Source organism: Vibrio sp. YT-17 (genome assembly GCF_033337375.1).
Taxonomy (GTDB): Bacteria; Pseudomonadota; Gammaproteobacteria; order Enterobacterales; family Vibrionaceae; genus Vibrio; species Vibrio alginolyticus.
In genome coordinates this window covers 403,701-446,006 of record NZ_JAWOQP010000001.1, presented here as the reverse complement: position 1 = coordinate 446,006, position 42,306 = coordinate 403,701, and the positions used below count along the sequence as shown (strand labels likewise).

Below are 42,306 nucleotides of genomic sequence, written 5' to 3'. Positions count from 1 at the left end.
TTGGCGCTGGACTAAACAAAGGCCCCCTTTTAGGGGGCTCACACAAAGCCACCTTCTTTAGAAGGTGGTAATTTACTTTGGAGAAGAGAACAATGACAATGCTGATTCGTGAAGGCACATTGGAAGAAGCACTTCAAGTTGTGGCGCGTGTTACCGAGTTTTCGAAAGGAGAAACGGTAGACTCCATGACTCAACGTTTAGAAGAGAAAAACAGTTTAATCCTCGTTGCAGAAAAAAATGGCACGATTGTCGGCTTCAAAATAGGTTACGAATTAGAGGATGGTGTTTTCTATAGCTGGTTAGGTGGTGTTGTCCCTGAAGCTCGAAATGAAGGCGTGGCACAGCTGCTTTTGGAAGCTCAAGAGGATTGGGTGGCAGAACAAGGCTACAACACATTAAAAGTGAAATCTCGAAACCAGTTTCCGGCTATGCTTCGCTTGTTATTGAGAAATGGCTATATCATTGAAAAGTTTGAAGAAAAAGTAAATCTTCGAGAGTCTCGAGTGCATTTCATTAAAGCAATGTGAAAATAAATGAGATTTTTTCTCATTTAACTGTTGACTACGAAATGAGAATCATTATTATTAAACCTGTCTTAGGGAATGAGGAAAGTTCACAAGGACGTTGAGTGACTTATTAACAGAAGTTAATTAACTGAAAGTTGAGAAGTGATGAAACATTTTTCCGAGAACTTGCACGAATTCTTTTTGACACGACATTGCTCACATTGCTTCCAGTGTAATTTATAGCTTCTTGGTTAAGCTGCTCTATTTACAGAATTTGCTTTACCACTTCTGCTAGGCGACCCCATTCGGGTCGCTTTTTTCTTTTCTACGATTTCTATTTGACGTCACTATTAATATCTTTTCCACATGCGATGATCATTTTAGGATCGTTGATCTTCTCGCCGTCATGCGAATTTATTATTATAAATCAATAGGTTGAGTTGGTGTTTTCTTGTGTTTTTTGTTATTGGATAACCAGTGGATAATTTCTATAAACAGAGTTATCCACAGGGGTGGTGTTTTCTTGAATAAAGTCGGAAAAATTTACGCGACCTAGATCGAGCGAACAAGATAGATTCAGATCAGCAGTCATGGCATCCTAGGCAGATCTCTCAAGTACTGAATTGGATACAGACAATTATGGCAAGTATTCCTGAAAATCCGTTGATCCTTATCGACGGCTCTTCTTACCTATATCGCGCTTTTCACGCCTACCCGGGCACCATGAGCAATGGTGAAATTCCAACTAATGCCGTTTACGGCGTCGTGAACATGTTACGCAGCATGATGCGTCAGTTTGCGTCTGAGCGCATCGCGGTGGTTTTCGATGCAAAGGGAAAAACCTTTCGTGATGATATGTATGCAGAATACAAAGCGAATCGTCCGCCAATGCCGGATGACCTGCGTTGTCAAATTGAACCATTACACAATGTTATTCGTGCAATGGGTTTGCCGCTGATCTGTGTTCCTGGCGTCGAGGCGGATGACGTCATCGGTACGTTAGCATACCAAGCATCACAAAAGGGCATGCCTGTATTGATCAGTACTGGTGATAAAGACATGGCGCAGCTAGTGGATGATAACATTACCTTGATCAACACCATGACGAACGTCGTAATGGATCGTGAAGGTGTGGTTGAAAAGTTTGGCATTCCACCTGAGTTGATCATCGACTACTTAGCACTGATGGGCGATAAAGTAGATAACATTCCTGGTGTACCGGGTGTCGGTGATAAAACAGCGACCGCACTACTGCAAGGTATTGGTGGTCTGACGAAGTTGTATGAAAACCTCGATGATATTGCAGGGCTTGGTTTCCGTGGTTCTAAAACCATGGCGAAAAAGCTCATCGACAACAAAGAAAATGCCATGCTTTCGTATGAGCTCGCGACCATCAAATTGGATGTTGAGCTTGAGGAAACGCCAGAATCATTGCTGAAAGCGGAACCAAATAAAGACGAATTAGTGAAGCTGTATGGCCAACTGACGTTTAAATCTTGGTTGAATGAACTACTTGAAGGCGGTTCTGGATCTGTGGAGGCCGTAGAGCTTGCAGGATCTTCACAAGCTTCTTCTTCTCAAGCCGAGATGGAAACTTCTGCGGTAACAATCGATCGCAGCCAATATGAAACAATTCTGGATAAAGAAACCTTCAATGCTTGGCTAGATAAACTTCAAACGGCTGAGCTGTTTGCATTTGATACGGAGACCGATAACCTAGATTACATGCTAGCGAATCTAGTTGGTTTGTCATTCGCTGTCGATGAAGGTATTGCGGCTTATGTGCCAGTTGCACATGACTATTTAGATGCGCCTGAACAGCTTGATCGTGATTGGGTACTAGAACAGCTGAAGCCAATTCTTGAAGATGCAGCGAAAGCAAAAGTCGGTCAAAACTTAAAGTATGATGCGTCTGTACTCGCTCGTTACGACATTGAGCTAAAAGGTATCAAGCACGACACGATGTTGGAATCGTATATCTACAACAGTGTCGGCGGTAAACACGATATGGACAGCTTGGCGCTTCGCTTCCTACAGCACAGCTGCATTTCTTTTGAGCAAATTGCAGGTAAAGGCAAAAATCAGCTTACGTTTAACCAAATCGAACTGGAACAAGCATCGCCATACGCGGCAGAAGATGCGGATGTGACCCTTCGTCTGCACAATCGCTTGTTTGCTAATATCGAGCAGGATGAAAGCCTGAAGACAGTTTACGAAGAGATTGAAATGCCGTTGGTGCCAGTTCTTTCGCGCATTGAACGCACTGGGGTCTTTATCGATGAAATGAAGCTGAGTGCGCAGTCGGTCGAGATTACCGCTCGCCTTGATGAGCTTGAAAAGAAAGCGTACGAAATTGCAGAGCAAGAGTTTAACATGAACTCGCCAAAGCAATTACAAGCCATCCTATTTGAAAAAATGGGTTTACCGGTTGTGAAGAAAACGCCATCAGGCACACCATCGACGAATGAAGAAGTTCTGCAAGAACTCGCGCTAGACTACCCACTACCAAAACTGATTTTGGAATACCGTGGTTTGGCGAAGCTAAAATCAACTTACACCGACAAACTGCCGAAGATGATCAACCCATCAACGGGGCGCGTGCATACTTCTTACCACCAAGCAGTGACTGCAACGGGTCGTCTATCTTCTACTGATCCGAACTTACAGAACATTCCAATTCGTAACGAAGCTGGCCGTCGTATTCGTCAAGCGTTTGTCGCGCCATCAGGGCATAAAATCTTAGCGGTCGACTACTCGCAAATCGAACTTCGCATCATGGCGCACCTTTCTGGTGACCAAGCGTTATTGGATGCATTCCGTGATGGCAAAGATATCCACGCGGCAACCGCAGCAGAAATCATGGGTGTTTCTATTGAAGACGTTTCAAGTGAGCAACGTCGTCGTGCGAAAGCGGTTAATTTCGGTCTTATTTACGGCATGAGTGCGTTTGGTTTGGCGAAGCAATTAGGCATTCCTCGTGGTGAGGCTCAAGCGTACATGGATACATACTTTGAACGTTACCCAGGCGTGATGCAGTACATGGAAGACACACGCAGCACGGCAGCAGATAAAGGGTATGTTGAAACGATTTTTGGTCGACGTTTGCATTTACCAGAAATCAAATCGCGCAACGGGATGCGTCGTAAAGCTGCTGAACGTGCGGCAATCAACGCACCAATGCAAGGTACGGCTGCGGACATCATTAAGAAAGCGATGCTGTTGGTTGATCAGTGGATTCAGGAAGAAGGCAATGGTCGTGTGAAGTTATTAATGCAAGTACACGATGAATTGGTCTTTGAAGTTGAAGAGTCATCATTGTCCGAAATTGAAAGTAAAGTACAGAAATTGATGGAATCTGCAGCAGAGCTAAAAGTACCGTTGGTTGCAGAAGCAGGTCACGGTGATAACTGGGATCAAGCTCATTAGTCACTTTTAGACCAAAATAACCAATTAATTATGAGCCAGCGCACAAACGCTGGCTTTTTTTTGAGATTAAAAAAGCTAGCGCAAAGTTAACTTTGATGTTGCTTAATAAAAATTTCATGAAAAAAAACTACAAAAATTCTTTGCAATTCTGACCAATTGTTGTACATTAATACTCGTAGGGTACAGAGGTAAGATGTTCTATCTTTCAGACCTTTTGTTTCACGTTATTGGATTAGGCTGATTCAGCCGCCCCAGTCAGTTTTTGACTGGGGCGTTTTTTATTGGACGAAAGAAAATTATTCTTTTGGATCAGTAGCTTAAAGTAAGCCTTCAGAAACCTTCTTTTTTGACCTTTCTAAATCACTGCAAAATCTCGATTTTTCCTTCAAATTTATCGCGTTATTCATCCTGTAAATTTACGCCAGTCACACTATTATTTTTTCTTGAAGGAAACTAAGTTACATCTTTTTTGAAGCTTTGCTTGGCTTAACTGTCTGAATTGTAAAGCTATTGGGTGTTTTTCGAGTGAATGTTTGGTGATGCACAGGAAACAAGAGCGCTTTTTAACCTATTGAAATCGAATCTCAGTTCAGCAATGCTTCGTCACATAACAATAATTACCAATTTTTCTCTCCCGTTATCCCTGCCAGGAAGGCGGGGATTTTTATTGCCTGTTATTTAGTTCAGATAAACAAAAGCCCCACCAAATGGCAGGGCCGTGTCGAAGAAATTTAACAAATATTGTTAATTATTCTTCATCGCTCGCTGGTATCTCTTGTTCGTCTTCTTCTATCAGGTGCGCTAGTGCTGGTGCAAACCAGGTATCCAGTTTTGCACGTAGCTGATCGACACCTAATCCTTTCAGTGAAGAGAACACATCAACAGAAACGTCACCACCGAAAGTTTCTACTTGCTTACGAACTTTCAGTAGAGTTTGTTTGCGTGCACCACTTTTTAGTTTATCTGCTTTGGTTAGCAAAACCTGCACAGGAATGTGGCTATCGATGGCCCAGAAAATCATTTGTTGGTCGAGATCTTTCATTGGATGACGAATGTCCATTAGAACCACTAAGCCTTTTAGGCACTCGCGTTTCTGTAGGTATTCACCCAAAGATTTCTGCCATTTGTTTTTCATCTCTACCGGTACTTGAGCAAAACCGTATCCAGGTAGATCGACAATGTGACAACCTTCTTCTACTTTGAAAAGGTTGATTAATTGCGTACGACCAGGTGTCTTTGATGTCTTGGCTAAGCTTTTTTGATTAGTTAGACGGTTAAGTGCACTCGATTTACCAGCGTTTGAGCGTCCTGCAAACGCAATTTCGACACCTTCGTCTTCCGGCAGGTGACGAATATCGGGTGCGCTGGTGATGAAATGCGTATTTTGGTAATGAATTTTTACGCTCACTGTTAACTCCATCTCGACTTTGTGTAGTCGATTGATTACTTTTTTGTGAAAATGTGTAAAATAACCGTGCTCGGCATAAGGTCGCCTATTGTACCATGAGTGTACGCGGTATGTTCACATTCCGTGGTACTGGAAGCTTGATAATTATAATGGAATGTCATGAAGAAATTAGCGCTAATTTTGAGTCTTTTAGCCAGTTGCTCAGTATGGGCCCAAGGTAATATTGAGGCTGGTAAAGCAAAATCACAAACCTGTGTCGCCTGTCACGGAGCAGATGGCAACAGTGCAATAACAACGTACCCGAAACTCGCAGGCCAACACGCTAAGTATCTTGAGAAGCAGTTAAAAGAACTTAAGCTAGGCATGACAAGTGGTGGTAAACAAGGTCGTTACGATCCTGTAATGAGTGGTATGGCAATGCCACTGAGCGATGAAGATATCGCAGACCTATCTGCTTACTACGCTTCGCTACCAGTTTCAGAAAACTCAACACCTGAAGATGTAGTAGCAAAAGGCAAAACGCTTTATACCGCTGGTGATGCCGAGCGTGGCCTAACCGCATGTATTGCATGTCATGGTCCTCGTGGCAATGGTACTGAGCTTTCAGGTTTCCCGAAAATTTCTGGTCAGCATGCTGACTACATCAAAGCTCAGCTAGAAAAATTCCGTGATGGCGACCGTGGTAATGATATGAATGCCATGATGCGCGACATCGCGAAGAAAATGACAGACGAAGATATCGAAGTGCTGTCTAAATACGTTGGCGGTCTGCACTAATATACCTAAATCGCTCAAGATCCTGCATCTTGAGCTGGTTGGGTAGATGTCCCTACATCGTTCGAGCAACTTGTACAAAAATGCCCTAGTGAATCCACTAGGGCATTTTTGTTCGTGACAGATATCACAGTCGAGTTTGGATACGAAAGCGATAGTTGGCTCGGCAGTTTGTGAGACATTTGCCATACTTGATGTTGGCTTTTTCTTGTTAGTGTTTTTAAGTTTTTGATTAAATGATAATTTTGATTTTTTAGAAAAATAGGCGGATTATTTTTTCAATCCATTACTTGTGAGCATAACGGGATGGCGTAAAGTAGAAGTCGTTCACAGGGGGTGAATGTAAGGATTTAAGACCACGGTTTAGGTCTCCAAGGATGTAGCTCGGATGCTTGGTGATTTAGAAAGGGATTTAGATAGGTAGGGAGCCTATCAGATAAGGATGGTCATCTCGTCTGACGGTTAAGACAGTGAAACGGATCAGGCACAGGAAGTTGCTCAGTAGACAGGAAGTAAACGGATAGCCAAAACTCATCAGGAAGATGAAAAACAACTCTTTTTGGCAGGGAAAGCTCTAAAAACAAAGGGATCATTGGTGCACCAAATGTGTGCAACACAGTTTCGCCAATTGATGGCACTTAGAAAGCGACAGTCTGACTGTCGCTTTTTTTATATCCGTTGACTTGCTCAGTCGTAACTTGAATTGAGATTACAGCACTTACTTTAGCTTTATAGGTTGTAAACAAAGTTTTTTAATAAAAATTGCTGAAAAAATACTCAACAACACTCCAATCCGAGTTCACTTTCTGGTATGTTTCGCATCCCTGTTTGAGGAAGTCAGCATGCATACCTGTCCTTTATGCCAAAATCAGCGCACTCACCATTATTTTGAAGATAAGCGTCGTGAATATCTTCAATGTGAGCAGTGCAGCTTGGTATTCGTAAATCCAGACCAACGTTTGGATGCGGAAAGCGAAAAAGCTCACTATGATTTGCATGAGAACAACCCCGATGATTTGGGTTACCGACGCTTTTTGTCGCGTATTGCTGACCCGATCACAGAGCGAATTTCTCCACAATCAAATGGTATCGACTTTGGTTGTGGTCCTGGCCCAACGCTCTCCTTGATGCTGGAAGAGGCGGGGCACAACATGGCGTTGTACGATCTCTACTACCACCCTGATACGTCGGTTTTAGAAAAAACGTACGACTTCATGACAGCAACAGAGGTGATAGAGCACCTCTACCACCCAGATTTGGTGTGGAAGCAATGGTTGAATTTAGTTAAGCCAGGGGGCTGGATAGGCCTGATGACGAAAATGGTCATCGACGTGGAGGCTTTCAAATCATGGCATTATAAGAACGATCTCACTCACGTAGTGTTCTTTAGTCGTGACACGTTCCAGTTCCTAGCAGAGCGGGATAAGCTCGAACTCGAATTTATTGGTAATGATGTAATTTTACTGAGGAAACCCCAGTAATGAGCCGTAGTAAAAAATCTAGAAAACCGGGTGCCGCTGGTGCACCTGAGTTTGTTGTAACTCGTAACCGTACAGAATCTGATGTGGAAGGCCGTTTACGCAAGCGTGCTAAAAAGCGTAAAGGTCTGAAAACGGGTAACCGTAACTCAGAAGTTAACGAGCAGAAAAAGCAAGCTGCTGCACAAAATCGCGACCCGCGCTTAGGCAGCAAAAAGAAAATACCTCTGATTGTTGAACCTGCGAAGAAAATGACGAAGCAAGAGCGTCGTTTGTCGGCAGAGCAAGAACTAGAGATGCTAGAAAATGACGCGCAATTGAACGTGTTGCTAGACCGTATTGAAGCGGGTGAAAACCTGGGCACAGGTCTACAGAAATTCGTCGATGAGAAACTCGACCGCATTGAGAAGCTAATGGACCAACTAGGCTTGTTGGAACCTGAAGAAGAGGAAGACTTCACTGCACCTGCTGAGAAAAGCACGCGCAACGATGATGACTTGCTGGCAGATTTCGACGACATTAATTTCGACGACTATAAAGGATAATTAAGCTATGAATGTAACCTTATTAGCTATTGCTGGTGTTGTGATTATCATCGCACTCGCTTCTTATGCAGGTTACCTTCTGCTTCAATTGAAAAAGCAAAAGGAATTGCAGCTGAAGCATCAAAAATTGGCGATAGACAAACGTAACGCCAACATTTTTGAGAATGTGCATACCTTGTGTCAGGCGGGCATTCAAGGGCAGTGCGATTTATCTGAAATCAGTATCCGTGTGTATAACATCATGGATTATGTACAAGGTGAAGACCGCGTTGATTTCGATAAAACGTACCCTGCGATTTCTGAGCTTTACCACATAGTGAAAGATATGGCGCGTGGCGAAGAACGCCAACAACTTGCCAAGAAAGAGCGTATGCAACAGAACTTGACGCGTCATAAAGCGGAAAGCCGCCTCACTGATGCGATTATTGAGGAGCTCAAAGTGTTGCAGAAAAACGTCCAGCCACTGAATAATCAAATCAATATTCAGATGATTTAAGCGCGACCCCCAATAGTCTCCTTATGACTAATGGGGGTATCGTGATCACGCTAGCACTTCTTTAGTTTTATACTTAAAAAGCCAGTCGGCGTTGCCACGCTTGTCATCGTCGTATGGCAAAATAGCGGCTCTGAATATCGGGTGACGGCTTTCGTTGCCCTAGCATTTAACGGAAAGTACCACCATGTCGAATCAACACACTGAATCGAAACAGCAAATCGTCTGGGATCAAGCGGTATTGGATAAGTACAACTATTCCGGGCCTCGTTATACGTCGTACCCAACGGCGCTGGAGTTTCATGAAGCGTTCACCATTTCTGATTATGATATGGCATGCACTCAATACCCAGAACGCCCATTATCGCTGTACGTACACATTCCGTTCTGTCACAAGCTTTGTTACTACTGTGGATGTAATAAAGTCATTACACGCCATTCGCACAAAGCGGATGAATACCTCGACGTGCTTGAACACGAAATTCGTCAACGTGCTGCATTACTTGTTGGTCGCACCGTGACGCAATTGCATTTTGGTGGTGGTACACCGACGTTTCTCTCTGAAAAGCAAATCACGCGTGTAATGAGCCTGCTACGCCAAGAGTTTACTTTTAGTAGCGATGCTGAAATCAGTATCGAGGTTGACCCGCGTGAAATCGAGCTGACCATGCTGGATCATCTGCGTAGTGAAGGCTTCAATCGCTTGAGCATCGGTGTTCAGGACTTCAACAAAGAAGTGCAAAAGCTGGTGAATCGTGAGCAAGATGAAGAGTTCATCGTTGCGATGGTTGCGCGCGCAAAAGAGTTAGGCTTTCGTTCGACGAACCTAGATTTAATTTACGGTTTACCGAAGCAGACCAAAGAATCTTTTGCCAAGACTCTAGAACAAGTGCTAGAGATGCAGCCGGGCCGTCTATCCGTGTTTAACTACGCGCACATGCCACAGCTATTTGCAGCGCAGCGTAAGATTAAAGACGAAGACCTGCCAAAGGCAGAAGAGAAGATGGCGATTCTGCAAGACACCATCGCGACACTGACTGATGCTGGCTACCAATTTATCGGTATGGACCACTTTGCTTTGCCGGACGATGAACTTGCTGTTGCCCAGCGCGAAGGTATTTTGCATCGCAATTTCCAAGGCTACACCACACAAGGTGAATGTGACTTGGTTGGCTTTGGTGTTTCTGCAATCTCGATGATCGGCGATGCGTACGCGCAAAACCAGAAAGAGCTGAAGAAATACTACGCTCAAGTCAACGAACTTCGTCACGCTCTATGGAAAGGGGTCTCTCTGGACTCCGATGATTTGCTCCGTCGCGAAGTGATTAAGCAGCTGATTTGTAACTTCAAGTTAGACAAGAAAGCCATTGAGTCTGAGTTTAAAGTGAGGTTTGAACAGTACTTTAAAGAAGATTTGCAGCTACTTCAGACCTTTATTAACGATGAGCTGGTGGAAGTGGATGACAATGAAATTCGTGTGACGCTGCGAGGTCGTTTGTTGATCCGTAATATTTGTATGAGCTTCGATAAATACCTACGAGCAAAGGCACGTCAGCAACAGTTCTCTCGTGTTATTTAATCAGAGATACAGATTCAAGATATAAAAAATGCCAGCAGATGCTGGCATTTTTTTATGTTTTCGCTGGATTTAAGCGCGATCTTTTACTTTTTCTCTCAGTTCCGATTTTTCTGCTTCTGAAAGGAACGCAATCTCAAGGCCATTGATTTGCGCTTGGCGAATCTGGTCTTGGCTCAGGCCAGCGGCTGGTGCCGCTACTTCGTATTCGTATGGCAGTTCGATACCTTCAACCGCTGGATCGTCAGTGTTCAGACACGCAAGAACGCCATGCTCTAGGAACTGCTTGAGAGGGTGGTTTTCTAGCGTTTCTACCGTACTTGTTTGGTAGTTTGACGTCAGGCAAGATTCAATACCAATGCGGTTTTCTGCTAGGTAATCCATCAGTTTTGGATCGTGAATCGCTTTTACGCCGTGACCGATACGAGTTGCGCCCAGCTCATTGATTGCTTGCCACATGCTCTCTGCACCTGCTGCTTCACCAGCATGGACCGTTACCCCAAGGCCAGCATCGCGTACTTGCTTGAAGTGAGACACAAAGCGATCACCCGGTTGGCCTAGCTCGTCACCCGCAAGGTCGACGGCAACGATGTGATCTTTCTGGCTCAGAATGCCGTCCAGTTCTTGTTGACATGCGTCAGTGCCAAATGTGCGACTCATGATACCGATCAGGTTGGCTTTCACGCCAAAATCGCGCATACCCGCTTGCACACCGTCCACGACGGCTTCAACAACCCCCGTTACTGGTAGTTTGTGTTTCATCGCCATGTAGTAAGGAGAGAAACGCAGCTCTGCGTAATCGATTTGTGCGTTTAGCGCGTCTTCTACGTTTTCGTACGCGACACGACGACACGCATCTAGATCGCCCAGTACAGCAACACCCCAGTCGAGCTTAGAAAGGAAAGCAACAAGAGAGGGTTCCGCTTCGACAATTTGAACGTGAGGAGTGAGAGACTCAATATCGTACGCTGGTAGGGCAATGCCAAACTTTTGGCCTAGCTCAAGAATCGTTTTAGTACGAATGTTACCGTCGAGGTGACGGTGCAAATCAGTAAGAGGAAGGTTCTTCGTTATCATTTTGTCGATCCGGATAGTTATGAACTGGAACAGGGCCCAAACATCATCTGTGACAATACATGGGTAAGATTTGCAGTTAAGTATAAATAACAGTTGGGTAGATTGTCAGTAGAGGATGACTAGGAAATCAACGATTCTCGCTCTTTTCTACTTCATGTTCACCAAATGTGTTGGCCATTCTTCTAGTGGCATAGGGCGGCTGTAGTAGAAGCCTTGCACCTGATTACAGCCTAAAGAGCGCAGTAATTGTGCTTGATTGCTATCCTCGACACCTTCCGCGACGACATTAGTTTTGAGACCTGCTGTGATATTGATGACGGCAGCGACGACTGAACTGTTTAAGTTTTCTTGTGTGAGTTGATTGATGAAGGTGCGATCAATCTTCAAGCAGGTAAACGGCAGAGAGTGGAGGTAACCCAGTGATGAGTAGCCGGTGCCAAAGTCATCTATCGCGATACCAATACCCATTTCACGCAGTTTAGTCATATTTTCTAGTGTGGTCGGTGCGCTATCAATGATACGTGATTCTGTGATCTCTAGTGTGAGGTTACTTGCTGGTAATTTCGTGATATCCAATACGCTTGTCACCGTATCAACAAAACTTGGGCAAGATAGTTGATTAACGGAGATATTCACATGCAGTTGGAAGTCCGACGGCCACTGTTTGCTTTCGATCGCTTGGTAAGTGTCGCGACAAGCTTGTAACAGAATCTGTTGGCCGATGGCTTTGATCATGCCGCTTTCTTCCGCGATTGGGATAAAATCTAATGGTGACACCATACCTGAGTCGCTATGCCAACGCGCCAGTGCTTCGGCGCCACACACTGTGCCACTGACGAGATCCACAATCGGTTGGTAATGAGGAATAAACTCTCGGTTTTCAATGCCAGTTTGGATCTTGGTCAGCATTTGCGTACGAAACTTTGAAGCGCTCGCTAGTTCTGGGCTGTAGTGACAAACACCAGTCAGTGAGTCTTGTTTAGCGTAACTTAATGCGATGCTGGCGTTGCGTAACCATAAAGGCATGGTTTCGTTTGGCTGGGTTTGTACAATACCAAGTGAAATCTTCATCACTACATTCTCGCCTTCCACCATAAATGGGGTGGAAAAGAGTTGCTGTAATCGACGCTCGGTTTGTTTAATTTTGGTTTCCGTGTCGACATTTGAGAGAAACACCGCGAATTCGTCACCACCAATCCGAGCCAATAATGCGTTGTCACGAAACTGCTGTTTTAACCTTTTAGCGATGCTGACCAACAACTGGTCGCCGTTGTGATGACCCACACTGTCGTTGATATCTCTAAATTTGTTGATGCCAAGTAAAAATAAACTGCCGTGACAAAGATGAGACTGATTTTCACAGATTTCGACCAAACCCTGACGACTATATAAGCGTGTCAGAGAGTCATAAACCAACTGTTCACGCAATGCTTTGAATGAAGCTCTTAGATTGTTCGCCATTTCATTAAAAGCATGGACCAGTACGGTTGTCTCATACACATAACCAGGCTTTGGCATGCCGCTATCCCAATCCCCATTTGCCAGGTGCTGAGCGGCGGCGGCCGTCGCGTTAATTGGTCTGGTAACTCGGTTGAAAATGATCCAACTGATGGCGATCCCAAATAGGCTTACAATAATGCCAACGAGCCAACTCTCTTGCTGGCTTTTTGGTAACAGGCCGAGAAGCTCGGACTCCGAAATGGAGGTGCCAATAAACCATGTTAAGCCATCTTGGTCTCGATACGGGGTTAGCCGACTGAAAATACGTTGTCCATCATGTTCAAATGAAAAAGTATAAGGTTGCTTGGTGTTGTTGAGATCGAAAGACCGGACGCGGCTCGCACTGATTTTGATGATCGGGTCTGCGTTTTCAGCGGCAAGCAAACGCTGCCCTTTATCCGAAAATTTTGTGCCCCATGAGATGACGCTTCCCGGGCCTGAGTGAGCGATTAAACGATGATCTGGGTCCATGATGTAGACCGACGCTTTAGTGTTGTATTTTAACTCGCGCAGGAATTCGTTGAATGTATTGATACGAATGTCTGTCACCAAAACACCAGCAAATTGGTCGTGTTTGTACACCGGCGTCATGGCTGATAGCGTAATATCCTGGCGTTCATCAGCATTGGTATAAATTTCAGACCAAGTGGCGTTTTGGCTCTCTGCAACGGGCTTATACCATGGGCGAGTGCGAGGATCGTATTGGGAGATAACCGTTCGAATGTTGTTACTCACATGGTTGGTTCCATAAATAACCAGATCACCATCGGTGTGGCGATCTTGCACCATTAAGGTGTAATCGTCGGAAAGTTCGCGGCGAAAGCCTGCAAAGTCGCCGTTTTCTGAACCAAATGCGATTACATCCAACTGCGGTATCGATTGGTAAAGATTTTTGAATGCACTTAGCAGGTAGTTTTGAATGTCTGAGGTATCGTGAGGGCGATAAAGGTTGTGATAGCTGACGTTGTGCGCGAGAGCCATAACCGCAGTAAAAGGCTTACGTAGATAGCTATTGAGGTGGTCGTGGACACTTTCGGTTAACACGGAAAGTTGCTTGTCACTGATATCCGTGACCACTTCTTCGTAACTTTGTTTTTGGACGTAGACAATGACACCGATCGCCAGCAAGAAGATCATGACAAATGGAATCAGAACAGCAGTACGCAGTGTAATTTGAGTCGTAGCAGTAGACATCGCCTAATCACATAGATGGTGGTGCGCCACAATTGTACTGATGTTTTTATTAATATCGAGTGACAAACGACGCTCGTTGTTAACGCACCACGTAAGTGATTGTCAGTACAATTCTTTTAATTTTCTGGTGAGTGTATTTCGCCCCCAGCCTAATACTTTAGCGGCATCTTGCTTATGACCTTTAGTGTGCTCTAAGGCTGCTTCTAATAAAATGCGTTCAAATTCTGGTAAAGCGTAAGAAAGTAGTTCTTTATCTCCTGCTGCGAGTGAATGCCGTGCCCAATCCGCCAATTGTTCTTGCCAACTACCATGTGCAGAGTCTGAAATGGATTTTTTCTCTTCGAGTAGTTCGCTTGGCAAGTCATTTGGTAACACCTCGCTACCACTGGCCATAACGGTTAACCAACGGCAAATATTCTCTAATTGACGCACGTTGCCAGGCCAATCAAGGCGGTTAAGAATCTCTACAGTCGACGGGTGGAGAGTTTTTGTTTCCACACCAAGCTCATCAGCCGCACGGATAAGAAAATGCTGTGTAAGCTTTTCAATGTCTTGCTTACGCTCACGCAGTGCCGGGATCTGAACGCGAATCACGTTTAAGCGATGAAAGAGGTCCTCACGGAAGTCACCTTCGTGCACCAGCTTTTCTAAGTTCTGGTGTGTTGCCGCGACAATTCGTACATCGACACTGATCGGAGAGTGACCGCCCACTCGATAAAACTGCCCGTCAGCTAGAACGCGTAGTAAACGAGTTTGAATGTCTAATGGCATGTCGCCGATTTCGTCTAAAAATAGAGTGCCGCCATTGGCTTGTTCGAATCGTCCTTGACGAACATTGTTTGCTCCCGTAAACGCGCCTTTTTCGTGGCCAAACAGTTCTGATTCAATCAAGTCTTTGGGAATCGCCGCCATATTGAGCGCAATGAAAGGTTTGTTAGCACGTGGACTGTGACGGTGCAGTGCATGAGCAACGAGTTCTTTACCCGTGCCCGATTCACCGTTAATCAAGACTGAAATAGAGGAGCGAGAAAGACGACCAATGGCGCGAAACACCTCTTGCATCGCTGGTGCTTCACCGATAATTTCAGGCGTTTCTGCTGGAATGTCTTCTGGAGAGAGCTGCTCGCGTTTGTTTTCGTGGCTGTGTGCAATGGCTCGTTCAACCAGAGTTAAAGTTTCATCAATATCAAAAGGTTTTGGTAAATATTCAAAAGCACCTTTTTGGTACGCATTCACTGCCGCATCTAAATCTGAATGCGCGGTCATGATAATCACGGGAAGGTCTGGGTAATCGCGCTGTACTTGCTTTAGTAGCTCCAACCCATCAATACCTGGCATGCGAATGTCTGATACTAGAACATCCGGCACTTCGCGTTCGAGCGCCATTAACACGCTTTCTCCATCGGCATAGGTTTCACATTTGATGTTGGCAGAGGAGAGCGTTTTCTCCATTACCCAGCGAATTGAACTGTCGTCATCAACGACCCAAACATATCCTTTACTCATGTAGTAATCCTTGCAGCAAACCGAAAAACTGACGCGACTTGAAGTCCATTAGCGCAATCAGATCGGCAGATAAATAGTAAATGTTGTGTGACCAGGCCAGCTTTCTACGTCTATTTTTCCATTGTGCTGGTCGATCAAATTTTGCGAAATAGATAGCCCTAATCCAGTTCCTCCCTCGCGGCCACTGACCATGGGATAGAACAGCGTGTCTTGTAGTTCCGGTGGAATACCTGGGCCGTTGTCTGTGATTTCGACACGAGCAGCGAGTTTACAGCGTTTGCCGTGAATATTGGCTTGATGCACCGTTCTGGTGCGAATGGTTATTTTCCCGTGTTCTTGATGGCTAAGAATTTGTGCGGCGTTGCTGACGATATTAAGCATTGCCTGTTCGATTTGGTCTGTATCCATCAAAATCTCTGGCAAGCTTGGGTCATAATCTCGTTCAATGATGATTGAGCGTTGTGACTCTAATTCAACCAGCTGGCGAACCTTTTCAAGAATTTGGTGCAGATTCTCTTGTGTCTTCTTACCTGGCTTCTGCGGTCCTAGTAATCGATCCACGAGCGCCCTTAAACGGTCTGCTTGCTCAATGATGATGTGTGTATATTCGGTGAGAGAGGGCTCTGGCAGCATTTTTTCTAGCAATTGCGCCGCACCGCGTAAGCCGCCAAGCGGATTTTTAATCTCATGTGCAAGCCCTCGGACTAACAGCTTCGCTGCTTGTTGTTGGGCGTGTTGGTTCAGTTCTTGAGAGAGTCGGCGCTGCTGATCAATTTTGCGCATCTCGACCAGAAGCATCAACTGCTTTTGCCAAGTGATAGGGCTAACCGTCACCTCTAGCATTAAAGGGCGGCCATCAACAACGAAAGTGACGTCACTGTCGGTGATGCTTTGGCCACTTTGCAACGGTTGAGTGAGCAGCGCGAGATCCAGCGACGCATGCTGAATCAATTGAGAAAGTGATTGTTCAATAATTCGTTTGGCGCTTTGAGAAAACAGCAATTCGGCAGCCGGATTGGCATAACGGATGGCCAATCCATCATCAAGAATCAGCGTTGCTGTCACCATATTGTTGAGAATGGCACTAGGAAGACTGGTATCCACATTACGTCCTTGTTTTGCTTTAAGATTGTGCGATGCACAATAATGGTGCAATTGAACGTTAAGTATGGCGAATAAATCTTAGAAGAAAAAGTGAAAAGCATCGCTGTGATGTGATTTTTTTCACCAGATATTCTATTTTGCCCCTTTTACGGTCGGCTTAACACTTGCTCTATGTAAATGCACCGTTATAGGGCTAGTAGATGCAATAAGCTTGCCGCTTCTTTTCGCGTGCACAGCAAGTGTGTGAGTGCCTCGGTCAATATTGTTTAACTGCCACACTATATGGTTTTGTGGTGCACCATAAGGTTTTCCATCGAGTAACAATTGCAATTGCTCACCGATACCAAGCTTGCGATTGGTTTCTAATTGAATATTGATGATGCCTCGATTGCTGCGGATGGTCTCGTTGTGCTTGGGGGTCTGCATTGAAAGTTCTAATGGAAGAGGCTTCTCGGTTGTTTTCTCTGGCTTGTTTTGTGATGCAGTAGATGGCGTAGTCTGAGGTGCGAGCGATTCAGTACTTTCTACCTCAGGAGCTGGTGCGCTGGCTTCAAGGTTTGGCAGTGCGATCGCTTTTGCTCCTTTGTTTGGCGTATCACTAAAGTGAACCACGCCATTTTCATCTACCCACGTATACGCGACCTGCGCGAAGGCGATAGAGGCGATTAACAATCCGCTGAGTGCACACAGTGATGGAATAAGCTGAACTTTCATTGCTCACCTTCTCTTGTTCGATGATTTCACGTTTCAATGGCTTAGCTCTTTGACCTGTAAGGAAAAATTCTAAGCGTATTTTTATTATCCCCTCATGTTAAACGTCGAAGCTTGAGTGGCGAATACAAAAAAGGCCCGCCTGCGAGGCGAGCCTAATATTTTATTGCTGTGTTTACATTTTACACAGTGTCGACCTTACACAGAGTAGTAAAGTTCGAACTCAACAGGGTGAGTTGTCATGTTTACACGCTCTACGTCCTGAGACTTAAGGTCGATGTATGAATCGATGAAGTCGTCAGAGAATACGCCGCCCGCTGTTAAGAACTCACGATCAGCATCTAGCTCTGCTAGCGCGTCTTTTAGTGAGTATGCAACAGTTGGGATTTCTGCTGCTTCTTCAGCTGGAAGATCGTAAAGGTCTTTATCCATCGCTTCGCCTGGGTGGATCTTATTCTTGATACCGTCAAGACCAGCCATAAGCATTGCTGCGAAACATAGGTATGGGTTCGCCGCTGGGTCACCGAAACGAACTTCGATACGACGTGCTTTCGGGCTTGGTACCACTGGGATACGGATTGAAGCAGAGCGGTTACGCGCTGAGTAAGCTAGCATTACTGGTGCTTCGAAGCCTGGTACAAGACGTTTGTACGAGTTTGTTGATGGGTTAGCGAATGCGTTGATTGCACGAGCGTGTTTGATGATACCACCGATGTAGTAAAGCGCCATTTCAGATAGACCGCCGTACTTGTCACCAGCAAATAGGTTTACGCCATCTTTTGCTAGAGACTGGTGAACGTGCATACCGCTGCCGTTGTCGCCAACAAGTGGTTTAGGCATAAACGTCGCTGTTTTACCAAACGCGTGAGCAACGTTGTGTACAACGTACTTGTAGATTTGGATTTCGTCAGCTTTGGTTGTTAGCGTGTTGAAACGAGTTGCGATTTCGTTTTGACCCGCCGTTGCCACTTCGTGGTGGTGCGCTTCAACAACAAGACCCATCTCTTCCATTACTAGACACATAGCAGAACGGATGTCTTGAGATGAATCTACTGGAGCTACTGGGAAGTAACCACCTTTAACGCCTGGACGGTGACCTTTGTTACCTTCTTCGTAGTCAGAACCTGTGTTCCATGCTGCTTCTACATCGTCGATCTTGAAGAAAGAGCCTGACATGTCTGTCGAGAACTTCACGTCATCAAATAGGAAGAATTCTGGCTCAGGACCGATAAGTACAGTATCTGCAACACCTGTAGAACGCATGAAGTCTTCAGCGCGTTTTGCGATAGAGCGTGGGTCACGGTCGTAGCCTTGCATTGTTGCAGGCTCTAAGATGTCACAACGGATATTTAGTGTTGCGTCTTCCGTGAATGGGTCAAGCACAGCAGAAGATGCGTCAGGCATCATTACCATGTCTGATTCGTTGATACCTTTCCAGCCAGCAACTGATGAACCATCGAACATTTTACCTTCTTCGAAGAAGTCTGCGTCGATTTGGTGAGCAGGGATCGAAATGTGCTGCTCTTTACCTTTTGTATCAGTGAAGCGTAGGTCAACAAACTTAACTTCGTTTTCTTGGATCAGCGATAGAACGTTTTCTACTGACATCTTGGATAACCTCCAGTGTTAATAAGCGGTAAAAGCTCGATTTATGAATTATTCATGAAACCTGGCATTGATTAATCAATTTGACTTTTCATTAATCGATGCTGTTTTAACTAAAGCCAAAACCGTGCCAAAAAAAATATTCCATTAATTTCAAGCAATTGTGTTTTTGAATGCTAGTTTGGTGCACTTGCTTGCACCAAAATGATCTTTGCTTGCACTATTATGGTGCCAAAAATCATTGTTGCACCATAATGTGACAGGTACATTGCGTATTCAGCCCATTTTTTGAGCAAGAGTCAATTTGAATTATGCATCGATTAGAATAAAGTTGCGTTTAATCAATTCGTTCTGAGGAAGAAAATGGGCATTAAGCGTAAAAATCGCAGAAATGCTCGGGAGTAGATCACATATTTCTAGGCTTTTTGCTAAAATCTGGTACATTATGGCCGTTTTTTTAATCAGCAAATGTCGCCAGAGAGCACCCGTTCTCAGCGTGGGGGCATTTCATCTATCTAAGTGAATCAATATCCATGGCTACTCCACAGATTGATAAATTAAGAAATATCGCGATCATCGCGCACGTTGACCACGGTAAAACGACGTTGGTTGACAAGCTGCTACAACAATCAGGCACGCTTGAGTCTCGCGGTGAAGCTGAAGAGCGAGTCATGGACTCGAACGACATCGAGAAAGAGCGCGGTATTACCATTCTTGCTAAAAACACAGCAATCGACTGGAACGATTACCGTATCAACATCGTAGATACTCCGGGACACGCGGACTTCGGTGGTGAAGTTGAGCGTATCATGTCGATGGTAGACTCTGTACTACTTATCGTTGACGCTGTTGATGGTCCAATGCCTCAAACGCGTTTCGTAACACAAAAAGCGTTTGCTCACGGTCTAAAACCAATCGTTGTAATCAACAAGATTGACCGCCCTGGTGCACGTCCTGATTGGGTTATGGACCAAGTGTTCGATCTATTCGACAACCTAGGTGCAACTGATGACCAGCTAGACTTTAAAGTAGTTTACGCATCAGCACTTAACGGTTGGGCTTCTCTAGAAGAAGGCGAAACTGGCGAGAACATGGAACCATTATTCCAAACTATCGTTGATGTTGTTGACGCGCCAAATGTTGACCTTGATGGTCCACTACAGATGCAAGTTTCTCAGCTAGACTACAGCTCTTACGTTGGTGTTATCGGCGTGGCTCGCGTAACTCGTGGTAGCGTTAAACCAAACCAGCAGGTAACCATTATTGGTGCTGACGGTAAAACTCGCAACGGTAAAGTGGGTACAGTAATGGGCTACCTTGGCCTAGAGCGTCACGAAGTGGAACAAGCTAACGCGGGTGATATCATCGCAATCACTGGTCTTGGCGAGCTGAAAATTTCTGACACTATCTGTGCACAAAACGCAGTAGAAGCATTACCACCATTGTCTGTTGATGAACCAACAGTAACGATGACGTTCCAAGTAAACACGTCTCCATTCGCGGGTAAAGAAGGTAAGTTCGTAACGTCACGTAACATCCTTGAGCGTCTTGAGAAGGAATTGGTACACAACGTTGCACTACGCGTTGAGCAAACAGACGATCCAGATAAATTCCGCGTATCAGGTCGTGGTGAACTTCACCTTTCTATCCTGATCGAAAACATGCGTCGTGAAGGCTTTGAGCTAGCAGTATCTCGTCCAGAAGTAATCATCAAAGAAGAAGATGGTCAGTTGATGGAACCGTTCGAAACGGTAACTATCGACGTAATGGAAGAGCACCAAGGCGGCATCATGGAGAACATCGGCCTACGTAAAGGTGAGCTGAAAGACATGTCTCCAGACGGTAAAGGTCGTGTGCGTATGGACTTCGTTATGCCATCACGTGGTCTGATCGGTTTCCAAACGGAATTCATGACACTGACTTCAGGTTCAGGTCTTCTTTACCATACGTTTGATCACTACGGCCCGCACAAAGGCGGTAACATCGGTCAACGTGTAAACGGTGTACTAATCGCGAACGCGATGGGTAAAGCGCTAACTAACGCACTGTTCAACCTTCAAGAGCGTGGTCGTCTATTTATCGGTCACGGTGTTGAAGTTTACGAAGGTATGGTTATCGGTATTCACAGCCGTGACAACGACCTAACGGTAAACGCACTGAAAGGTAAGCAGCTAACCAACGTTCGTGCATCTGGTACCGATGACGCACAGGTTCTTACTCCGCCAATCAAGATGACTCTTGAGCAAGCACTAGAATTCATCGATGACGATGAGCTAGTAGAAGTAACGCCTGAAAGCATCCGTATCCGTAAGAAGTTCCTAACGGAAAGCGACCGTAAGCGTGCTTCTCGTGGCGCGAAATAATTTTCGTTAAGCGATTCAATTAAGAAGAAGCCTCGAGTTATGCTCGGGGCTTTTTGTTTTCTGGAGTTGAATATGAACCCGATTATTATCACCGGTGGGCCTGGTGCGGGAAAAACAACACTGCTGAATGCGCTAGACGCGTGTGGTTACGCCACGTTTCCTGAAGGATCTCGTGATTTGATTGAGCAGCAAAGCCAGTTAGAAAATGGTATTTTGCCGTGGACGAATTTACCTGAGTTTGCCAAGTTATGCCTTGGGTTGATGGACAAACAAAAGAGTGATGCGCGTTGTCATGATGTTGCGTTTGTTGATCGCGCCATCCCCGACATCATTGCATACCTACAAGTGGGCGGCTGTAAGGTTGACCAAGCTTTCTTAACCGAAAGCGCTGGGTACCATAGTCAGGTGTTTACTTGTCGACCTGAAGCATCCATTTACGTACAAGATGAAGTGCGTCCGCACAGCTTTGAAGAAGCATTGGAGATTCATCAGTCGTTAGTGAGTGTCTATACTGAGTTGGGTTATGAAGTGATAGAAGTACCATGGGGAACTGTGCCAGAGAGAGTAGGCTTTGTTCGAAGAGTCATCGGTTTACTCGGTAAGGTCGCCGACTAAAACCTCCTCACTAGGAGGAGGTCTAAATCATTTACTTTTGATTGAGCTTTTGTAGGAATTTATCGGACTCTGCAATCGCTTCGTTCATTTGTTTGATCGCAAACTGAATGTCTTTCTCTAAGCTAGAGAACTCACCTTGCAAAGAACCAATCGCACTGGCGTTAAGGTTGTGTTTTAAGTACAACGTGTTGTCACGTAGCGTATCCAGTACCGGTGTCATCTTTTTCTCTGCACGCTTCATAGCGCTAAGCATGGTTTTGTACGAGGCTTTGGTTTCACGTAGTTTTTGCTCGCTTGAACGACGCAGTTTCGCACTCGAGTACAGCTCTAGCTCATCTTGCCACTCATCAAACAGTGCGCCGGATACGTCTTCAATCGCAGCAATACGGTCACGTACGTCTTGAGCCGCTTTTTCGCTATCTTCGTATTTGTCATTGATGTTGTTGTAGACATTTTCTAGCTCACCACCATCAAAGTTGGTGATCGCAGACAAGGCTTCAAGTGCACTGGTGAATTCTTCTTGTGCATCTTGTTGAGATTCTTTGGCATCTTCGACGCGGTCGACCATAATATCTCGTTTATGATACCCAACCTGCTCCATTGCTGAGTAATAAGCAGATTGACACCCTGTTAAAGTGAAAATTGATAGTACAATTGCTAATAAATAAGGCATTCTTATGTCCTCGGCGCTAATTATGGGATGAACTATGAACCAGTTATCAGAGAGTTACAAGGCGAGATTAATCAATCTACTGCCAAGTTGCGTCGCGTTTTTTAAGTATCTTCTTAAGCGATTAACGCATGACCGTGTGAATGTGAACGCGGGCTATCTTGCCTACATTACCTTGTTATCCATCGTGCCAATGCTGACGGTATTGTTATCAATATTGTCGAAATTTCCCGTTTTTGCGAACGTTGGTGAGGTGCTGCAAGGCTACATTATTGAGAATTTTGTGCCAGCTTCTGGAGAAGCTGTACATACGGCATTACAGGAATTTGTGGCGAATACGGGCAAAATGAGCGCGGTTGGCGGTGGGTTTTTATTCATCGCAGCGGTCATGCTGATTTCCAACATTGATAAGAACTTAAACTACATTTGGCGAGTTAAAGACAAGCGCCGTTTAGTCTTTTCATTCTCTATGTATTGGATGGTACTCACGTTAGGGCCGATCATGGTCGGTGCGAGTATTGCGGCGACGTCGTACGTGACTTCGCTGCAAATTTTAGAGAATGAGACATTATCTGGTGCGTTTAATCTATTTCTGCGTTGGCTACCGTTGTTGCTGTCCTTTTTTGCTTTTCTTGGCTTGTATATTCTAGTGCCGAATAAAAAAGTACACCTCGCTCATGGTGCCATGGGGGCAGCAGTCGCCGCGATACTGTTCGAGTTGAGTAAAAAAGGCTTTGCACTCTACATCACTCAGTTTCCGTCTTATCAGCTCATCTACGGCGCGTTAGCGGCGATTCCTATCTTATTTGTTTGGGTGTATTTATGCTGGATGATCGTGTTATTGGGGGCGGAAGTTACGGCTGCGCTTGGTGAGCGAGAGCACTGGAGTGAAGATTTAGACATGATACACTCGACCGCTGAATCTCAGTTAACAGATGAAGGAAGCGAGAGTAGTGATAGCGCTAATTCAACGAGTCAGTGAAGCAGCCGTCCGTGTGGATGGTGAAGTCGTAGGAGAAATTGATCGTGGTCTGCTGGTCTTATTGGGCGTAGAGAAGGACGACGATGAAGCTAAAGCAAAGCGTTTAATGGAGCGTGTTACAACCTACCGTGTGTTCGAAGATGACGAAGGCAAGATGAACCTAAACGTTAAACAGGTGGAAGGTAAAGTGCTGGTGGTTTCTCAATTTACGCTGCCTGCGGATACAAAAAAAGGCACGCGAGCTGGCTTTTCTCGCGGTGCGCATCCTGTTGATGCAGAGCGCTTGTATGATTACTTTTCTGACTTGTGTGAAGAAGTCTTACCCACACAGCGTGGCCGCTTCGCTGCCGATATGAAAGTGTCCTTGGTGAATGACGGTCCAGTGACGTTTTGGTTGCAGGTCTAATCTGGTAACACAGGCGCCATAGTCTAAGCTTTAACTCCAAGCTCATGGAATTGGCTTGGAGTAATTTTTCCGACACTGATTAGTGTTGTGCTTTCAAAGGATTGATATGTTCAAACTCATTACTCCCAAAACCGATAATCAGATAAACAAGTATTATCAGTTTCGCTGGCAACTGCTTCGTGAGCCATGGCGTATGCCGGTCGGCTCTGAGCGCGATGAATACGACGAAATGAGCCATCACCGCATGATTGTTGATGGTCGAGGTCGTCCTATGGCGATTGGCCGTTTATACATTACGCCGGACAATGATGGCCAGATCCGCTATATGGCGGTTAAAAATAATCGCCGTAGCAAAGGGATGGGTTCGCTGGTTTTGGTTGCACTAGAGTCGTTAGCGCGCCAAGAAGGAGCGAAACGCTTGGTGTGTAATGCCCGTGAAGATGCCATCGCCTTTTATGAAAAAAATGGCTTTGAGCGTCGAGGCGAACTGACCGATGAGCGTGGCCCTGTGCGCCATCAGCAAATGGTGAAGCAACTGGATCCGATGGCCAATGTGTTACGTCGCCCTGAATGGTGTACTGAGCTTCAACAGCGCTGGGAGCAACAAATCCCAATTAGCGACAAAATGGGGATCAAAATTAACCAGTACACGGGTTACCAGTTTGAATGCTGTGCGCAGCTTAATCCTAACCTTAATCCCCATAACACCATGTTCGCCGGGTCAGCTTTTACCTTAGCAACCCTGACAGGGTGGGGGATGACGTGGCTGCTGCTTAAAGAGCGTGGGCTGCACGGTGATATTGTGTTGGCCGACAGCTCGATTCGTTATCGTCAACCAGTCGAACAAAACCCCGTGGCGAGTACTTCGTTGGATGGGATCAGTGGTGACCTAGACCGATTGGAGTCGGGACGCAAAGCACGCATCGTTATTCACGTAGTGATTTATAGTGGTGACACGCCAGCTGTGGATTTTGTCGGTACCTATATGCTGATACCGAACTACTCGCAGTTACTCAGTTGCTGATGGGTTAAGCGCCGACTGACCTGCTGGGCGCTTATCTGTTTCACCTTCTTGCTCTGTCGGTGAGAGGATTTGTTCTTTTGCTGCGGAATGCGTGTTGGGTACTTCATCTTCTTCGATAATTTCTTCGTAAAGCTCTTCCTCTTGAGTCTCCAAATTGATGTTATCAATCACGATTGGCTGCTTGATGGAAGGATCATTTTTCTGTGGAGTCTCAATATCAGTAGGCTCGGCCAGTTTTGATGCGTTCACGCACTCATTACGGTGGGTTTCACCACTTAGTAGATCGCCTTCAATGTTTCCGCACGACTCTTCCAATTGATAAGTAATGCCACTTAGCGGGTTGTTGGCCATATCAAATGTTCCCCAAACCTTACCACTTATGGCTTTTCCTGAAATTGTGACCGGCTTTATGGCAACTTCCCCTCGTTGCGCGCTTAAACGCAGTGGACTTAAGGTAATGGCTTTGAGCGAATGATCCGCTTGGGACTTCAAGTGGGTATCTCGGAGATTGGCTTCCACTTCACCCGATAAGCTGTAGGCCAGCATGTTGCGATCACCTGATAACCCTTGTAGATCGAGGCTAAGATCGGAAAAACCATCAATAGCCAGTGTGTCGGGTAAAAAATAATCGTGGAAGAGCGATAAGGGAATACCATCAGCATTGACGTTGAGCGCCCAAGGTTGGCTTGGGGTACTCAAATCTATCTGTCCGATGCCTTCTACGTAGCCTTCCTCGAGTGGCGCAAAAAGGCGAGTCAATTGCCAAAAGCCATCTTTGCTTTGCATGGCAAGTGCTGCGTGAGACGTGAGTATTTGGTCATAGCTGGCGTTGACAACGCTGACTTCCAATTCGCCTTGCCAAAGGCCCCAACGTTGAGCCGACTGTTTAATATCAAGCTGTTGTCCTTCGATATTTAAACCGGAAAGTTGCCAATAAGGTTCGTGAGATAGCTGGATAATTTGGCTGCGCTCAATGTCGAGTCGTTCGATTGCAACATGCTCTAACTCGCTGGTGGCGGCGTGCCACCAATTTAGGTTGTCTTCTGGCTGTGTTGCCCACTTGAGGCCTTGAATAGAGGCTTCTTTGAGCTTCCATTGTGTTGGCGTGAACAATCCAGAAACTTGCACTCGACCTTGCTGCCAATCTAAACTGAGCTCGTTGAGCTGGATTACTCCTGGCTCGATAGCGGCACTCAAACGTGGCTCTATTGCGGTTTGCTGCTGGAATCGAACGCTATCCGCCTGCAATGACACTTGAGCTTTTGTCTTCCAGAGAGACAGTGGCAGTGTGGCGTTTTCCACAGAAAGATCCAAGTTCTGCCAGTGCCAGTCGCCCCATTCAATATCGGCGTTAAGCAAATCTAAGCTATTAATATGATTAATGTTAAATGGTAGATCGTGCCAAGGTTTTGCAAGCAGTGATTGGCGCTGCGTATTACTCAGTTTCAGCTTGTTGATGGTCACATTTACTAAAGACCAGCCTTGAGGATACTGCTCCCCTTGCCCAGATATTTGACTGTTACGCCAGTTAAAAGAGGTGCCATAAAGCGTACTGTCTTGCGGTTTGTAGTCTATATCGACTAAGACTTGATTAAAGGCTTCGCCATTCCAATAGAGTTGGTCAGCTGCAAGTTGAACTTCGCCATATGGTATTAATTGACCATTCCATTGTGGTGATTGAATTTGAAGGTCAATGCCATTGGCAGAGAACTGCTCGTCGGCGTAATCAATATTTTTGAGCGCGATTTGATGGAATAAAACGTTATCTAAAGGTGGGAGCTTTGGTGCGCCATACTGCAAGCTCATACCATCAATCAATAAACTATCAACGATCCATTTACCATCGCGATAAACATCGGGATTCATCCATAAATCGACTTGATCGATGTAAGACGCATCGTCTCCGCTGGTGTTTACGCGTTGTAAAGTTAGGTGATAGGGAAAGCCATAACGCACGCTTCCGGCCCGGAAGGGAAGAGAAAAGGTGTTTGACAGCAAGCGCCAGGTTGCGTCCGCGTAAGATGTTGTTAGCAGCGCAATCGTAGCGGCTGGAATGGCAACTAAGATAACCAGTAACAGAAGTAGAACTCGACGCGCTGTTTTCATCTTTGCTAGAACCTACGTGTGTTATGAAATAAAACTAGATAGGCTTTAGCTTGTATCAATATTCTGTGGTATTCAATAAAAAGCCCCTCAAAAGAGGGGCTTGAAGCAATTTTTGTAACTTGGCCTACGTAAAGGTGATAAGTTAATGCCAACTTTTCACTGCGTTTACGCGACGTCGCTGTTACTCGATTTAATCAATCTGAGGACCAGCCGCAACCAGGGATTTACCTTCAGCGTTGTCTGTGTATTTATCAAAGTTATTGATAAAGCGCGCTGCTAAATCTTTCGCTTTGCTTTCCCACTGAAGTGGGTCAACGTACGTGTCGCGAGGGTCTAGAATGCTAGGATCCACACCTGGTAGTGACGTTGGTACTTCAAGGTTGAAGATTGGAATGTGCTTAGTTGGTGCTTCTTCAATCGAACCATCAAGAATGGCATCAATAATTCCGCGTGTATCTTGAATAGAGATACGTTTGCCAGTGCCGTTCCAACCAGTATTCACTAGGTAAGCCTCAGCGCCCGCTGCTTCCATGCGTTTTACCAGTACTTCCGCGTATTTTGTTGGGTGGAGCGTTAGGAACGCCGCGCCGAAACAAGCAGAGAAAGTTGGTGTTGGCTCAGTAATACCGCGCTCTGTTCCCGCTAGTTTGGCGGTAAAGCCAGACAGGAAGTGGTACTTAGTTTGCTCAGGTGTCAATTTAGATACTGGAGGCAGTACGCCAAATGCATCGGCTGATAGGAAGATCACTTTATTCGCGTGACCGCCTTTTGATACTGGCTTAACGATATTATCGATATGGTAGATAGGGTAAGAAACACGTGTGTTTTCTGTTTTCGAACCATCATCAAAGTCGATAGAGCCATCGCCACGTACTGTTACGTTTTCTAGCAGTGCATCACGACGAATTGCGTTGTAGATGTCCGGCTCCGCTTCTTTAGAAAGTTTGATGGTTTTTGCGTAACAACCACCTTCGAAGTTGAAGACACCGTCATCATCCCAGCCGTGCTCATCATCACCAATTAGCGCACGTTTAGGATCAGTCGACAGGGTCGTTTTACCCGTACCAGATAGACCGAAGAATACCGCTACATCGCCATCTTTGCCCATGTTAGCGCTACAGTGCATTGATGCGATGTCTTTTAGTGGAAGGAAGTAGTTCATCATCGCGAACATACCTTTCTTCATTTCACCACCGTACCAAGTACCACCGATAAGTTGCATGCGCTCAGTTAGGTTAAATACGGTGAAGTTTTCTGAGTTCAGGCCTTGCTCTTCCCATTTTGGATTAGTGCATTTTGCGCCATTCATTACCACGAAGTCTGGTTCAAATGTCGCTAACTCTTCTTCCGTCGGGCGAATAAACATGTTTTTAACGAAGTGCGCTTGCCATGCGACTTCTGTGATAACACGAATGCTCAAACGTGTATCTGGGTTTGCACCACAGTAACCGTCAACAACAAACAAGCGTTTGTTAGAAAGCTGGTTTGTGACCAGTTCTTTTAGCTCGTCCCACACTTCAGGAGTGATTGGCTTGTTATCATTTTTCACTTGATCAGACGTCCACCACATATGTTCTTCTGTCGTAGCGTCTTTGACGATGTATTTATCTTTTGGTGAGCGACCAGTAAAGATGCCAGTGTCAACGGCAACCGCACCTAGTTCAGTAACCACGCCGCGCTCATAACCGGTTAGGTCTTCACGCGTTTCTTCCTCAAACAACATTTCGTAGCTTGGGTTGCGAATAACCTCTTTTACGTTATGCAGTCCGTGCTTGGTTAGATCAAGTGTTGCAGCCTTAGTATGTTCCATAACGGTCATAGGTGCTCCTTATAAGGATTTTGTAGGGATTTTGTAAGAATGTTTTAATTTTAATCTGCTCACCATGCTAGCAACGGGGCGGGGAGAAAACAGGGAGATAGCTCAAAATTTGCCCATGATTTCAATAAGGTTTTAGGTAACCCGTCACATATTGGTGGGAATAGTCTATCGTGCACGCAATCCTTTGCGCTAGGGCAAAATCATTATTAATTGTTTAAAATTAAGCAGTTGTTTTATTACGCTTGAGGCTAGTTATTACGAGGGGTTGATCACAAAAAGGTCAGCATTAAGCTGGCCTTTTGTAGGGTAAATTACGTGCTTGATAAGCTATGTAAATTAATGCAGGGTTTTCTTGTCCGTAGAAGCTTGTGCATACAGTTCAGTGACTTCAGATTCGTCGAACGTATAAGTTGTGCCACAGTAATCACAATGTAAAGAAACTGATCCAACTTCTGCCAAAATGTCATAAATTTCAGCTTTCTCAACGGTGATGATTGCTGCACCGCTACGCTCACGAGAACAGCCACAATGGAACTCGACAGGTTGCGGCTCGTACAGACGTACTTTGTCTTGGTTATATAGTCGATACAATAACTCGTTCGCTTCTAAACCAAACAATTCTTCATCTTTTACTGTGTCAGTGAGCTGCTCTAGATGTTCGAAATCATCTGGAGAGCCAGTGCCGTCAGGGATCACTTGAATCAACATACCTGCTGCGTGTGCTTTGCCTTCATGCTCACCAGTGCGGATCCATAGGCGCGTTTTTAACTGCTCTGAGTTTGCAAAGTAGCCTTCTAGCACTTCTGCTAAAGTGTCACCTTCTAATCCAACGACGCCTTGGTAACGCTCGCCGTTTTTCGGTTCGATGGTGATCACAAGGTAGCCCTTACCCATTAGATCGTGAATATTTGCGTCATCGGCAACATCGCCTTCCCAGCGAGCTACGCCACGAACACGTTGGTTATGGTCACCGTTGATAACGGCAAGAGACACAGGACCGTCGCCTTGTAGCTGGATGGTGATCGAACCTTCGAACTTAAGAGTGGCAGTTAAAAGAGTAGTTGAAACGAGTAGCTCACCCAGCAGTTTCTCTATTGCTGCCGGATATTCCTTGCTGGAGATAACACGTTGGTACGCTTCATCCAATTGTACCAACTCGCCACGTACTGAAAGATCTTCGAATAGGTAGCGGTTTAAAACATTATTTGCCATGGAGTGCTTTCCTCGTTGGTAATTCCGGCTTTTATTGGTGTTTGAACTTAATGATGTCTCGGCGCTGCTTTTTATCTGGGCGGCGTTCCGGACTTGGGTTGTGGGCATTAAGCTTACGTTGAGTCGCGTGTTCCTCACGTTTCGCGATACTCTCATTGGTTTCGCGATATAAGGTTTGTGCGATGGGAGCGCCTCGGCGTTGATCTGAGATTTGTTCGATGATCACGATTTTTTCTTCGTTGCCTTGACGAAGTCTGACTTCAGCGCCCACTTCAACGATTTTACTCGGCTTGCTTCGTTGGCCATTATAGTGGACTTTACCGCCATCGACCATGTTACGCGCGATGGAGCGGGTTTTGTAAAATCTTGCGGCCCATAGCCATTTATCTAGCCTAACGGCTTCATTTAGGGAACTCATAGAACACTACGCTATCTAATCACTGCCCGAATACGGCAATGAGTGATGGATTATTCACCTACAGATGGAGTCAAGGCGTATTTTTTTCAAGGGAGTTGGCAAAAACTGCATAAGAAAAAGGTATGAAAGACAACTTGTGATATAGTTCACTGCTCTTTGTTGAGTAACAATTTTATTGCAAAGTTAGCAATTTAAAGTCGATAGCTATCGTTATAGCTTAAATGACGGACGTTAGAATAAAGGAATCCATTCAGTGAAACGTTTAGAGCTAAGTGCAGGATTATCAAGCAGACCGCTACTGGCTCAGATCAAGTCCAATCATTATACCATTCAAGCCAAACTTAGCTTGTTGCTTACCTGTCTGTTTATTGCGATAACCGGATGGATACTTGGCAAAATTGTGTGGTTAGCCATACCTCAATCGTCGGAAGTGCCGCAATGGCGTCCATCGGCGAGTGGCGTTGTCGCGAGCAATAAAGGCGACGCGATAGATTTTAATGCCCTTCAGAATGCCAACCTATTCGGTAAATACACTGAGCAAAAAGTGGCAGTTGTAGAACAGCCTATTGTTAAAGACGCCCCTAAGACGCGCCTTAACCTCACGCTAGTCGGTGCGGTCGCAAGTAGTGATGCCAACACCAGCCTTGCTGTTATTGCTAACCGAGGTAAGCAAGCTACGTACGGTTTGGGTGAAGAAATCGAAGGGACACGTGCGACGCTAAAAGCGGTATTGGTGGATCGCGTCATCATTGATAACCAAGGTCGAGACGAGACCTTAATGATGCAAGGTATAGAATATAAGAAGCTATCTGAATCGCCGCAGGTAGCTAGGGCGCAAGCTCAGCGAGCAGAAGCAGCGACGTCTGACGTTGGAGAGAAATTAGAGCAAATCCGCGAGGAAATTGCGAAAGATCCACAAAGCGTTTTTAAATACATCACCATTTCACCCGTCAAAAAAGACGGAGACATTGTTGGTTATCGAGTATCACCTGGTCGTGATGCCGCATTATTTAATGATGTAGGGCTACAACCTGGTGATATTGCGGTTCAACTGAACGGGATCGATTTAAGTGATCCGTCTTCTTCAGTACAACTGATGCAAGTGATGAGCGATCCGCAAGAATTAAATTTAACTGTTGAGCGAGACGGCCAACAGTACGATATCTATATCCAATTGTAAGACTTAGGCAACCGGCGTAAGTTCAGGGAGACATACGTGAAACATTGGTTCAGCAAAAGTGCTTGGCTACTAGCAGGAAGTTTACTCTGCGTACCAGGTGCAATGGCAAACGAATTTAGTGCGAGCTTTAAAGGCACTGATATTCAAGAATTCATCAACATAGTGGGTCGTAACCTCGAAAAGACCATCATTGTTGATCCTTCAGTACGCGGTAAGATCGATGTCCGCAGCTATGACGTACTTAACGAAGAGCAATATTACAGCTTTTTCCTTAATGTCCTTGAAGTATACGGTTACGCAGTCGTAGAGATGGACAATGGGGTACTTAAGGTTATCAAAGCAAAAGACTCAAAAACCTCAGCAATCCCTGTGTTAGGTGATGGCAGCGCGCAAGGCGATAGTGTTATCACTCGAGTTGTCGCGGTGCGTAATGTGTCGGTCCGTGAGTTGTCTCCTCTACTTCGTCAGCTGATTGATAACGCCGGTGCCGGTAACGTGGTTCATTATGATCCAGCGAATATTATCTTGATTACTGGTCGTGCGGCAGTAGTGAATCGCTTAGCAGAGATCATCAAGCGTGTTGACCAAGCCGGTGATAAAGAAATTGAATTGGTAGAGCTGCGTAATGCATCTGCTGCTGAAATGGTACGCATTGTTGAAGCACTGAATAAAAGTGCGAATCAGAAAAGCACGCCAGAGTTCCTTGAACCTAAAATTGTGGCCGATGAACGTACTAATGCGATTTTAATTTCTGGTGATCCAAAAGTAAGAGCCCGCTTGAAACGTTTGATTCGTCAACTTGATGTTGAAATGGCGACAAAAGGTAACAACCGAGTTGTGTACCTGAAAAATGCGAAAGCTGAAGACTTGGTGGATGTATTGAAAGGTGTTTCCGATAACCTGCAAGCTGAAAAGCAAGCCGGTCAGAAAACATCAGGTGCATCGCGTGGTGAGGTCGTCATTGCTGCTCACGCTGCAACTAACTCGTTAGTTTTAACAGCGCCACCAGATATTATGATGGCATTACAAGACGTCATTTCTCAACTCGATATTCGTCGTGCTCAGGTTCTTATTGAAGCGTTAATTGTCGAAATGTCTGAAGGTGATGGTATTAACCTAGGTGTTCAATGGGGTTCATTAGAAACGGGTGCTGTAATTCAGTACGGTAACTCAGGAGCCCCGATTGGTCAGGTGATGGTTGGGCTAGAAGAAGCAAAAGATCAAACCCGAACTGAATACTATACCAACTCTAATGGCGAACGAACGCCATATGATGTTACTGAATCAGGTGACTACTCTACGCTAGCGTCAGCACTTAGCGGAGTAAATGGTGCGGCAATGAGTATTGTCATGGGTGACTGGACAGCGCTAATTAGTGCTGTTGCTTCTGACTCCAACTCAAACATTCTATCTTCTCCGAGTATTACCGTAATGGATAATGGCGAAGCATCATTTATTGTGGGTGAAGAGGTTCCGGTTATTACGGGCTCTACGGCTGGCTCAAACAACGACAACCCATTCCAAACGGTTGACCGTAAAGAAGTCGGTATCAAACTCAAAGTAGTGCCACAAATTAACGAAGGTGACTCTGTACAGTTAAACATTGAACAAGAAGTTTCCAACGTATTAGGCGCAAACGGTGCGGTTGACGTTCGCTTTGCTAAACGACAGTTAAACACCTCTGTCATGATCCAAGATGGTCAGATGTTGGTTCTTGGTGGTTTGGTCGATGAACGCGCACTTGAAAGTGAGTCTAAAGTGCCGCTATTGGGTGACATTCCGGTACTGGGTCACCTGTTCAAGTCAACTAGCACGCAAACAGAAAAACGTAACTTGATGGTGTTCATCAAGCCGACGATTATTCGCGATGGTGTGACGGCTGACGGTATTACGCAGCGTAAATACAACTTTATTCGCGCAGAACAGCTTTATAAAGCGGATCAAGGGTTGAAGTTGATGGCAGACGAGAAGATCCCGGTTATGCCTGCCTTTGGCCAGGAGCGTCAGCACCCAACAGAGATTCAAGCGTTTATTGATCAAATGGAAAACAACTAATGGTTGATATGTTAGACACTGCGCCAAGTATGCGTCGTCTGCCATTCAGTTTTGCCAACCGCTTTAAACTGGTGCTGGAGACAGAGCATCCTGAGCGTCCACCTATTCTTTACTATGTCGAGCCGCTTAACCCTGCGGCTCTGGTTGAAGTCCGTCGTGTATTAAAGAAAAGCTTCGTACCGCAACCTATCGATAAAGAAGCCTTTGATAAAAAGCTGACCGAAGCATATCAACGCGACTCGTCTGAAGCGCGTCAGTTGATGGAAGATATTGGTGCTGATAGCGATGATTTCTTCTCTTTGGCTGAAGAACTGCCGCACGATGAAGACTTATTAGAATCGGAAGACGATGCGCCAATCATCAAATTGATCAACGCCATGTTGGGCGAAGCGATCAAAGAAGGTGCGTCGGATATTCATATTGAGACGTTCGAGAAAACCCTTTCGATTCGTTTCCGTGTCGATGGCGTATTGCGTGAAGTCCTGACTCCAAGCCGTAAGCTAGCGCCTTTGCTAGTTTCTCGTGTGAAGGTTATGGCTAAACTAGATATCGCAGAAAAGCGTGTGCCTCAAGATGGCCGTATTTCGTTGCGTATCGGTGGTCGTGCGGTGGACGTGCGTGTATCTACGATGCCGTCCTCACATGGTGAGCGCGTGGTAATGCGTTTGTTGGATAAAAATGCGACTCGTCTTGATTTACATAGTTTGGGCATGACACCTTCAGTGCATGACAACTTCCGTCACTTGATTGGCCGCCCTCACGGTATCATCTTGGTGACGGGCCCGACAGGTTCTGGTAAATCCACCACCTTGTACGCTGGCTTGCAAGAGATCAATAGCAACGAACGCAACATTCTAACGGTTGAAGACCCGATCGAATTTGATATTGATGGCATCGGTCAAACTCAGGTGAACCCAAAGGTCGACATGACGTTTGCGCGCGGCTTGCGTGCCATTCTGCGTCAGGACCCGGATGTGGTGATGGTCGGTGAGATCCGTGACTTAGAAACCGCACAAATTGCAGTGCAAGCGTCCTTAACGGGTCACTTGGTAATGTCTACTCTCCACACCAACACCGCAGTGGGTGCGATTACGCGTCTACGTGATATGGGTATTGAGCCATTCCTTATTTCTTCTTCGTTATTAGGGGTGCTAGCGCAGCGCTTAGTTCGAACGCTTTGTCCAAGCTGTAAAGAGCCGTATGAAGCCGATGCGGAACAGAAAAAACTGTTTGGTATGGAAGCGCATGAACCGTTAGAACTGCACCGAGCAAAAGGCTGTGAAGCGTGTAACCAAAAAGGCTACCGAGGTCGAACAGGTATCCACGAGCTCATTATGGTTGATGAGCAAGTGCAAGAGTTGATTCATCGAGAGTCTGGTGAACAAGAAATTGAGAGAGCCGTTCGCGCCCATACGCCAAGTATTCGCAGTGATGGTTTAAGCAAAGTACGTCGTGGCATTACGTCACTTGAAGAAGTGATGCGAGTGACGAAGGAAACCTAATGGCGGCATTTGAGTACAAAGCGCTAGATGCAAAAGGCAAGCATAAAAAAGGCACGATAGAAGGGGACAACGCCCGACAAGTGCGCCAGCGACTCAAAGAGCAAGGGATGATCCCGATTGAAGTGGTCGAGACGAAAGCTAAAACGGCTAAGTCTTCAGGTTCAGTCAGCTTTAAGCGCGGCATCTCGACATCTGAGCTGGCACTCATCACACGGCAATTGTCTACGCTAGTCCAATCAGGAATGCCTTTGGAAGAGTGTTTGCGTGCGGTCTCTGAGCAGGCTGAAAAGCCGAGGATTCGTTCTATGTTGGCTGCGGTTCGCTCGAAAGTAACAGAGGGTTATCCGCTTGCCGACAGTTTTGCCGATTACCCACACGTGTTTGATGAACTGTACCGCTCTATGGTTGCGGCGGGCGAAAAATCAGGTCACCTCGATACCGTATTAGAGCGTTTGGCAGACTATGTCGAAAACCGCCAAAAGATGCGATCTAAATTGCTTCAAGCCATGATTTATCCTGTAGTTTTGGTGGTATTCGCGGTTGTCATCGTTTCGTTCTTATTGGCGACAGTGGTTCCTAAAATCATTGAACCCATCATTCAGATGGGCCAAGAGTTACCTCAATCGACGCAATTTTTACTGGCAGCCAGTGAGTTTGTGCAAGATTGGGGGCTGATTATTTTCGTTGTGCTGGTGGCGCTTTTCTATGGCCTCAAACTGGCGTTGCAAAAGCCAGACTTTCGCTTAGCTTGGGACAGAAAAATCTTGAGCTTACCGCTAATAGGTAAGATCTCTCGAGGTTTGAATACCGCACGATTCGCACGAACACTTTCGATCTGTACTTCCAGTGCGATTCCAATTCTCGAGGGTATGCGCGTTGCGGTAGATGTTATGTCTAACCGTTATGTGAAGCAGCAAGTCTTGCTTGCAGCGGATAACGTCCGAGAGGGCGCTAGTTTGCGTAAGGCGTTGGACCAAACTCGCTTGTTTCCACCAATGATGCTACACATGATCGCCAGTGGTGAGCAAAGTGGTGAATTAGAGAGCATGTTGACGCGGGCAGCCGATAACCAAGATCAAAACTTTGAATCAACAGTCAATATTGCTCTGGGTGTGTTTACTCCTGCGCTGATTGCATTAATGGCTGGATTAGTGTTGTTCATTGTGATGGCGACCTTGATGCCAATGCTAGAAATGAATAACTTGATGAGCGGATAATTTCGAATTAAGACGTGTCTACTAACGGCATGGCTTTAATCTAACTTTCGGAGAAAAAAATGAAGTTTAAGCGTAGTAAACAACAGGGTTTTACACTTTTAGAAGTGATGGTTGTTGTGGTTATCCTGGGTATTTTGGCAAGTTTTGTTGTTCCAAACCTATTGGGTAACAAAGAGAAGGCAGACCAACAAAAAGCGATTACGGACATTGTCGCGTTGGAAAATGCCTTAGATATGTACAAGTTGGACAACAGCGTTTACCCAACAACGGACCAAGGTCTAGAAGCATTGGTTAGCAAGCCATCTAACCCAGAGCCACGCAACTACCGTGATGGTGGTTACATCAAACGTCTTCCTAATGACCCTTGGGGCAACCAGTACCAATACTTAAGCCCAGGTGATAACGGTACAATCGATATCTTCACTCTAGGCGCAGATGGCCAAGAGGGTGGAGAAGGTCCAGCTGCAGATATTGGCAACTGGAACATGCAAGACTTCCAATAATTGAGCCTAAGCCAGCACTAATGAAACAAATGCGAAAACATAACGGTTTTACATTGATAGAAATTCTATTGGTGCTGGTTTTGCTATCTCTTACGGCTGTGGCCGTGATCTCGACGTTACCGACTAGCCAAAAAGATCTTTCCAAACAGTATGCTCAAAGCTTTTTTCAGCGTTTACAGCTGCTCAATGAAGAAGCGGTGCTGAGCGGTAAAGATTTTGGCGTTCGAGTGGATGATGCCAAATCGACCTACGCTCTACTGAGTTTAACCTCAGAAGGTTGGCAGCCTCTGAAATTAAAGCAGATTCCGAGCAAAACCAAGCTAGAAGAAGATATTACGCTACAACTCGAACTCGGCGGTGGTGCTTGGGATAATGATGAGCGCTTATTCAAACCAGGTTCTCTTTTTGATGAAGACATGTTCGAAGAAGAAGAGGACGAAAAGAAAATTGAGCCACCGCAAGTGTTTATCTTTTCCAGCGCTGAAGTCACACCATTCACCCTGTCTTTTTTTCCGCAAAATGGTGATGCCTTTAATGACGGTTGGCGAGTCATTGGCAAAGAAAGTGGACAAATTTTGTTATTAGCTCCGGGCGAAGAAGTGAAAGAGGATGAGAATGCGCAATTTTAAGCAAGCTCGCCCAAATTTGAGTCATCGCCGGACGAGAGGCATGACCTTACTGGAAGTATTGGTCGCACTGGCAATTTTCGCTACCGCTGCCATCAGTGTCATTCGCTCCGTGAGCCAGCATATTAATACAATCAGTTATTTAGAAGAAAAAATGTTTGCAGCCATGGTTGTGGATAATCAGATGGCAAATGTGATGTTGAATACCGGAGAACTCAAAGCGAAAAACGGCACAGAAGAGCTGGCAGGACGCACTTGGTTCTGGAAAGTCACGCCAGTCGCCACGACGCAGCCATTGCTGAAAGCATTTGATGTGAGCGTCTCGGTAGAGAAAAGCGCGAGCCCTGTAGTAACGGTACGAAGCTATGTGGCGCAATAATCATCCCCGCGCAAACACGCGCCAAAGGGTAAAAGGTTTTACACTTATTGAAGTGTTGGTATCGATTGCCATCTTTGCCAGTTTAAGTGTCGCTGCGTACCAAGTGGTATCGCAAGTACAGCGTAGCAATGCGCTATCACAAGAACGAACCCAACGCTTAAACGAAATTCAGCGTGCCATGGTGATGATGGATAACGATTTTCGTCAAATGGCGATGCGTCAAACACGTACTAATGGTGAAGAGCCTGCTAGCCGGCTAATTTTTTGGTCCGATTACCTGTTGGACTCCGATACTAAAGGGCTGATGTTTGCCCGTTTAGGTTGGCACAACCCTCAGCAGCAGTTCCCTCGTGGAGAAGTAACCAAGGTTGGCTATCGCTTAAAAGAAGAAACACTGCAGCGAGTATGGTGGCGCTATCCTGATACGCCGGTTGGGCAACAAGGTACTGTTACTCCATTGCTAACGCAGGTCGAGTCATTTGATATGCGTTTCTATGATGGTAAGCAATGGAAAAAAGAGTGGGCTGAAGAAAAAGCGCTGCCGAAAGCGGTTTCTGTTGTTCTCACTCTCAAAGATTATGGAGAAATTGCCCGCACTTATCTCACTCCTGATGGCACATTGAGTCAGAAAGAGGAAAGTTCAGGAGACAGCAATAATGGTTAACCGTCAGCGCGGTGTTGCTTTGATTATAGTGTTGATGTTGCTGGCGATTATGGCGACGGTTGCTGCCAGTATGTCGGAACGTTTGTTCTTGCAGTTTCAGCGAGGCGCTAATCAAATCAATTACCAGCAAGCGTATTGGTACAGCCTTGGCGTCGAGGCGCTAGCAAAAGTGGGTATCGAGCAAAGTTATAAAGACACCGACACGATTAATATGAGTCAACCGTGGGCGATAAAAGAGCAAGTCTATCCGTTAGATTATGGTCAAGCGGCGGGACGAATTAGAGACAAGCAAGCGTGCTTTAATCTAAATGTATTGAGTCGTGTGCAACCAACGGGTCAGCAAATTACAAGACCATATTTAGTGAATGTATTGCAGCGCCTATTAGAAGAGCTGGATGTCGAGCCATATCAAGCAGAAATCATTGCAGACTCTACTTGGGAATACATTGATGCTGACGACTCTGTCCGTTCGACTACTGGGGTTGAAGACAGCACATATGAAGCGATGAAGCCTTCCTATTTAGCATCAAATGGTTGGATGGCAGATGCTTCCGAGTTACGGGCTGTCTATCAGGTGAGTGGTGAAATTTTCCAAAAATTGGAGCCGCTGGTCTGTGCATTACCAAGTGATGACTGGCGTTTAAACGTGAATACGATTGATGTTGAGCAAACTCCGATTTTGGTGGCAATGTTCTCACCAAACTTAAGCAGTAGTGATGCGATTCAGCTAATTGAAAAACGCCCATTTGATGGGTGGGATAGCATTGATGAATTTTTAGCAGAGTCAGAAATGGCTGGCTTAAGTGAAGATGTAAAGAAAAACGCCAAAGGCTATTTGGGTGTGGATAGCGCCTTTTTTGAATTGGATGCACAAGTGTTGGTGGATGAATCACGTGTACGTATCCGAAGCCTTTTGCAAAGTACAAATAGAGAAACGGTGACCGTAGTTCGCCGTCGTTTTGGAGGGATCAGTGAGCGAGTTTCTGACCGTTCGGCTGAGTAGCGAACAACAAAGTACCATTCCTTGGGTGGTGTGGTCGACAGATCAACAGGAAGTGATTGCTAGCGGTGAAATCGCCGGGTGGGAACACTTAGATGAATTGGTCTCATATGCTGGTCAGCGCCAAGTTGTGGCGCTGTTGGCGAGTAATGATGTAGTCCTGACGCAAGTGGATATACCACCTGGTGCAACACGCCAATTCGAGGCGATGTTACCGTACTTAGTGGAAGACGAAGTTGCTCAGGACGTTGATGGTCTGCACTTTAGCGTGTTGGGTAAACAAGCGGATAAAGCGCAGATTTGCGCAGTTGAACGTGCTTGGATTCAGACTGTACTGCAACGTTTCTCAAGCCAAGGTATCGCCATTAAACGCATTTTACCCGATGTGCTTGCGTTACCGGTTCGTGGAGATCACAGCAGTGCTGCAATGATTGGCGAGCAATGGCTAATTCGTCACTCTGCGACAGAGGGCGCGGTTGTCGACGCTTCTTGGTTAGACCTTTACCTCTCTTCTTATCTACAAAATCATGAAGGTTGGAAGCTCGATTGCTTTAGCTCGGTCCCTGAATCTGCGTTACCTGAAATATGGGATCCGCAACCAGAAGAAATGACGATGGCTTTACTGGCGAAGGGGGTGACAGAAAGCAAAGTCAATTTGCTGACTGGGAGCTTCAAGCCGAAATCTTCTTGGGGTAAATACTGGAAGCTCTGGCAAAAAGCCACTATTGCTGCGGGGGTGCTTATTGTCGTCATGGTTGCGCAGCAGTTGCTCGTGGTCCACAAGTACGAAGCACAAGCTCAAGCGTATCGTGAGGAGAGTGAGCGTATTTTCCGCCAGGTGTTCCCAAATAAACGACGCATTCCTACCGTTAGTTACCTCAAACGACAAATGGATGATGAAGAGCGCCGCTTATCTGGTGGAAGTGGTCAGCAGGCAATGTTGTCATGGTTGGCGGCATTACCCGCGACGCTTGGTCAGGTCAGCGACTTGGAGATCACTAGCTTTAAATACGACGGACAACGTGGCGAAGTACGTATTCAGGCTCGTAGTTCAGACTTCCAACCTTTTGAACAGGCTCGTGTGAAATTGGCAGAGAAGTTTAATGTTGAGCAAGGTCAGTTGAACCGTAGCGATAACGTTGTGGTTGGCAGCTTTGTTTTGAAGCGTTTGTGAGGTGATGATGAAAAATTTAATTTCTCAAGCTCAGGTTTGGTGGAGCAGCATCTCGCAGCGTGAGCAGCGTTTGGTCATGGGATGTGGCGCTATTGCCGTCATCGGTATTATTTATTGGGGTTTATTACAGCCAATGAGCCAACGTGCGGAGCTAGCTCAGTCACGTATTCAAAGTGAAAAGCAGTTGCTAGCTTGGGTACAAGATAAAGCGGATGGCATCACTGCACTGCGAAAAAGCAGCGGTGTGAGCTACTCTAGTCAACCGTTGAATCAGTTGGTTTCTTCTTCAGCTCGTCGTTATAAAGTTGAGTTGATTCGAGTACAACCTCGTAATGAGAGCGTTCAAGTGTGGATCAAACCACTCGCGTTTAATCAACTAGTGGATTGGTTACGTTACTTGAAAGAGCAACAGGGTATTGAAGTCGAATTTTTAGATATCGACCGAACAGAGCAAGCGGGCATGATCGATGTAAACCGCCTTCAGTTTAAGCGAGGTTAAGGTGAAGCGAGCAGTACTTTACGTTGTTATCTTTATCGTCTTTTTTTCAGTCAGTCTTTTAATGGGATTACCAGTCTCTTGGGTGTTACAACAAGCACCAACAGTGAGAGGCCTGGACATTCAAGGAGCCAACGGTTCGGTATGGCAAGGTCAAGCTTCTAGTATTCGTTGGCAGCGCCAGAACCTTGGAGAAGTTAATTGGGATTTCCAATGGTCGAGTCTACTGACAGGTAAAGCTGAGTTTGCTGTGCGCTTTGGTCGTGGTAGTGAAATGGACGTCCGTGGGCGCGGTTTTGTCGGCTATAGCTTAAGTGATGGCCCTTATGCCAAAAACTTAGTTGCCTCGATTCCGGCGGTAAAAGTTGTTGAGCAAGCACGCCTCCCTGTGCCTGTTGGTGTTGATGGGCAGCTTGAGCTGAATATTCGTCATGCGACTTATGCTGCGCCTTGGTGTAAGGACGGTGAAGGCACTTTAGTATGGAATGCCAGTGGTATTCAAAGCCCCGTTGGCAGCTTAGATCTCGGTCCTGTGATTGCCGATATAAACTGTCAGGATAGTGTATTGACGGCAACTGGTGAGCAGAGCAGCAAACAAGTCTCTGCGGCGTTTTCCGCTGAACTGATGCCTAATCAACGGTACTCAACCAAAGCGTGGTTCAAACCTGGTGCAGAGTTCCCATCCAGCATGGGGGAGCAACTGAAATGGTTGGGTAAGCCGAATGCTCAAGGTCAATATGAGTTTAATTACCAAGGGCGCTTCTAACCTATCGTGACAAAATCCAATATCTTAAAAGAGCTGCTATTGTGCAGCTCTTTTTGCTTTTGGATCATCGTAAGCTAAAACCTCTATTCGCTGTACATTGGGAATGAATGGAAATTTAAAACCATGATTTTTAATTGATTTGTTTTCTTTCGTTCAGCTTTACAGGCAATTGGAACATAGTAGGCCAAATACTCCAAGTGCTGTACAGAAGGTCAAAAAGAAAAGG

36 protein-coding genes are annotated in these 42,306 nt (G+C 45.7%); 24 read left to right on the top strand and 12 right to left on the bottom strand.

Translation table 11 applies throughout. The features are described 5' to 3' along the window. Positions 1–92 precede the first annotated feature (92 nt). Positions 93–527 carry a GNAT family N-acetyltransferase gene (locus tag R7F67_RS02035; protein WP_005379245.1) on the top strand — a complete coding sequence of 145 codons (435 nt, stop codon included), beginning with the start codon at positions 93–95 and terminating at the stop codon, positions 525–527. Between the two features lie 618 nt (positions 528–1,145). Continuing rightward, positions 1,146–3,932, top strand: a complete 2,787-nt coding sequence (gene polA, locus R7F67_RS02030; RefSeq protein ID WP_005379246.1) for a DNA polymerase I — start codon at positions 1,146–1,148, stop codon at positions 3,930–3,932. A gap of 748 nt (positions 3,933–4,680) precedes the next feature. On the opposite strand, the gene yihA is transcribed toward polA, so the two are convergent. Further along, positions 4,681–5,340: a ribosome biogenesis GTP-binding protein YihA/YsxC gene (gene yihA, locus R7F67_RS02025; protein ID WP_017635019.1), complete on the bottom strand. Its 660-nt coding sequence runs from the start codon at positions 5,338–5,340 to the stop codon at positions 4,681–4,683. 159 nt (positions 5,341–5,499) lie between these two features. Between yihA and R7F67_RS02020 the strand changes: the two genes are divergently transcribed. From R7F67_RS02020 to hemN, 5 genes are all read left to right on the top strand, one after another. Then, entirely contained in the window at positions 5,500–6,117 is a 618-nt protein-coding gene (locus tag R7F67_RS02020) for a c-type cytochrome (RefSeq protein WP_005379248.1), read from the top strand. An 839-nt stretch (positions 6,118–6,956) separates the two neighbouring features. Then, positions 6,957–7,595, top strand: coding sequence for a class I SAM-dependent methyltransferase (locus R7F67_RS02015; protein WP_005379250.1), 639 nt, complete (start codon positions 6,957–6,959; stop codon positions 7,593–7,595). Then, positions 7,595–8,137 carry a Der GTPase-activating protein YihI gene (gene yihI, locus R7F67_RS02010; RefSeq protein WP_005379252.1) on the top strand — a complete coding sequence of 181 codons (543 nt, stop codon included), beginning with the start codon at positions 7,595–7,597 and terminating at the stop codon, positions 8,135–8,137. The genes R7F67_RS02015 and yihI overlap by 1 nt, the downstream gene beginning before the upstream one ends. Before the next feature lie 7 nt (positions 8,138–8,144). Next, complete coding sequence (locus tag R7F67_RS02005) at positions 8,145–8,633, top strand: DUF2489 domain-containing protein (protein ID WP_005379254.1); 489 nt, start codon at positions 8,145–8,147, stop codon at positions 8,631–8,633. A 184-nt stretch (positions 8,634–8,817) separates the two neighbouring features. Further along, complete coding sequence (gene hemN / locus R7F67_RS02000; protein WP_017821952.1) at positions 8,818–10,209, top strand: oxygen-independent coproporphyrinogen III oxidase; 1,392 nt, start codon at positions 8,818–8,820, stop codon at positions 10,207–10,209. 69 nt (positions 10,210–10,278) lie between these two features. Here hemN and add read toward each other — a convergent pair whose 3' ends face one another. The 6 genes from add to glnA form a co-directional block, all read right to left on the bottom strand. Next, entirely contained in the window at positions 10,279–11,283 is a 1,005-nt protein-coding gene (gene add / locus R7F67_RS01995; RefSeq protein WP_017821942.1) for an adenosine deaminase, read from the bottom strand. Positions 11,284–11,430: 147 nt separating this feature from the next. Continuing rightward, on the bottom strand, positions 11,431–13,977 hold the full coding sequence (locus R7F67_RS01990; RefSeq protein WP_053303413.1) for an EAL domain-containing protein: 2,547 nt from the start codon (positions 13,975–13,977) through the stop codon (positions 11,431–11,433). Between the two features lie 102 nt (positions 13,978–14,079). Beyond that, positions 14,080–15,483, bottom strand: coding sequence for a nitrogen regulation protein NR(I) (gene glnG, locus R7F67_RS01985; protein WP_005379267.1), 1,404 nt, complete (start codon positions 15,481–15,483; stop codon positions 14,080–14,082). A gap of 57 nt (positions 15,484–15,540) precedes the next feature. Continuing rightward, entirely contained in the window at positions 15,541–16,587 is a 1,047-nt protein-coding gene (gene glnL, locus R7F67_RS01980) for a nitrogen regulation protein NR(II) (protein WP_017821940.1), read from the bottom strand. A 132-nt stretch (positions 16,588–16,719) separates the two neighbouring features. After that, on the bottom strand, positions 16,720–17,301 hold the full coding sequence (locus tag R7F67_RS01975; protein WP_136976535.1) for a DUF4124 domain-containing protein: 582 nt from the start codon (positions 17,299–17,301) through the stop codon (positions 16,720–16,722). Positions 17,302–17,496: 195 nt separating this feature from the next. Next, complete coding sequence (gene glnA, locus R7F67_RS01970) at positions 17,497–18,906, bottom strand: glutamate--ammonia ligase (RefSeq protein ID WP_005379275.1); 1,410 nt, start codon at positions 18,904–18,906, stop codon at positions 17,497–17,499. A gap of 530 nt (positions 18,907–19,436) precedes the next feature. Between glnA and typA the strand changes: the two genes are divergently transcribed. Both typA and R7F67_RS01960 read left to right on the top strand, forming a co-directional pair. Further along, positions 19,437–21,266: a translational GTPase TypA gene (typA, locus tag R7F67_RS01965; protein ID WP_005379276.1), complete on the top strand. Its 1,830-nt coding sequence runs from the start codon at positions 19,437–19,439 to the stop codon at positions 21,264–21,266. A 72-nt stretch (positions 21,267–21,338) separates the two neighbouring features. Then, positions 21,339–21,881: an AAA family ATPase gene (locus R7F67_RS01960; protein WP_005382971.1), complete on the top strand. Its 543-nt coding sequence runs from the start codon at positions 21,339–21,341 to the stop codon at positions 21,879–21,881. A gap of 31 nt (positions 21,882–21,912) precedes the next feature. Here the strand turns inward: R7F67_RS01960 and R7F67_RS01955 are convergent, their stop codons facing one another. Then, the gene (locus R7F67_RS01955) at positions 21,913–22,554 is read right to left on the bottom strand and encodes a DUF2959 domain-containing protein (protein WP_005382972.1); all 642 of its coding nucleotides are present in this window, start codon (positions 22,552–22,554) and stop codon (positions 21,913–21,915) included. A gap of 34 nt (positions 22,555–22,588) precedes the next feature. Between R7F67_RS01955 and R7F67_RS01950 the strand changes: the two genes are divergently transcribed. The 3 genes from R7F67_RS01950 to R7F67_RS01940 all read left to right on the top strand — a co-directional run bounded on the left by R7F67_RS01950 (position 22,589) and on the right by R7F67_RS01940 (position 24,963). Further along, positions 22,589–23,533, top strand: coding sequence for a virulence factor BrkB family protein (locus R7F67_RS01950; RefSeq protein ID WP_005379281.1), 945 nt, complete (start codon positions 22,589–22,591; stop codon positions 23,531–23,533). Next, positions 23,505–23,939, top strand: coding sequence for a D-aminoacyl-tRNA deacylase (gene dtd / locus R7F67_RS01945; RefSeq protein WP_005379282.1), 435 nt, complete (start codon positions 23,505–23,507; stop codon positions 23,937–23,939). The genes R7F67_RS01950 and dtd overlap by 29 nt, the downstream gene beginning before the upstream one ends. Before the next feature lie 106 nt (positions 23,940–24,045). After that, entirely contained in the window at positions 24,046–24,963 is a 918-nt protein-coding gene (locus R7F67_RS01940) for a bifunctional GNAT family N-acetyltransferase/hotdog fold thioesterase (RefSeq protein WP_053307276.1), read from the top strand. Here the strand turns inward: R7F67_RS01940 and R7F67_RS01935 are convergent. From R7F67_RS01935 to hslR, 4 genes are all read right to left on the bottom strand, one after another. After that, positions 24,949–27,069 (bottom strand): AsmA family protein, encoded by a 2,121-nt coding sequence (locus tag R7F67_RS01935; protein WP_318056819.1) that lies wholly within the window; start codon positions 27,067–27,069, stop codon positions 24,949–24,951. The two genes, R7F67_RS01940 and R7F67_RS01935, sit on opposite strands and share 15 nt — an antisense overlap. Before the next feature lie 190 nt (positions 27,070–27,259). Next, a complete protein-coding gene (gene pckA, locus R7F67_RS01930) occupies positions 27,260–28,888 on the bottom strand; it encodes a phosphoenolpyruvate carboxykinase (ATP) (protein ID WP_005379288.1) in 1,629 nt (542 codons plus the stop codon). A 336-nt stretch (positions 28,889–29,224) separates the two neighbouring features. Further along, complete coding sequence (gene hslO / locus R7F67_RS01925; RefSeq protein ID WP_005379290.1) at positions 29,225–30,100, bottom strand: Hsp33 family molecular chaperone HslO; 876 nt, start codon at positions 30,098–30,100, stop codon at positions 29,225–29,227. A 31-nt stretch (positions 30,101–30,131) separates the two neighbouring features. Continuing rightward, on the bottom strand, positions 30,132–30,518 hold the full coding sequence (gene hslR / locus R7F67_RS01920; protein ID WP_005379292.1) for a ribosome-associated heat shock protein Hsp15: 387 nt from the start codon (positions 30,516–30,518) through the stop codon (positions 30,132–30,134). A gap of 253 nt (positions 30,519–30,771) precedes the next feature. Between hslR and gspC the strand changes: the two genes are divergently transcribed. From gspC to R7F67_RS01860, 12 genes are read left to right on the top strand one after another with little or no spacing between them, the layout of a single operon-like run. Beyond that, positions 30,772–31,698 carry a type II secretion system protein GspC gene (gene gspC, locus R7F67_RS01915; RefSeq protein ID WP_017635011.1) on the top strand — a complete coding sequence of 309 codons (927 nt, stop codon included), beginning with the start codon at positions 30,772–30,774 and terminating at the stop codon, positions 31,696–31,698. A gap of 36 nt (positions 31,699–31,734) precedes the next feature. Then, positions 31,735–33,753 carry a type II secretion system secretin GspD gene (gene gspD, locus R7F67_RS01910; protein WP_005379295.1) on the top strand — a complete coding sequence of 673 codons (2,019 nt, stop codon included), beginning with the start codon at positions 31,735–31,737 and terminating at the stop codon, positions 33,751–33,753. Further along, positions 33,753–35,255: a type II secretion system ATPase GspE gene (gspE, locus tag R7F67_RS01905; RefSeq protein ID WP_005379296.1), complete on the top strand. Its 1,503-nt coding sequence runs from the start codon at positions 33,753–33,755 to the stop codon at positions 35,253–35,255. The genes gspD and gspE overlap by 1 nt, the downstream gene beginning before the upstream one ends. After that, positions 35,255–36,472, top strand: a complete 1,218-nt coding sequence (gene gspF, locus R7F67_RS01900) for a type II secretion system inner membrane protein GspF (RefSeq protein WP_053303407.1) — start codon at positions 35,255–35,257, stop codon at positions 36,470–36,472. Before gspE ends, gspF begins: the two co-directional genes overlap by 1 nt. A gap of 59 nt (positions 36,473–36,531) precedes the next feature. After that, positions 36,532–36,975: a type II secretion system major pseudopilin GspG gene (gene gspG, locus R7F67_RS01895; RefSeq protein WP_005379298.1), complete on the top strand. Its 444-nt coding sequence runs from the start codon at positions 36,532–36,534 to the stop codon at positions 36,973–36,975. Between the two features lie 29 nt (positions 36,976–37,004). Beyond that, positions 37,005–37,604, top strand: a complete 600-nt coding sequence (locus tag R7F67_RS01890; RefSeq protein WP_064368896.1) for a prepilin-type N-terminal cleavage/methylation domain-containing protein — start codon at positions 37,005–37,007, stop codon at positions 37,602–37,604. After that, positions 37,591–37,980 carry a type II secretion system minor pseudopilin GspI gene (gene gspI, locus R7F67_RS01885; protein ID WP_017635009.1) on the top strand — a complete coding sequence of 130 codons (390 nt, stop codon included), beginning with the start codon at positions 37,591–37,593 and terminating at the stop codon, positions 37,978–37,980. Before R7F67_RS01890 ends, gspI begins: the two co-directional genes overlap by 14 nt. Then, a complete protein-coding gene (gene gspJ, locus R7F67_RS01880; protein WP_053307279.1) occupies positions 37,967–38,644 on the top strand; it encodes a type II secretion system minor pseudopilin GspJ in 678 nt (225 codons plus the stop codon). The genes gspI and gspJ overlap by 14 nt, the downstream gene beginning before the upstream one ends. Then, the gene (gspK, locus tag R7F67_RS01875; protein WP_005382999.1) at positions 38,637–39,647 is read left to right on the top strand and encodes a type II secretion system minor pseudopilin GspK; all 1,011 of its coding nucleotides are present in this window, start codon (positions 38,637–38,639) and stop codon (positions 39,645–39,647) included. Before gspJ ends, gspK begins: the two co-directional genes overlap by 8 nt. After that, positions 39,616–40,818 (top strand): type II secretion system protein GspL, encoded by a 1,203-nt coding sequence (gene gspL / locus R7F67_RS01870; RefSeq protein WP_033905912.1) that lies wholly within the window; start codon positions 39,616–39,618, stop codon positions 40,816–40,818. Before gspK ends, gspL begins: the two co-directional genes overlap by 32 nt. Positions 40,819–40,825: 7 nt before the next feature. Next, positions 40,826–41,317, top strand: coding sequence for a type II secretion system protein M (locus R7F67_RS01865; RefSeq protein ID WP_005383002.1), 492 nt, complete (start codon positions 40,826–40,828; stop codon positions 41,315–41,317). 1 nt (position 41,318) lies between these two features. Beyond that, positions 41,319–42,080 (top strand): type II secretion system protein N, encoded by a 762-nt coding sequence (locus R7F67_RS01860; RefSeq protein ID WP_171344448.1) that lies wholly within the window; start codon positions 41,319–41,321, stop codon positions 42,078–42,080. The last annotated feature ends 226 nt before the right edge of the window (positions 42,081–42,306 follow it).

Excerpts from the sequence above, each read along its gene's own strand:
- hemN (WP_017821952.1), top strand. The coding sequence starts at position 8,818 with ATGTCGAATCAACACACTGAATCGAAACAGCAAATCGTCTGGGATCAA.
- R7F67_RS01990 (WP_053303413.1), bottom strand. The coding sequence starts at position 13,977 with ATGTCTACTGCTACGACTCAAATTACACTGCGTACTGCTGTTCTGATT.
- polA (WP_005379246.1), top strand. The coding sequence starts at position 1,146 with ATGGCAAGTATTCCTGAAAATCCGTTGATCCTTATCGACGGCTCTTCT.
- R7F67_RS01950 (WP_005379281.1), top strand. The coding sequence starts at position 22,589 with ATGAACCAGTTATCAGAGAGTTACAAGGCGAGATTAATCAATCTACTG.
- gspK (WP_005382999.1), top strand. The coding sequence starts at position 38,637 with ATGGTTAACCGTCAGCGCGGTGTTGCTTTGATTATAGTGTTGATGTTG.
- R7F67_RS02005 (WP_005379254.1), top strand. The coding sequence starts at position 8,145 with ATGAATGTAACCTTATTAGCTATTGCTGGTGTTGTGATTATCATCGCA.
- R7F67_RS01960 (WP_005382971.1), top strand. The coding sequence starts at position 21,339 with ATGAACCCGATTATTATCACCGGTGGGCCTGGTGCGGGAAAAACAACA.
- glnA (WP_005379275.1), bottom strand. The coding sequence starts at position 18,906 with ATGTCAGTAGAAAACGTTCTATCGCTGATCCAAGAAAACGAAGTTAAG.
- R7F67_RS02035 (WP_005379245.1), top strand. The coding sequence starts at position 93 with ATGACAATGCTGATTCGTGAAGGCACATTGGAAGAAGCACTTCAAGTT.
- gspG (WP_005379298.1), top strand. The coding sequence starts at position 36,532 with ATGAAGTTTAAGCGTAGTAAACAACAGGGTTTTACACTTTTAGAAGTG.
- R7F67_RS02015 (WP_005379250.1), top strand. The coding sequence starts at position 6,957 with ATGCATACCTGTCCTTTATGCCAAAATCAGCGCACTCACCATTATTTT.
- pckA (WP_005379288.1), bottom strand. The coding sequence starts at position 28,888 with ATGACCGTTATGGAACATACTAAGGCTGCAACACTTGATCTAACCAAG.
- gspI (WP_017635009.1), top strand. The coding sequence starts at position 37,591 with ATGCGCAATTTTAAGCAAGCTCGCCCAAATTTGAGTCATCGCCGGACG.
- typA (WP_005379276.1), top strand. The coding sequence starts at position 19,437 with ATGGCTACTCCACAGATTGATAAATTAAGAAATATCGCGATCATCGCG.
- R7F67_RS01975 (WP_136976535.1), bottom strand. The coding sequence starts at position 17,301 with ATGAAAGTTCAGCTTATTCCATCACTGTGTGCACTCAGCGGATTGTTA.
- yihI (WP_005379252.1), top strand. The coding sequence starts at position 7,595 with ATGAGCCGTAGTAAAAAATCTAGAAAACCGGGTGCCGCTGGTGCACCT.
- hslO (WP_005379290.1), bottom strand. The coding sequence starts at position 30,100 with ATGGCAAATAATGTTTTAAACCGCTACCTATTCGAAGATCTTTCAGTA.
- gspE (WP_005379296.1), top strand. The coding sequence starts at position 33,753 with ATGGTTGATATGTTAGACACTGCGCCAAGTATGCGTCGTCTGCCATTC.
- R7F67_RS01890 (WP_064368896.1), top strand. The coding sequence starts at position 37,005 with ATGCGAAAACATAACGGTTTTACATTGATAGAAATTCTATTGGTGCTG.
- hslR (WP_005379292.1), bottom strand. The coding sequence starts at position 30,518 with ATGAGTTCCCTAAATGAAGCCGTTAGGCTAGATAAATGGCTATGGGCC.
- R7F67_RS01935 (WP_318056819.1), bottom strand. The coding sequence starts at position 27,069 with ATGAAAACAGCGCGTCGAGTTCTACTTCTGTTACTGGTTATCTTAGTT.
- gspF (WP_053303407.1), top strand. The coding sequence starts at position 35,255 with ATGGCGGCATTTGAGTACAAAGCGCTAGATGCAAAAGGCAAGCATAAA.
- glnG (WP_005379267.1), bottom strand. The coding sequence starts at position 15,483 with ATGAGTAAAGGATATGTTTGGGTCGTTGATGACGACAGTTCAATTCGC.
- R7F67_RS01940 (WP_053307276.1), top strand. The coding sequence starts at position 24,046 with ATGTTCAAACTCATTACTCCCAAAACCGATAATCAGATAAACAAGTAT.
- R7F67_RS01865 (WP_005383002.1), top strand. The coding sequence starts at position 40,826 with ATGAAAAATTTAATTTCTCAAGCTCAGGTTTGGTGGAGCAGCATCTCG.
- gspJ (WP_053307279.1), top strand. The coding sequence starts at position 37,967 with ATGTGGCGCAATAATCATCCCCGCGCAAACACGCGCCAAAGGGTAAAA.
- add (WP_017821942.1), bottom strand. The coding sequence starts at position 11,283 with ATGATAACGAAGAACCTTCCTCTTACTGATTTGCACCGTCACCTCGAC.
- R7F67_RS01955 (WP_005382972.1), bottom strand. The coding sequence starts at position 22,554 with ATGCCTTATTTATTAGCAATTGTACTATCAATTTTCACTTTAACAGGG.
- R7F67_RS02020 (WP_005379248.1), top strand. The coding sequence starts at position 5,500 with ATGAAGAAATTAGCGCTAATTTTGAGTCTTTTAGCCAGTTGCTCAGTA.